Annotated in this window: 63 protein-coding genes and 1 CRISPR repeat array (2 of these 64 only partly in view); of the genes, 31 read left to right on the top strand and 32 right to left on the bottom strand. The window is 55.9% G+C overall.

Annotation, left to right across the window (positions count from 1 at the left end):
* Positions 1-97 carry the start of a dephospho-CoA kinase gene (coaE, locus tag ABFB09_RS00870; RefSeq protein WP_346999189.1) on the bottom strand. 515 nt of this gene lie to the left of the window's left edge, so only the first 97 of its 612 coding nucleotides appear in the window; its start codon is at positions 95-97; its stop codon lies beyond the left edge, outside the window.
* A 135-nt stretch (positions 98-232) separates the two neighbouring features.
* On the opposite strand from coaE, the gene ABFB09_RS00865 reads away from it, so the two are divergent.
* The 7 genes from ABFB09_RS00865 to ABFB09_RS00835 all read left to right on the top strand — a co-directional run bounded on the left by ABFB09_RS00865 (position 233) and on the right by ABFB09_RS00835 (position 5,892).
* Positions 233-1,111 carry a universal stress protein gene (locus tag ABFB09_RS00865; RefSeq protein WP_346999188.1) on the top strand — a complete coding sequence of 293 codons (879 nt, stop codon included), beginning with the start codon at positions 233-235 and terminating at the stop codon, positions 1,109-1,111.
* A gap of 152 nt (positions 1,112-1,263) precedes the next feature.
* On the top strand, positions 1,264-2,037 hold the full coding sequence (gene rpsB, locus ABFB09_RS00860; protein ID WP_346999244.1) for a 30S ribosomal protein S2: 774 nt from the start codon (positions 1,264-1,266) through the stop codon (positions 2,035-2,037).
* A gap of 35 nt (positions 2,038-2,072) precedes the next feature.
* On the top strand, positions 2,073-2,576 hold the full coding sequence (locus ABFB09_RS00855; RefSeq protein WP_346999187.1) for a translation elongation factor Ts: 504 nt from the start codon (positions 2,073-2,075) through the stop codon (positions 2,574-2,576).
* Between the two features lie 88 nt (positions 2,577-2,664).
* Positions 2,665-3,396, top strand: a complete 732-nt coding sequence (pyrH, locus tag ABFB09_RS00850) for a UMP kinase (RefSeq protein ID WP_346999185.1) — start codon at positions 2,665-2,667, stop codon at positions 3,394-3,396.
* Positions 3,393-3,956, top strand: a complete 564-nt coding sequence (frr, locus tag ABFB09_RS00845) for a ribosome recycling factor (RefSeq protein WP_346999184.1) — start codon at positions 3,393-3,395, stop codon at positions 3,954-3,956. The genes pyrH and frr overlap by 4 nt, the downstream gene beginning before the upstream one ends.
* Positions 3,957-4,180: 224 nt before the next feature.
* A complete protein-coding gene (locus tag ABFB09_RS00840; RefSeq protein WP_346999183.1) occupies positions 4,181-5,035 on the top strand; it encodes a trypsin-like peptidase domain-containing protein in 855 nt (284 codons plus the stop codon).
* A 29-nt stretch (positions 5,036-5,064) separates the two neighbouring features.
* Entirely contained in the window at positions 5,065-5,892 is an 828-nt protein-coding gene (locus ABFB09_RS00835; protein ID WP_346999182.1) for a trypsin-like peptidase domain-containing protein, read from the top strand.
* Between the two features lie 154 nt (positions 5,893-6,046).
* Here the strand turns inward: ABFB09_RS00835 and ABFB09_RS00830 are convergent, their stop codons facing one another.
* Positions 6,047-7,663 (bottom strand): peptide chain release factor 3, encoded by a 1,617-nt coding sequence (locus ABFB09_RS00830; RefSeq protein ID WP_346999181.1) that lies wholly within the window; start codon positions 7,661-7,663, stop codon positions 6,047-6,049.
* 524 nt (positions 7,664-8,187) lie between these two features.
* On the opposite strand from ABFB09_RS00830, the gene ABFB09_RS00825 reads away from it, so the two are divergent.
* Genes ABFB09_RS00825 through ABFB09_RS00805 form a run of 5 tightly spaced genes read left to right on the top strand, consistent with a single transcriptional unit; the run spans position 8,188 to position 14,754 of the window.
* Entirely contained in the window at positions 8,188-9,123 is a 936-nt protein-coding gene (locus ABFB09_RS00825) for a 4Fe-4S dicluster domain-containing protein (RefSeq protein WP_346999180.1), read from the top strand.
* A 19-nt stretch (positions 9,124-9,142) separates the two neighbouring features.
* Complete coding sequence (nrfD, locus tag ABFB09_RS00820; protein ID WP_346999179.1) at positions 9,143-10,318, top strand: NrfD/PsrC family molybdoenzyme membrane anchor subunit; 1,176 nt, start codon at positions 9,143-9,145, stop codon at positions 10,316-10,318.
* Positions 10,318-13,533, top strand: coding sequence for a molybdopterin-dependent oxidoreductase (locus ABFB09_RS00815; RefSeq protein ID WP_346999242.1), 3,216 nt, complete (start codon positions 10,318-10,320; stop codon positions 13,531-13,533). Before nrfD ends, ABFB09_RS00815 begins: the two co-directional genes overlap by 1 nt.
* Positions 13,534-13,557: 24 nt before the next feature.
* Entirely contained in the window at positions 13,558-14,247 is a 690-nt protein-coding gene (locus ABFB09_RS00810; protein WP_346999178.1) for a hypothetical protein, read from the top strand.
* Complete coding sequence (locus tag ABFB09_RS00805; RefSeq protein WP_346999177.1) at positions 14,248-14,754, top strand: nucleoside-triphosphatase; 507 nt, start codon at positions 14,248-14,250, stop codon at positions 14,752-14,754. It begins immediately after the preceding gene.
* Positions 14,755-14,762: 8 nt separating this feature from the next.
* On the opposite strand, the gene ABFB09_RS00800 is transcribed toward ABFB09_RS00805, so the two are convergent.
* Positions 14,763-15,740: a WYL domain-containing transcriptional regulator gene (locus ABFB09_RS00800; protein ID WP_346999176.1), complete on the bottom strand. Its 978-nt coding sequence runs from the start codon at positions 15,738-15,740 to the stop codon at positions 14,763-14,765.
* A gap of 136 nt (positions 15,741-15,876) precedes the next feature.
* Between ABFB09_RS00800 and cas3 the strand changes: the two genes are divergently transcribed.
* The 10 genes from cas3 to ABFB09_RS00750 all read left to right on the top strand — a co-directional run bounded on the left by cas3 (position 15,877) and on the right by ABFB09_RS00750 (position 31,546).
* The gene (cas3, locus tag ABFB09_RS00795; protein WP_346999175.1) at positions 15,877-18,174 is read left to right on the top strand and encodes a CRISPR-associated helicase Cas3'; all 2,298 of its coding nucleotides are present in this window, start codon (positions 15,877-15,879) and stop codon (positions 18,172-18,174) included.
* A 19-nt stretch (positions 18,175-18,193) separates the two neighbouring features.
* Positions 18,194-18,862: a type I-C CRISPR-associated protein Cas5c gene (gene cas5c, locus ABFB09_RS00790; protein WP_346999174.1), complete on the top strand. Its 669-nt coding sequence runs from the start codon at positions 18,194-18,196 to the stop codon at positions 18,860-18,862.
* Positions 18,859-20,772: a type I-C CRISPR-associated protein Cas8c/Csd1 gene (gene cas8c, locus ABFB09_RS00785; RefSeq protein WP_346999173.1), complete on the top strand. Its 1,914-nt coding sequence runs from the start codon at positions 18,859-18,861 to the stop codon at positions 20,770-20,772. Before cas5c ends, cas8c begins: the two co-directional genes overlap by 4 nt.
* Before the next feature lie 33 nt (positions 20,773-20,805).
* Positions 20,806-21,684 carry a type I-C CRISPR-associated protein Cas7/Csd2 gene (gene cas7c, locus ABFB09_RS00780; protein ID WP_346999172.1) on the top strand — a complete coding sequence of 293 codons (879 nt, stop codon included), beginning with the start codon at positions 20,806-20,808 and terminating at the stop codon, positions 21,682-21,684.
* A 4-nt stretch (positions 21,685-21,688) separates the two neighbouring features.
* Positions 21,689-22,375 (top strand): CRISPR-associated protein Cas4, encoded by a 687-nt coding sequence (gene cas4 / locus ABFB09_RS00775; protein ID WP_346999171.1) that lies wholly within the window; start codon positions 21,689-21,691, stop codon positions 22,373-22,375.
* A complete protein-coding gene (gene cas1c / locus ABFB09_RS00770; RefSeq protein WP_346999169.1) occupies positions 22,359-23,381 on the top strand; it encodes a type I-C CRISPR-associated endonuclease Cas1c in 1,023 nt (340 codons plus the stop codon). The genes cas4 and cas1c overlap by 17 nt, the downstream gene beginning before the upstream one ends.
* Before the next feature lie 52 nt (positions 23,382-23,433).
* Positions 23,434-23,724, top strand: coding sequence for a CRISPR-associated endonuclease Cas2 (cas2, locus tag ABFB09_RS00765; RefSeq protein WP_346999167.1), 291 nt, complete (start codon positions 23,434-23,436; stop codon positions 23,722-23,724).
* Between the two features lie 135 nt (positions 23,725-23,859).
* Positions 23,860-27,970: direct repeats of the CRISPR family, unit length 32 nt; unit sequence GTCGCCCCCCACGCGGGGGTGTGAATTGAAAC.
* Between the two features lie 843 nt (positions 27,971-28,813).
* Positions 28,814-30,826 carry an excinuclease ABC subunit UvrB gene (gene uvrB, locus ABFB09_RS00760; protein WP_346999165.1) on the top strand — a complete coding sequence of 671 codons (2,013 nt, stop codon included), beginning with the start codon at positions 28,814-28,816 and terminating at the stop codon, positions 30,824-30,826.
* The gene (locus ABFB09_RS00755) at positions 30,813-30,971 is read left to right on the top strand and encodes a hypothetical protein (protein ID WP_346999163.1); all 159 of its coding nucleotides are present in this window, start codon (positions 30,813-30,815) and stop codon (positions 30,969-30,971) included. The genes uvrB and ABFB09_RS00755 overlap by 14 nt, the downstream gene beginning before the upstream one ends.
* A complete protein-coding gene (locus ABFB09_RS00750) occupies positions 30,968-31,546 on the top strand; it encodes a class I SAM-dependent methyltransferase (protein ID WP_346999162.1) in 579 nt (192 codons plus the stop codon). Before ABFB09_RS00755 ends, ABFB09_RS00750 begins: the two co-directional genes overlap by 4 nt.
* Before the next feature lie 68 nt (positions 31,547-31,614).
* Here ABFB09_RS00750 and ABFB09_RS00745 read toward each other — a convergent pair whose 3' ends face one another.
* Positions 31,615-32,502 carry a universal stress protein gene (locus tag ABFB09_RS00745; protein ID WP_346999161.1) on the bottom strand — a complete coding sequence of 296 codons (888 nt, stop codon included), beginning with the start codon at positions 32,500-32,502 and terminating at the stop codon, positions 31,615-31,617.
* A gap of 141 nt (positions 32,503-32,643) precedes the next feature.
* Between ABFB09_RS00745 and ABFB09_RS00740 the strand changes: the two genes are divergently transcribed.
* On the top strand, positions 32,644-33,066 hold the full coding sequence (locus ABFB09_RS00740; protein ID WP_346999160.1) for a YkgJ family cysteine cluster protein: 423 nt from the start codon (positions 32,644-32,646) through the stop codon (positions 33,064-33,066).
* A gap of 22 nt (positions 33,067-33,088) precedes the next feature.
* On the opposite strand, the gene ABFB09_RS00735 is transcribed toward ABFB09_RS00740, so the two are convergent.
* On the bottom strand, positions 33,089-33,502 hold the full coding sequence (locus ABFB09_RS00735) for a hypothetical protein (protein WP_346999158.1): 414 nt from the start codon (positions 33,500-33,502) through the stop codon (positions 33,089-33,091).
* A 120-nt stretch (positions 33,503-33,622) separates the two neighbouring features.
* Entirely contained in the window at positions 33,623-34,711 is a 1,089-nt protein-coding gene (locus tag ABFB09_RS00730) for a PilT/PilU family type 4a pilus ATPase (RefSeq protein ID WP_346999156.1), read from the bottom strand.
* A 285-nt stretch (positions 34,712-34,996) separates the two neighbouring features.
* On the opposite strand from ABFB09_RS00730, the gene mtnP reads away from it, so the two are divergent.
* The 8 genes from mtnP (at position 34,997) to ABFB09_RS00690 (ending at position 44,043) form a co-directional block, all read left to right on the top strand.
* Positions 34,997-35,866: an S-methyl-5'-thioadenosine phosphorylase gene (mtnP, locus tag ABFB09_RS00725; protein WP_346999154.1), complete on the top strand. Its 870-nt coding sequence runs from the start codon at positions 34,997-34,999 to the stop codon at positions 35,864-35,866.
* A gap of 92 nt (positions 35,867-35,958) precedes the next feature.
* Entirely contained in the window at positions 35,959-36,984 is a 1,026-nt protein-coding gene (locus tag ABFB09_RS00720; protein ID WP_346999153.1) for a methionine synthase, read from the top strand.
* 41 nt (positions 36,985-37,025) lie between these two features.
* Positions 37,026-37,376: a hypothetical protein gene (locus ABFB09_RS00715; protein WP_346999152.1), complete on the top strand. Its 351-nt coding sequence runs from the start codon at positions 37,026-37,028 to the stop codon at positions 37,374-37,376.
* Between the two features lie 11 nt (positions 37,377-37,387).
* Complete coding sequence (locus ABFB09_RS00710; RefSeq protein ID WP_346999150.1) at positions 37,388-38,962, top strand: AAA family ATPase; 1,575 nt, start codon at positions 37,388-37,390, stop codon at positions 38,960-38,962.
* A gap of 19 nt (positions 38,963-38,981) precedes the next feature.
* Positions 38,982-40,241, top strand: coding sequence for an adenosylhomocysteinase (locus ABFB09_RS00705; protein ID WP_346999149.1), 1,260 nt, complete (start codon positions 38,982-38,984; stop codon positions 40,239-40,241).
* 8 nt (positions 40,242-40,249) lie between these two features.
* The gene (gene metK / locus ABFB09_RS00700) at positions 40,250-41,461 is read left to right on the top strand and encodes a methionine adenosyltransferase (RefSeq protein ID WP_346999147.1); all 1,212 of its coding nucleotides are present in this window, start codon (positions 40,250-40,252) and stop codon (positions 41,459-41,461) included.
* Between the two features lie 21 nt (positions 41,462-41,482).
* Positions 41,483-42,973 (top strand): phosphoglucomutase/phosphomannomutase family protein, encoded by a 1,491-nt coding sequence (locus tag ABFB09_RS00695; RefSeq protein WP_346999146.1) that lies wholly within the window; start codon positions 41,483-41,485, stop codon positions 42,971-42,973.
* A gap of 2 nt (positions 42,974-42,975) precedes the next feature.
* Positions 42,976-44,043: a bifunctional phosphoglucose/phosphomannose isomerase gene (locus ABFB09_RS00690; protein ID WP_346999144.1), complete on the top strand. Its 1,068-nt coding sequence runs from the start codon at positions 42,976-42,978 to the stop codon at positions 44,041-44,043.
* 222 nt (positions 44,044-44,265) lie between these two features.
* Here the strand turns inward: ABFB09_RS00690 and rpsI are convergent, their stop codons facing one another.
* The 26 genes in view from rpsI to rplP are tightly spaced (at most 42 nt apart) and all read right to left on the bottom strand, a layout consistent with a single transcriptional unit that may run on beyond the window.
* On the bottom strand, positions 44,266-44,661 hold the full coding sequence (gene rpsI, locus ABFB09_RS00685) for a 30S ribosomal protein S9 (RefSeq protein ID WP_346999143.1): 396 nt from the start codon (positions 44,659-44,661) through the stop codon (positions 44,266-44,268).
* Between the two features lie 18 nt (positions 44,662-44,679).
* Entirely contained in the window at positions 44,680-45,108 is a 429-nt protein-coding gene (rplM, locus tag ABFB09_RS00680; protein WP_346999141.1) for a 50S ribosomal protein L13, read from the bottom strand.
* On the bottom strand, positions 45,095-45,880 hold the full coding sequence (gene truA / locus ABFB09_RS00675) for a tRNA pseudouridine(38-40) synthase TruA (protein ID WP_346999139.1): 786 nt from the start codon (positions 45,878-45,880) through the stop codon (positions 45,095-45,097). The genes rplM and truA overlap by 14 nt, the downstream gene beginning before the upstream one ends.
* A gap of 5 nt (positions 45,881-45,885) precedes the next feature.
* A complete protein-coding gene (gene rplQ, locus ABFB09_RS00670; protein WP_346999137.1) occupies positions 45,886-46,239 on the bottom strand; it encodes a 50S ribosomal protein L17 in 354 nt (117 codons plus the stop codon).
* Between the two features lie 10 nt (positions 46,240-46,249).
* Positions 46,250-47,272 carry a DNA-directed RNA polymerase subunit alpha gene (locus ABFB09_RS00665; RefSeq protein WP_346999135.1) on the bottom strand — a complete coding sequence of 341 codons (1,023 nt, stop codon included), beginning with the start codon at positions 47,270-47,272 and terminating at the stop codon, positions 46,250-46,252.
* A gap of 25 nt (positions 47,273-47,297) precedes the next feature.
* A complete protein-coding gene (gene rpsD / locus ABFB09_RS00660; RefSeq protein ID WP_346999133.1) occupies positions 47,298-47,921 on the bottom strand; it encodes a 30S ribosomal protein S4 in 624 nt (207 codons plus the stop codon).
* Between the two features lie 6 nt (positions 47,922-47,927).
* Positions 47,928-48,320: a 30S ribosomal protein S11 gene (gene rpsK / locus ABFB09_RS00655; protein ID WP_346999131.1), complete on the bottom strand. Its 393-nt coding sequence runs from the start codon at positions 48,318-48,320 to the stop codon at positions 47,928-47,930.
* 28 nt (positions 48,321-48,348) lie between these two features.
* Positions 48,349-48,738: a 30S ribosomal protein S13 gene (gene rpsM, locus ABFB09_RS00650; protein WP_346999129.1), complete on the bottom strand. Its 390-nt coding sequence runs from the start codon at positions 48,736-48,738 to the stop codon at positions 48,349-48,351.
* Positions 48,739-48,747: 9 nt separating this feature from the next.
* The gene (gene rpmJ / locus ABFB09_RS00645; RefSeq protein ID WP_346999128.1) at positions 48,748-48,861 is read right to left on the bottom strand and encodes a 50S ribosomal protein L36; all 114 of its coding nucleotides are present in this window, start codon (positions 48,859-48,861) and stop codon (positions 48,748-48,750) included.
* Positions 48,862-48,879: 18 nt separating this feature from the next.
* Positions 48,880-49,101, bottom strand: coding sequence for a translation initiation factor IF-1 (gene infA / locus ABFB09_RS00640; RefSeq protein WP_338738068.1), 222 nt, complete (start codon positions 49,099-49,101; stop codon positions 48,880-48,882).
* A 15-nt stretch (positions 49,102-49,116) separates the two neighbouring features.
* Positions 49,117-49,869 carry a type I methionyl aminopeptidase gene (map, locus tag ABFB09_RS00635; protein ID WP_346999127.1) on the bottom strand — a complete coding sequence of 251 codons (753 nt, stop codon included), beginning with the start codon at positions 49,867-49,869 and terminating at the stop codon, positions 49,117-49,119.
* Positions 49,869-50,513, bottom strand: coding sequence for an adenylate kinase (locus tag ABFB09_RS00630; protein WP_346999126.1), 645 nt, complete (start codon positions 50,511-50,513; stop codon positions 49,869-49,871). The genes map and ABFB09_RS00630 overlap by 1 nt, the downstream gene beginning before the upstream one ends.
* A gap of 9 nt (positions 50,514-50,522) precedes the next feature.
* Positions 50,523-51,839, bottom strand: coding sequence for a preprotein translocase subunit SecY (gene secY, locus ABFB09_RS00625; protein WP_346999125.1), 1,317 nt, complete (start codon positions 51,837-51,839; stop codon positions 50,523-50,525).
* Positions 51,839-52,282 carry a 50S ribosomal protein L15 gene (rplO, locus tag ABFB09_RS00620; RefSeq protein ID WP_346999124.1) on the bottom strand — a complete coding sequence of 148 codons (444 nt, stop codon included), beginning with the start codon at positions 52,280-52,282 and terminating at the stop codon, positions 51,839-51,841. Before rplO ends, secY begins: the two co-directional genes overlap by 1 nt.
* Positions 52,282-52,464, bottom strand: a complete 183-nt coding sequence (rpmD, locus tag ABFB09_RS00615) for a 50S ribosomal protein L30 (RefSeq protein ID WP_346999123.1) — start codon at positions 52,462-52,464, stop codon at positions 52,282-52,284. Before rpmD ends, rplO begins: the two co-directional genes overlap by 1 nt.
* Complete coding sequence (gene rpsE, locus ABFB09_RS00610; protein ID WP_346999240.1) at positions 52,457-52,966, bottom strand: 30S ribosomal protein S5; 510 nt, start codon at positions 52,964-52,966, stop codon at positions 52,457-52,459. Before rpsE ends, rpmD begins: the two co-directional genes overlap by 8 nt.
* A 23-nt stretch (positions 52,967-52,989) precedes the next feature.
* Positions 52,990-53,352: a 50S ribosomal protein L18 gene (gene rplR, locus ABFB09_RS00605; RefSeq protein ID WP_346999122.1), complete on the bottom strand. Its 363-nt coding sequence runs from the start codon at positions 53,350-53,352 to the stop codon at positions 52,990-52,992.
* Positions 53,352-53,900: a 50S ribosomal protein L6 gene (gene rplF, locus ABFB09_RS00600; RefSeq protein WP_346999121.1), complete on the bottom strand. Its 549-nt coding sequence runs from the start codon at positions 53,898-53,900 to the stop codon at positions 53,352-53,354. The genes rplR and rplF overlap by 1 nt, the downstream gene beginning before the upstream one ends.
* Positions 53,901-53,919: 19 nt before the next feature.
* Complete coding sequence (gene rpsH, locus ABFB09_RS00595) at positions 53,920-54,315, bottom strand: 30S ribosomal protein S8 (protein WP_346999120.1); 396 nt, start codon at positions 54,313-54,315, stop codon at positions 53,920-53,922.
* Between the two features lie 42 nt (positions 54,316-54,357).
* Positions 54,358-54,543, bottom strand: a complete 186-nt coding sequence (locus ABFB09_RS00590) for a type Z 30S ribosomal protein S14 (protein WP_346999119.1) — start codon at positions 54,541-54,543, stop codon at positions 54,358-54,360.
* 8 nt (positions 54,544-54,551) lie between these two features.
* Entirely contained in the window at positions 54,552-55,097 is a 546-nt protein-coding gene (gene rplE, locus ABFB09_RS00585) for a 50S ribosomal protein L5 (RefSeq protein ID WP_346999116.1), read from the bottom strand.
* 1 nt (position 55,098) lies between these two features.
* Positions 55,099-55,410, bottom strand: coding sequence for a 50S ribosomal protein L24 (rplX, locus tag ABFB09_RS00580; protein ID WP_346999114.1), 312 nt, complete (start codon positions 55,408-55,410; stop codon positions 55,099-55,101).
* A 7-nt stretch (positions 55,411-55,417) separates the two neighbouring features.
* Positions 55,418-55,786 (bottom strand): 50S ribosomal protein L14, encoded by a 369-nt coding sequence (gene rplN / locus ABFB09_RS00575; protein WP_346999112.1) that lies wholly within the window; start codon positions 55,784-55,786, stop codon positions 55,418-55,420.
* The gene (rpsQ, locus tag ABFB09_RS00570; RefSeq protein WP_346999110.1) at positions 55,783-56,076 is read right to left on the bottom strand and encodes a 30S ribosomal protein S17; all 294 of its coding nucleotides are present in this window, start codon (positions 56,074-56,076) and stop codon (positions 55,783-55,785) included. The genes rplN and rpsQ overlap by 4 nt, the downstream gene beginning before the upstream one ends.
* Positions 56,077-56,082: 6 nt before the next feature.
* Positions 56,083-56,280 (bottom strand): 50S ribosomal protein L29, encoded by a 198-nt coding sequence (gene rpmC, locus ABFB09_RS00565; protein ID WP_346999108.1) that lies wholly within the window; start codon positions 56,278-56,280, stop codon positions 56,083-56,085.
* Positions 56,281-56,560 carry the 3' portion of a 50S ribosomal protein L16 gene (gene rplP, locus ABFB09_RS00560; RefSeq protein WP_346999107.1) on the bottom strand. Its footprint extends 158 nt past the window's final position, so the window shows 280 of its 438 coding nt (coding positions 159-438); the start codon falls outside the window, past its right edge; its stop codon occupies positions 56,281-56,283.

The raw sequence follows: 56,560 nt of genomic DNA, 5'->3' as shown, positions 1-56,560 counted from the left end.
TATCGGCGTCGATAAACGCCGCGCCAAGGTCTTTAAGCATCGCGCCGACGGTACTCTTGCCGCTGCCGATACCGCCGGTAATGCCGATAGTTATCATAATAAGTCAAGAGTCTAGCACCTCATCCGGTGCGTTTCAAACCTTCGGGGTCCGATCACGTCCCATTACCGATATTGACAGCGGCGGCACCAAAAGATATTCTGTCACTATCCTTGGCGTTAGGAGATAATCGAGATGTTCAATAAGATTCTGCTGCCTCTTGACGGCTCGGACATGGCGGAATCCGTCATCCCCTACGGTGAAGCCCTGGCCCGGCGGCTGGGTTCTGAACTCGTCCTCATACATGCCTGTGATGAGAGCCACAACCTGAACCATACCATGCACCGGCTTTACCTGGAAAAACGGGCTGAGTTGGTTGCGGAAGGTTTCCTTTCCAGTGCCGGTGAGGGGCAATCACCCTGCGTAACCGCCGTGACCCAATTTGGTGAACTGGCTCCGGTAATTCACGATTATGTGGAGCAGAACGGCATAGATCTGGTCATCATGGTCAGCGGCGGGCTCAATGCATCGGCTGCGCGGCCCAACTCCGTCGCCGATGATGTTTTCCGGGTCATCGGCTGTCCCTCGATGCTGGTACCGCCGCGGGCTGTCGCCCCGGGTAAACCCCTGTTTTCCCAGATACTTGTCCCGCTTGACGGCACGCCGGGTTCCGAACAGGCCTTAGCCCCCGCAGCCGCCCTGGCCGCCGCCAGTGACGCCGTGATCACCCTCTTCAGCATGGTAAAAGAATTGGTGCATTCGGAACCGGAGTCCGACCTGGTCGGTGATCGCGGTCTTTACGATATCAAAGGTTCGCTCGCCGCTCAGGAAAAGACCGGTGAATACCTGGAGACACTGGCCTGGAAAATGAGGGATCAGGGACTGGACGTCGATACCCGTGTCGATGTCGGCAGCGACGGCGCCAAACTTATCAGCGCCGCCGCCCGCGTCCTGGCGGCGGACATGGTGGTCATGGCCACCACCTCACGCGTGTCTACCTGGGGCGTGAAGTCCGTCACCCATAAACTGCTGCTGGCGGGCGACCTGCCTCTCCTTATCGTACGGCAGGAATAGTTCGGGAAACCGCGTCGAATTCAGGCACCCTGAATCACCCGCCGGAAGTCCCCGCAACACCGTTGCCCGCCCTTTAGCGTTGTGATATACTGCTGTGTTATACTTATTGGCTGAATACGCGTGCTTTAACTTAGGAGGAAAACCACTTGCCGATCACAACCACCAATATCAAAGAGCTGCTGGAATCCGGGGCCCATTTCGGCCATCAGACCAGCCGCTGGCACCCCAAGATGAAGAAATACATCTTCACCAAGCGCAACGACATCCATATCATCGATCTCGACAAGACTGTCGTGATGCTGGACAAAGCGCTTGATTTTATCGAGAACATCGCATCCGAGGGCGGCAAGATATTGGTCGTCGGCACCAAGAAACAGGCACAGGAGATCGTCGCCGAGGAATCCAAACGCGGCGGCATGTATTACATCAACCAGCGCTGGATCGGCGGTATCCTGACCAACTTCGCCGCGATCCAGAACCGCATCGATTATCTGGTCCGCCTGGAAGACCAGCACGCTCGCGGCGAACTGGCCCGCCTGCCCAAGAAAGAGCAGCTCAAACTGGCCGATGAAATGGCCCGCCTCAACAAGATGATGGGTGGCTTCAAGGAAATGACCTCGTTGCCGGACGTTATCTTTATCGTCGATCCCACCAAAGAGAAGATCGCCCTGGCCGAAGCCCAGCGCATGGGTATCCCCGTGGTGGCTATGGTCGACACCAACTGCAGCCCGGTAGGCATCGACTATCCGATCCCCGCCAACGATGACGCCATGCGCGCTATCAAGCTCGTTATCGGCAAAGTAGCCGACACCATGCTCGCCGTCCGGGCCGGACTTTCCAAGATCGAAGTGGAGCAGGTGGATACCACCGCCGCCAATAAGGAACTGGACGAAAAACGCGCCGCCGACATCGAGTTCGCGGCCTAGCTTATTTTCTAATATCGACATCGAGGTTTAATACATTGCAAGTATCTGCTGAAACCATTAAAGAACTGCGGGAAAAATGCGGCGCCGGCGTCATGGACTGCCGCAACGCCCTTATCGAGTCCGAAGGCAACATCGACAAGGCTTTCGAGGCCCTCCAAGCCAAGGGCTTTCTCAAGGCGGCTAAGAAAGCTGATCGCGTTACCGGTCAGGGTCTGGTGGAGTCCTACATTCACACCGGCGGCCGGGTCGGCGCCCTGATCGAGCTAAATTGCGAGACCGATTTCGTCGCCCGCACCGATGAGTTTAAACGTCTGGCGCATGACGTGGCCATGCAGGTCGCGGCCATGTGTCCCATATACCTGTCCGAAGCCGATCGCCCGGCGGATTGTGAAGTAGAAGCCAACAGCGCCTGCCTGCTGCTACAGCCCTTCATCAAGGAACCGTCCAAGTCGATCAACGACCTCATCACCGAGGTTATAGCCCGGACCGGTGAGAACATCCGCTTGAAGCGGTTTGTCCGCTTCGAACTGGGCGGCTAACGCCACGTCACGAGTCTCGGGTCGTGGTTAGGGCGGGGGACTCAAGACTCGCGACTCATGACTCGATACTGATGCGGGGGTAGCCGAATTGACCGAATTAAAATACTCCCGGGTGCTCCTGAAGCTATCCGGTGAAGCCTTCGCCGGTGACGGCAGCGGCATCATCGACATCCCCACCGTTCGTGCCATCGTCCGGCAGATCAAAGCCCTGACCCAGTTGGGCGTCCAGGTGTCCATCGTCGTCGGCGCCGGCAACATCTGGCGCGGCGCCACCGTGGCCAGGGAAGGTGTCGACCGCGTCACCGCCGATTACGCCGGCATGTTGGCCACCGTCATCAATGCCCTGGCCCTCCAGGACATGCTGGAAAAGGAAGGCGTCCATACCCGCACCCAGTCGGCCATTACCGTGCAGCAGGTAGCCGAGCCGTTCATCCGCCGCCGTGCCATCCGCCACCTGGAAAAAGGCCGCGTCGTCATCTTCGCCGGCGGTACAGGCAACCCCTATATGACCACCGACACCGCCGCCGCCCTGCGCGCCATCGAGATCGAGGCCCAGGTGCTCCTCATGGCCAAGAACCGGGTGGACGGCGTATATTCCGCCGACCCTTTGAAGCACAAGGACGCCGTCAGGTTCGATCGGCTGACCCACCTTGAGGCCCTCAACAAGCGTCTCAAGGTGATGGACGCCACCGCGTTGTCGCTGTGCCTGGAAAACAAATTGCCGATCATCGTCTTCGACATGACCGCCCCCGGCAATCTGGAACGCGCCGTCGCCGGCGAGGCGGTCGGTACATTAATTTCAAGTGAGAACATATCATGACAACCGTCAACGAAATCATGCAGCAAACCGAAAAAAAGATGAACGTCTCCATCGACGTATTGCACCGGGAACTGGGCGCCATCCGCACCGGCCGCGCCTCCGCCGCCCTCATCGAGCATGTGCGGGTAGACTACGCCGGTACGCCGACGCCAGTCCATCACCTGGCCAACATCGGTGTGCCGGAAGCCCGGCTGCTGACCATCCAGCCCTGGGACCGGTCGATGATGGGCCCGATCGAGAAGGCCATCATGAAGTCGGACCTCGGTCTGACCCCGTCCAACGACGGCCAGGTCATCCGCCTGTCCATCCCCCCCCTCTCCCAGGAACGTCGCGTTGACCTCACCAAAATGGTACACAAGCGCGTGGAAGAGGACAAGATCGCCATCCGCAACCTGCGGCGCGACGCCCAGGAGCAGATCAAGAAGCTGGAAAAAGACAAGGAACTCTCCCAGGACGAGAGCAAACGCGCCCAGGACCAGTTGCAAAAACTCACCGACGCCTACACCGCCAAAGCCGACGCGCTGGGCAAGGAAAAGGAACAGGAACTCCTCAACGGCTAAGCATCACCCCAATCGTCCTCTGTAAGGGCCGACCTGAAGTCGGCCCGCCCCGTCGCCCATGTTGTGGCCCTCGAAATCCAGCGGTCTCCCTCCATAATTCCTTCACATTTTTCTGCCATAATAAATGATGGACATCATAGTCGCGGTGTGCCCTCTTTGACGTGCACGCGCCGCTACGGTAATATCGAAGGACCGACCAAACATTTGAAACAGAGGAGACCGACATGAAACGCTGGTTGATGACGATCCTTATCGTCCTTTTAAGTGCAGGCACCATTGCCAACGGCGCCCTGCTCCTGGATTCCAACTCCGGTTCTCAGGACACCGCGGCCGAGTTATCGGCGCTCCAAACCCGGAACACTTCTTTGGAAGCATCCCTCGCCGAGCAGCAATCGGACGCCGCTGCGCTGCTGGTGGAGATAACCGCGCTGCAACAGCAGGTTTCCCAGATCGCCGCCGTCCCTGTCGTATCGGGAACCGATTTCACCAAGCTGGCCGCCCAGATCGAACCATCGACGGTTTACGTCGAGGTCTTCAGCCGTTTCGGCGGCGGCACAGGTTCCGGCACCATAATCCGCGCTGACGGCTATGTCCTGACCAATCAGCACGTCGTGGACGGAGCCACCTCAATCAATGTCACCCTGATGACCGGCGAACGCTTCTCGGCCACCCTGCTGACCAGTAGCGCCGATATGGATGCCGCCGTCCTCAAGATAACCACTACCCGGACGGACCTGCCGGCAGCTAAAATGGGCTCGTCCGCGGCGGTCATCCTCGGTGAGGAGATCATCACCTGCGGCTACCCGCTGGGTGACGAACTGCCCGGTCCAGCCACGTTCAACACTGGCATCGTTTCAGCCATTCGCAACATGATCTCCTCCAATACTGAAAATCCCAATTTCAGGATGGACTATATCCAGTTCGACGCCGACATCAATCCCGGCAACAGCGGCGGTGGCCTATTCAACATGAACGGTGAACTGATCGGCATACCGTCCTACGGTTTCGCCACCGGCATCAACACCGCCGTGCCCATCGACGCCGTTCAGTCCCTCATCCAGGGCGCCCTGTCCCAATAACATCGGGAACCTGAAAGCCGGAGAAATCGATGATGAATAATTCGTTAACTATAATACTGGTAGCCGTTCTGCTCCTGGGCAACGGCGCCATCGCCGCCCTGCGTCTGAACGCCGAAGATCAAACAGAGCTAGACCTGGCGGCTATCGCCGCCCTCGAATCTTCCAATACCGCTCTCGATAATGGCATCGGTGCATTGGCAGCGGAACAGGCCCAGGCCGCCGCTGCCCTGGCCGCGTTGCAAGTCACCGCTTCACAGCTTGGAAACGGCGGTTCATCCGCCATTACCGCCAAGTATGGCCCGCTCATCGCCGCCGCAGACCCGGTCGTCGTCCGGCTCACCGCTCCTGGCCCCGGTCTCCGGGGTTACAACTCCGGCGTTATCATCAGTTCGAGCGGCTACGTGCTGACCGTCCTCCATGCGGTAAACGGGGCTAATTCCATTACCGTTACCTTGAATACCGGCGAGGAGTTTGCCGCTACCATGGTTGCCTCGGATACCACCGCCAACCTGGCGCTGCTCAAAATGACCACCACCCGTACCAATTTTCCCGCCGCCGACCTGGGCTCCATGAACACCCTGCTGGCCGGTCAGGCGGTTGTGGCCGCCGCTTACCCTCTGACGCCTGAGATCCCCGGCCCAGCCACCTTCACAGCCGGCATCGTCTCTTCACTGCGCACCGCCGCGGATTTCCACTTCATCCAGACCGACGCATCCATCGCCGGCGGCAGCGGCGGCGGCGGTCTGTTCACCATGGACGGTGACCTGGTCGGCCTCGCCTCGCTGGCGGAAGCGGACGGCATCTATCTCTTCGTCCCGATCGACGAGGCAGCTTCTCTTCTCACCAACATCCCATAGTCATAACCGCGCTTAAACACCGAAGGACCGCCTGAAAAGCGGTCCTTCTTGTTGTTTGGAAGGTAGGGGCGGGTCTCAGACCCGCCCGCCACGATCATCGCCGAGTCGTACAGCTATGAAATACCCAACATTTTCATCGTGGCGTCCCTGTAAATTAGCTTATCTCAGCCAGCGTAACCCCGGGGTTCTCCCGTTGGCAGTAATCCAGTTCCCACTGGGTGGAGAACAGCACCACCGGGTTGCCGTGACGGTCCCGGCACCGGCGCATATTGCGGGATAGAGATAGTTTCTCCGCCGCCGCGCCGGCGGCCTTGACCCACCTGGCGCCGGTAAAACCCAGCCGGGAGATCTGCGCAGTAACCCCGTATTCGTCCTGCAGCCGGGCCAATACCACGTCGAACTGGAGTTCACCCACCGCCGCCACTATCGGCTCCCGGCGCATGGCGTCATCGGCGTAGAACACCTGAATCGCACCTTCCTCCTCCAGTTGCTCCAGACCCTTGTTGAACTGCTTGTAGCGGCTGACGTCGGGGTTGTACATCGTCCCGAAATGTTCCGGCGGGAAGATCGGCACCCTGGCGAACTCGATCGGCTTGCCGTTGGTGACCGTATCCCCAATAGTCAGCAGCCCGGGGCTGATGATGCCGATGACGTCGCCGGGAAAGGCCTCTTCGACCGGTTCCCGCTCCCGGCCGAACAGCCGGAACGCCCGCGACAGCCTGATGGTCTGTTTCAGCCGGGGATTCAGGACCTGCATGTCCTTCTCAAAACGGCCGGAGCAGACCCGCATAAACGCCATCCGGTCGCGGTGGCGCGGGTCGATGTTGGCTTGTAGTTTGAAGATAAAACCCCGGAATACGTCGCTTTTTGGATCGATGACGCCCTGCTCGGTTTCCCTCACCGACGGCGGCGGCGCCAGTTCCAGCACGGCGTCCAGGAAGGCCGCCACGCCGAAGTTGTTGAGCGCGCTGCCGAAGAACACCGGAGTCATCGTGCCGGATAAAAAGCGCTCTCGGTCGAACTCGCAAACCGCCCCGGCCAGCAGATCCGTATCTTCCACCAGTTTCCGGTGCGCCGGTATGCCCAGCAGTTCCGGCAGCGCGGGATCATCGATGCCGGACACCTGCACCGGAGCGCGGAACTTGTTATGCTCCGTCCGTTGGAAACGCAGCATCTGATTGCCGCGCAGGTCATACACCCCCTGGAAAGAGGGCGCCTCGCCCACCGGCCAGTTCATCGGCACCGCCGTTATCCCCAGCATCCGCTCTATCTCGTCGAGCAGCTCCAGCGGGTCGCGCCCGGGATGATCCATCTTATTGATGAAAGTCAGTATCGGTATGCCCCGCAACCGGCAGACCTTGAACAGTTTCTCCGTTTGTGGCTCTATGCCCTTGCCGCTGTCCAGCACCATGACCGCGCTGTCCACGGCCATCAGCGTGCGGTAAGTATCCTCGCTGAAGTCCTGGTGGCCCGGCGTATCCAGCAGGTTGATGTGGTACCCCTGGTACTCCATCTCCAGCGCCGTCGCGGAAATGGATATGCCGCGTTGTTTCTCCATGCTCATCCAGTCGGAAGCCGTATGCTGTTGGTTGGCCCGCGCCCGCACCGACCCCGCCAGCTCCACCGCCCCGGCGTAAAGCAGGAATTTTTCAGTCAACGTGGTCTTGCCGGCGTCGGGATGGGAGATGATAGCAAAGGTACGCCTCCGCGCCACCTCTTTAAGAAATGCTTCGGGATTGACCTGTAAATTATCTTGAACTATGGAACTCATCGTTAGACCTCATGTCTGAATATTTCTATGAATAAATGACCGTGCCGGAGCAGGATAAATGAGTGAATGCAGAGGTTGGGTCCGAATCAATGAGTCATAAAGTCTAATTATACCACGCCCTCGGGAGGGCGGTCACTTTCCCATACTAAAACCCGTCATCCTCAGCCGGAGCGCCCCAATCGGACGCTTTCACCTGCCATGATTATCATGATTATCCCGATATAGTTTGTTATTTCTGGAACAACCTCCGTCAGGCACGAGGGTTTTTTATTGGCTTTCCGTTCGTTGCCGGTTATGTGATTCCGGTTTCTTTATCTGCCCGCAACGGAAAAGTTGTCGCCCATATCGTTAAGCAATGCAACCGTTTTGTAGCTTTAAGGTCACTTGACCCCGGTGCGGAACGGGTGTAGTTTAAAAAGGACTAATACTTGTGTCCTAGTACTAGTCCTTTCCAGTCAATAGCGCTTATGAAGCGCCTCATCAAAAACCCGTCAAAATAAGCTCAGATCCGGTAGGAGGAAGCGATGACAGAAAACGGGGAACAGGGAACAACCTTCAGTGAAGCAAACCCAAAACGTCGTGAATTCTTAAAACTTGCCGGAGCTGCCTTGGCTTTGGCCGCCGTCGCGGAAGTCAGTGATCGGACACAAAGAATCACGGCTGCGGTCGGTCCACCGGCCGAGATCAAACAATTCCCCATCGACACGATATTTTCTGGTTCCCAACAACAGGATGTTCTCATTCGAATGCAGAATGAAGTCCGCCGCGCCATGACCAGGCCGATGGAAGAGCGGCACTGGAGCATGGTCATCAACCTCAGGAAATGTATAGGTTGCCACGCATGTACCGAAGCATGCATCTCCGAAAACAAGTTGCCTTCCGGTGTTGTCTATCGTTTCGTCATGGACGAGGAGACCGGCAGTTACCCCAATCTCTCCCGTCGCTTTACCCCCCGGCCCTGCATGCACTGCGACAATCCGCCCTGCACCAAGGTCTGCCCGGTAGGAGCCACTTACAAACAAGCCGACGGAATAGTGGTCATCGACTACGACCGCTGTATCGGCTGCCGTTTTTGTATCGTGTCCTGTCCCTACACCGCCAGGGTCATGGATTATGGAGACGATTACCTGCGTGGCACGCCCGATGTTCCAGGCTTGATCGTAGGAAAGGAGCAGGCGGCAGTTTGGGAGCAGGCTGCCAATTTCGAGTATGCCACCAAACGCGAGCGCAGTGAAAAGAGGGATTCTCCCATTGGCAACGCCCGGAAATGCCACTTCTGCCTGCATCGTCTGGAAAACGGCATGCTTCCGGCCTGCGTCACCACCTGCATCGGCCGGGTGAACACTTTCGGCGATAGCAACGACCCGGACGGCCTGGTCTCGGAGCTTTTAGCTGACCCGGGAATCATCCAGTTGAAGCCCGAACTGGGGACTAAGCCCTCGGTTCATTACTTATTCTAGAAAGGAGGCATAAGGACCCATGTTATTCAAGAAAGTAGCGCTGGCAATCCTCATCCTTTCCCTGGCTGTGGGCGCCTGGGGCTTTTATATCTTTCTGACCCAAGGTCAGCAGGCTCTCGGTCTGGGCAGCTTCGTTGTCTGGGGCCTGTGGATGGCACTCTACGTCTTCTTCGCCAGCACCGCGGCTGGCATGTTCTTCATGGCGTCCCTCGACCTGCTTTTCAAGGTCAAGGCTTTCGCCGGCACCGGCAAGATCTTCATGCTGGCCTCGTTTGCCTCCCTGGCGGCCGGCTTGACCCATATCCTGGCCAACGAAGGCCGTCCGGAACGGGTGCTGAACGTATTCCTTTATCCCAATTTTCAATCCGTCCTGGCCTGGTCGGTGTGGATCTATACCGCTATCGCCCTGGCTACCGTCGGCATACTTATCGCCCTTTTCGCCCCTCAAAAATGGCTGCCGGTGCGCCGGGAGCCACTGGTGAAGACGCTGATGGTCCTGGGGTTTCCGGTGGCCGTGGTGGCCAGCGGCGCGGTAGGCTTTACCCTCAGCACACAATCGTCCCATTCGTTCTGGAACGTAAGCCTGTTCCCGGTACTGTTCCCCATCTTTGGTATGTCAGCCGGATTGGCCTTGTCCCGGGTCATCGTTGCCCTGTTCGGCAACAAGAAAAGCCTGGGATACCCCCGCGCGGCCAGAACGATGGCCATACTGACCATCTCCCTCTTACTGGCCATTATCTATATCATCGGCTCAGTGCTGTTCGTCGGCGCCTATGATACATCTCCGGCCAATGTGGCGGCCGCCGAGTACATCATGTTCGGCCAATACTGGTACGGTTTCTGGATATTTCAGATCGGTTTGGGGGTTGTTGTACCAATCGGCATCCTGTCCATGGTGCTCCTCCGGCCAGGCCTGGCCAAAAAGCCGGTGTGGGGGGTCACCGCTGGCGGTTTGGTGCTCCTGGGCACGGCTATCGCCCGCTTGAACTTCATCATTCCGGCTCAGGCTGTAGCCGGCAACGAATTCCTGACCAGCGGCATCGTCGACTCCAGGCATGTCGCCAGCTATGTGCCCACCTTGCCCGAATGGGCCCTGTCGGCGGGCATCGCCGCCCTGGCAGTCCTGGCCTTCTACATCGCCGCCAGCAAATTGCGCTTGATCCCGATCACCATAGGAAACGAGGAAAACTCATGATGAATTCCAATATATCACATGTCACCGGGAAAGAAGGTATCACACGTGGGGATTTCATCAAGATCTCCGCACTGCTCGGGGGTACCGCGGTACTGGCCGGTTGCGGCGTAGGGCCCAACACCAGGCGGTCCGGCGGTGATGACGCCTACGAACTGGCGCAACCTGAAAACATCATTTACAGCACCTGCCAGCAATGCGCCACTCAATGCGGTATCAAGGTCAAGCTGATCGACGGGGTTATTGCCAAGATCGACGGCAACCCCTACAGCCCGTGGAATATGATGCCCCATCTGGACTATCAGACACCGGTAACGACTACCGCTTCAATCGATGCCAGCATCTGTCCTAAAGGGCATTCTGGCGCCCAAACGACTTACGACCCGTACCGCCTGGTCAAGGTGGTCAAGCGCGACGGCCCCAGAGGATCTAACAAGTGGAAGACCATTCCTTTCGATCAAGCCATTGCGGAGATCGCCGATGGCGGCAGGCTTTTCAGTCATGTGCCCGGTGAAGAGAACCGGGTGGTCGAAGGACTCAAGGATATCTGTGCAATTCGGGACCCGGCACTGATGAAGGCAATGAAAAGCGATGTAGCAGCTATCTGGGGTGAGAAAGACGAAGCGAAAAAACGCGAACGGGTCAGCACCTTCAAAGAACAATACCGCGACCATCTCGACAAGATGATAGACCCTGACTACCCGGATCTTGGGCCGAAGAACAACCAGTTCACATTCATGTACGGGCGGGTCCAGGGCGGCCGGGCGGATTTCATCAAACGATTCACCCATGACGGTATGGGTTCCGAAAACGTTCACGGGCACACTACTGTCTGTCAGGGCAGCCTGTTCCAATCAACCAAGGCGATCAGCGAACAATTCGACCCGAAGACCGGGGGCTTCAGCGGCGGCCAGAAATTCTTCTGGATGGCTGATGTCGGCAAAAGCGAGTTCGTCATTTTCACCGGAGCTTCACCTTTCGAGGCCAACTTTGGACCGACCAGCCGCTCGATGCGCATTACCGATGGATTGGGCAGCGGCCGCCTCAAATACGCCGTAGTAGACCCTCGTTTTTCCAAGGCGGCCTCCAAGGCCTGGAAGTGGCTGCCGGCCATGCCTGGGACCGAGGCTGCGTTGGCTCTGAGCCTCATCCGCTGGATTATTGAAAACGGACGCCATGATAAAAAATATTTGACCAATGCCAATAAAGCCGCCGCCTCAGCCGATGGCGAACCCACCTGGAGCAATGCCGCCTGGCTGGTCAAGATCGATGACAACGGCCGGGCCGAGCGGCTGCTGAGAGCCTCCGACCTCGGTATCAGCCATGAGCCTTTCACCTTCGATCCGCCGCTGGTCATGCGCGACGGACGCCCATCTGCCTTCGACCCCAACTCCACCAGTGATCCCGCTGAAGGAGATCTCCTGGTGGATACGGTTGTCGAAGGCTACCATATCAAGACCAGCCTGCAGATCCTCTGGGAGGAAGCGTCGTCCCATACCAATGAGGAATGGGCAGATATCTGCGGCGTCAAGGCAACCGATCTGGAAGAACTGGCCCGGGAATTCACCAGCCATGGTAAGAAAGCTGCCGCCGACGTTCACCGCGGCGTCAGCCAGCACACCAACGGCTTCTACAATGCCGAGGCCTGGTGGAGCCTGAATATGCTCATCGGCAACTACGATTGGCAGGGCGGCATGACCAAGGCGGCCGTTTACGATATCTCCGGCGGTCAGGCCGGCGGTCCGTTCAAAATGGCCCAGATGAAGCCGGGGGCTCTCGTCCCCTTCGGCGTCAATCTGGTCCGTCACGGCCACAATTACGAGGACACGACCCTGTTCCAGAGAGATAATTATCCCGCCCGGCGCAATTGGTTCCCGCTTTCGGAGGATATTTACCAAGAGGTTTTCCCATCGGCGGCGGATGGCTATCCTTATCCTATCAAGGCGCTATTCTTGCAAATGGGGTCGCCGGTTTATGTCATGCCGGCCGGTCACACTATCATCGAAATTTTGTCGGATACATCTAAAATACCCTTGATGGTCACATCCGACATCGTTGTTGGCGAGACCTCGATGTATGCCGATTATATCTTCCCGGACGTTACCAACCTGGAACGATGGGAATTTGCCGGCAGCCACCCCACCATCGCCTTCAAGTCCCAGCCTTTGCGCCAGCCGACCATCGCACCTCTTGAGGACACGGTAACGGTCTATGGCCGCCAGATTCCGCTGTCTATGGAAGCATTACTTCTGGGTTTGGCGGAAAAGATCGGATTGCCCGCTTTCGGCCCGGATGGACTCGGGCAGGGTGTGCCGCTCACTCATCAAGATGACCTCTACATCAGAATGGTCGCTAATCTTGCTTTTGGTGAAAAAGCCGACGGCTCGGACTCGGTGCCGGATGCAGATGAGGAGGAGATAAATATCTTCCTTAAAGCCCGGCGCCATTTGCCCCCAAGCGTCTTCGATGCTGACCGCTGGCGCGGTCTGGTCGGTGAGGAACTATGGCCCAAGGTTGTCTACGTGCTCAACCGCGGGGGCCGATTCCAGGGGATGGCACAAGGCTACCTGGAAAACCAGACCGTCGGCAATAAATATGGCAAGTTGCTGAATATGTTCCAGGAGAAGACCGCTAAAGTTAAAAACTCCCAGACCGGGCAGCCTATCATCGGTCATGCTACCTATATCACATCGGGGCGTGACGTTTTCGGCCAACCGCTCGAAGACGAGAAACAGGGCTTCGACCTGCGGCTGATCACCTTCAGGGAAATCTCGCGGACTCCGCCGACGCCGGGAAACTATTATCTGAACCCGCTGCTCCCTGAAAACTCCATCCTGGTGAACATCACGGATGCCGAGCGGCTGGGACTCAAGGACGGCGACGTGGTCAGGGTGACCTCGGCCAGTAATCCGAAAGGTGTCTGGGATCTCAAAAATGGTGAAGAGTGGCCGATGAACGGCGGAGTGAAAGTGATCCAGGGCATAAGACCGGGCGTCATCGCCTTCTCACTGGGGCACGGTCATTTTGCCTACGGTGGCGTGGACATCACGATTGACGGGCAGGTGATCAAAGGCGAAAAACGGCGGTCCAGAGGTATCAACGCCAATGCGGCGATGAGGACTGATCCATATCTAAAAAATACTTGCTTGACCGATACCGTCGGCGGCAGCGCTGTCTTCTACGATACCCAGGTCAAACTGGAAAAGGTCGTCATCTAATACCGGAATAAAAGGGGGAAAGCCATGGATATTGCCTCAATCCGCGCAAGGTCCGGACTATCGCTGGTACTCGCCGTCATCGTATTCGGTTCGGTGTGGGGACTCATGGAGATGACCCTGGGCGGGTTCCTTCATACCATTCACTTTGCCCATAAGGGCGCTGTCATGGGCGGCATGGCTATTTCTTTGATGGCCGTTTTCCTGTCGGTCACCAGGAGACCGTTGCTGGTTCCGGCGCTGGGTCTTATCGCCGCTTCCTTCAAGCCGTTTTCCGCGTTCATTTTCGGCCAGCCCGTAACTTCGGCCTATGTGGTCAATCCGGCGACGGCCATCTTCCTTGAATCACTGGCTTTCGCCCTCGCAGCCGTCGTCCTCCACCGTGCCATGGAAACACGCGTTACGGCCAGGATCGGGGCTGGATTCCTGGCTGGAGCCCTGGGTATCGTTTTGTACGCTGCCGTCGCTTCCACCCTGGGCATGGGCAAATGGCCGGTCATGGATCTGGCGGTTAAGATCGGGACGATCGTCGACACGGGCGTGCCGGTAGCCTTAGCCGGCTCGGTAATGCTGGTATTGGGCAATGCCGCCGGAAAGTTCGGCCTTCCCAGGCTCTCCGGCATCAGCGCATTGTATCCCCGGTTCTATCACGCTTCCCTGATCGCCCTGGTCGTATTTTGCTGGGTTATCCCGCCGGTTTTCGGCCTGGGAGGCTAGGTGAACTGCCTTGTCACCGGGGATGTGGGCGCCGGAAAAACTTCATGGTGCCGTGACGAAGTATCCCGGCTTGCCCGGGCCGGTGTATCGGCCGGCGGCATCCTGTCGCTGGCGGTGTTTGAGGACGGGGTTAAAACCGGCTATGAAGTCCTCGATATCCGCACCGGCCGGACCGCCATGTTGGGCCGGGTTATCGACCGGGCCGGCTTTTCCGGCGAGCGGGTCGGGATGTACGTTCTGAGCGAATCAGGACTCGCCTTCGGCCGGCGGGCGATAGAGGAAGCGGTAGAAAACGGGTGTGAGGTGGTCTTTCTCGACGAGATGGGTCACCTCGAGCTAACCGGACGAGGTTTCGCCGAAAGCGCCTCATTGGCTTACCGCAACGCCACCCGAACTGTATCCGTTGTGCGCCGGTCTTTGCTTCCTGAGTATTTTCGGACCTTTTTTCCTTCCACGGTCCGGCCGGGAGACCCCCGGATATCGAATGTGCTGGCGGAATTGCGTTAGCTTAGCCCCTATCCATAAACCCCGGCCATAGCTTCCGCGGTGCTCTTTACACTCTCCCGCAGCCCCTCCGGCTCCAGCACCTCCACCCTGTCCCCCCACCCCAGCACCCAGGAAACAAACTCGTTGCTGACAACCACTTCAAAACCGGCGATGACAGCCCCGTCCTCCCTTGCCTCGTTCTCCTGCGACGAATGCCACATCGTCTCGGACAGCAGCCTGGCCGCCTCCTGGGTCCGGCTCTTGAGTCGCACCTTCATCACTTCGCCCCCCACGGTTACGCCAAACACGTCCGCCAGGTATCTGTTCGCGTCGAAATCCGCCGGCACTTCATACGTCTCATCCAGTTCGAAAATGTTTTCGATACGCTCCACCTTGAAGGTGCGCATCGCTTTCGCCTTCTGGCAATAGCCGATGACGTACGCCGAATGCCCCGGCGCCGCGGGCTGAATGAAGTAAGTTTCGATGACCCTTTCCCCGGCAGTCTCGGCCTCGATGGCACGGTAACTGATCCGTACCCGCTTCTGCCGCGCCCAGGCCCCCGCCAGGTGGGATAATGTGCTGGCCAGCCGCGGATTATCCGGCAGCGTCCTGATCCACTTGAGGGTACTCTGTATCTGCTCTTTGAACGGCGATGGCATGGCGCAATTGAGTTTGCTGAAAATACCCACCACGTCCGGGTCGTGCCGGTTAGCGTAACTGAGCATGAGGCGTGTAGCCAGGAAGAGGTTCAGCGCCTCCGGCAGGGTAAAGTGGATCGGCGGCAGGTACTTTCCCTTGACGATGCCGCATTGCGCGCCCTCCCGCCACATCGGAAACACCTGCTGTGCCTCGATGGCGTCCAGATCCCGGCGGACCGTCCGGCTGCTGACATCCAAATAGTCAGCCAGTTCATCCAGCCTCAACCCCTTTTCGCCGCTCTGGTAAAGGAGATGCTCGATAGCTGCCAGCCTCACAAGGCGATTGTCCTGCCTGTTGATTGATGTCATTTTTTCACCTCCCCGGTGATTAGCCTTGATATGTCACAAGCCGATGGTATTATAGCATGCGTTAGAATAGTGGAATGCCCGTCACTGGCTTACAATTAATGGCGATGTGCTTGCTATGTCAATTCAGGGGAGTATAATGCTAAAAAATCTCATCGACGGAGAAAGCGGTTCATTGATAAAACAGTCGTATTACGCTCGCATAGCTCATGAGGCCACGGGCGAACGAAAACAGGCTCTCGAAACACACCTGATAAACGCAGCAGGATTAGCGGCAGGTTTCGCAGCCGATTTTTCTTCCGCAGATTGGGGTTATCTCGCCGGACTATGGCACGACCTGGGGAAATACCAGCAAGATTTTCAACGACGACTGAATGGCGAAAAAATCAGTGTAGAACATTCGGGGCTTGGCGCTGTATGTGCGATGGAAAGGATGCCGCAAAGCGGGTTTCCGCTCGCGTTCGCCATTGCGGGTCATCATGGCGAATTAGCTGATCTGATCAAGGGCGGTACACACCAACCCAAACCACTGAAGTCGCGGCTAACGGAAAATACGCCAGTAATGAAAGCTATCAAGGAAGCAGGAATTATTCCTGAGGAAATCCTTGAACGCTCTACGCCAGAATTACCGGACTTTCTTACCAACTCCAGCAAAGTGAACTCCGCTGCCGTTCAAGCACATCTTAAACGTTCCGGAGAGATGTGGACTCGTTTTCTATTTTCCAGCTTAATAGACGCGGACCGGCTTGACTCCGAAAAATTCGGTGAACCTGAAAAGGCAAAACTCCGTGCGCAATTCAGCGCCATCTTGGAATTGAACCGGAAACTTGATGAACACCTGGAGAAAAAGGTAGTGGCTATCCCACTCCATCTTCAAGACAGTGAGGTCAACCGCGCCAGACGCGATGTACTGAATGCGTGCCGTTTGCGTGCGTTGGATTTGCCCGGCCTTTTCAGCCTTATTGTGCCGACAGGTGGTGGAAAAACGCTTTCGGCTATGAGCTTTGCACTCAGACATGCTGCCGCGCACGGTTTACACCGCGTTATTGTCGTCATACCTTACACAAGTATTATCGAACAAAACGCCAAAGAGTATCGACAGGCATTAGGTGACGAGAATATTATTGAACACCACTCCAGTTATGATCCCCAAAACCGGGAAAACGGGAATGAAACAGATATTGAAAAACGGGCAAATCTCGCCACCGAGAACTGGGAAGCCCCGTTGATCGTCACCACCAGCGTCCAGTTTCTGGAAACCTTGTTCAGTTCCAGCGCTTCTCGCTGCAGAAAGCTGCACAACATTGCCCGTAGTGTCATCATCCTGGACGAAGTCCAGACCTTGCCACCAGGCATGCTGGCGTCCATTCTTGATGCGTTACAGGAGTTGACGCAAAATTACGGTTGCAGCCTGGTGCTCTCCACCGCCACACCGCCTGCTCTGCTTGAACGGCCTAATCTGCCGCAAGGCCTCAAAAACGTGAGGCAGATTATCGCCGAACCTGAAGCGCTTGCCCAAAAACTAAAAAGGGTAAACTATCTATGGCCGGAATCAGACGAGGCTATTCGTTGGGAAACTTTAATAGACGAGGTTGCTCAATGCGAGCAGGTGCTGGTGGTGGTGCATCGTCGCCAGGATGCGCGCGACTTAGCTCAAGCCCTCGTTGCTTGCAGTCTGAAGCACACCGTCTTCCACCTCTCAGCCCTCATGTGCCCCGCGCATCGTTTAGAGGTTATCGCTCGTATCAAAGAAAGATTAAAATTGGGCATGCCGACGCGGGTCGTATCCACTCAACTCGTAGAAGCCGGCGTGGATTTCGATTTTCCCATCGTTTATCGGGCGCTGGGAGGGTTGGATAGCATCGTGCAAGCAGCCGGTCGCTGTAATCGGGAAGGCCGTTCCAAGAAAGGAAAGGTGGTAATATTCCGCGCACCGTCAAAACCGCCGCCGGGTACGCCCAGAAAAGCACTTGATGTCACCGAGACCATGCTACGAGCCAGGGGAGGTTTTGAGCCTGACAGCCCCGAAATAATCGAGGAATATTTTCGGCGGCTTTACTTGACGCATGAACTTGACTGTAAAAACATCCAGCGTGAACGCGAGGAGTTTAATTTCGCCACCGTAGGACGGGAATTCCGTTTAATCGAGGACGGTTTCACCGAGTCCATCGTAGTACCATACGAGGATGCACCCGCCAGGCTGAACACACTCAGGCAAAATGGCTCTGACCGAAAACTACTGCGCTCACTTCAACCTTTTGTTGTAAACGTATATCCGAAAGCTTTCAAGAACCTCTTGGATTCCGGTTATCTGTTGGAACTTGAAGCAGCCCCATCACTCTACACCCTTCGGGTTGGGGCAGAGAATCTTTATGATGATACATTCGGTTTAACCGCCGGCGATGAATCAACCTCGGCGCCGGCGCTGATTATATGAAAAATCGAAAGGAGGTCTTATGAACCAGAGCCCAGTACTAAGCTTACGGGCCAAAGGACCGTTGGCCTGTTTTACCCGGCCGGAGCTCAAAGTGGAAAGAGTGACTTATCCTGTGATTACCCCGTCTGCCGCTCGCGGCATCTTGCAATCCGTCTTGTGGAAACCAGCCATAGACTGGCATATCACGCGGATTTCTGTACTCTCAGAGATCAAATTCACTTCTTTCCGGCGGAATGAGGTCAATAGCAAGGCCAGCACGCCTTCAAGAAGTGTCATCGAAAACGGCGGAGAGATAAGGCCGTTCTTCATTGAAGATGATCGTTCCCAGCGTAACACTATAGCGCTCCAAAATGTGGACTACATCATCGAGGCTTTTTTCACCATGACCGAGCGTGCCGGTCAGTCTGATAACCTGAACAAGTTCATTGACATGTTTACGAGGCGGGTTGAGAAAGGCCAGTACCACCTTAAACCATACTTTGGCTGCCGCGAGTTTGCGGCGGATATTCTGCCCGCTGCTGATGCCCCACCCCCAATACCCGACAGCCGGGACCTGGGCATAATGCTGTGGGATATCGATTACCGGCCAGAATACAATCGTCCGATCTTTTTCCGGGCTAGACTGGAAGCCGGTGCCATGACGGTACCGGACCTGGCTGGATGCTTGGAGCAAGGAGGAGATAAATGATCTTGCAAGAGCTCTATATCCTTGCCGAACGTGAAGGGTTGATGGAAGACCCGGACTACGAATGGAGGCCGGTGACGTGGCTCGTTCGCATTTCCAGGGACGGCCGAATCATCACTCCTTTGGAAGACACAAGAAGCATCCCCGAAATAGCATCCCACGCCGGCAAAATATCCCGCCCACCCAAGCCTGTTGCCAAGAATTTCAGATTACCCAGAGAAAAATCCCGGCAGTCCGGTGACCGCGCTTTCTTTTTGTATGACAAAGCGGAGTACGTTTTTGGGGTTGATCCTGAAGGCACAAGAGAGACAGAAAAGCTAGAATCCCGTTTCAACCTATTTCGAGAACGCGTTGAGGAGTGTCTGAAAATCATCGAAGATGAAGGAGTGGCAAAACTCCTCATGGCACTTGATGCTTATTCGGCTGACCGGTCAAGCGTCGCCCTGCCCGATAAGATCGCTCCTAATGATCTGTTTGCTTTCATCTATGATCCAGATATCGATTCTCTGTTGACAGATCGTCCCGCAGTACGTAGTTATTGGGCAAGTCTAAGGCAAGTGGCCGGTGAAGTTGGAGAACAACAAGTCTGCCTGGTGTCCGGCGATCCTTTCAGTGGTAAAGTTGATAATTTTCCAGGAGTTAAACGAGTACCAGGGGGAACCACCAGTGGGGTCGCTCTGGTCTCCTACAATAAAAGCGCCTTTGAATCATACGGATGGAAGGGGAACGAGAATGCCTCAATTTCACGCCAATCTTCCGAGATGGCGGCGGAAGCGTTAAGACGACTGCTTGATCCGGCCTACCCGGATCCCGCTCAACCGGGTCAATCACTGTCAAAACGCAACATTCACTTGAGTGCAGATACAGCGGTCTGTTATTGGCCAGCAGCACCAAGTGGCGACGGTTTTTGCAATGCATTTTCCGGCATCCTGGATGCCAACCCGGAGGAAGTGGGCGAATTGTACCGTTCCGTATGGCGCGGCGTGCCCCCGCCAATTCTGTCTGACAGCGCGTTTTATGCCTTGGTCATATCGGGAGCACAAGGACGCGCAATCGTCCGGGATTGGATAGAATCCACCGTATCCAAAGCATCCAGCAATCTGGCTAAGCATTTCAGAGACCTGAGTGTGGTACGTAACACACCTCCGCCTAAAGAAAAAGGCCATTCACCGCAATTCGGTTTAAGATTGCTCCTTGAATCGCTCAGCCCGGAGGGAGACCGTGAGAAAATCCCCCCGCCGCTCGTTGGACAGATGGCGATGGCCGCTATCAATGGAACGCTTTATCCCACTTCTATGTTACAAAAAGCGCTGGAAAGAGAACGTGCCGAAGTTGGTAAACACGATTGGAAGGACGAAAACCGTCGCGATGCCCGCGCCGCAGTCATCAAAGCGGTTTTGAACCGCAAACAAAGATATTTTCAAGAGACAACAAAATACCAGGAGGTGAAAGAGTCTATGGATCCCGGAAATCAGAATCAAGGGTATCTACTGGGACAAATGATGGCAGTGCTGGAAAGGCTCCAGCAGACGGCTCAGGGTGACGTTGGGGCAACTGTAGTTGACCGTTATTTCAGTAGCGCGTCGGCGTCCCCACGCGCCGTTTTTCCGCGCTTGCTGAAAAATGCCCGTCACCACGTTAGTAAAGCCAAAGACGGTGCTAGCGCCGGCATGGCGTTCCGCCTTGACCGGTTGTTGGATGACCTGTCGTCCAAGGCGGGAGTCACAAAAACCATGGGCTACAATCTGGTGGAAAATGCTCAAAGTTTCCCGGCTTATCTTCCGCTCGAAGACCAGGGACTCTTCGTTTTGGGCTACCATCATATGCGTAAGTGGCTCTGGCTGTCGAAAGAGGAACGCTCTGCTTGGCACCAGGAAAACCAGGATATCCCGGCAGCTTACATCTGGTCGTAAGAATAATAACAGGAAAGAAAGGAATCAATAAAAATGATCGACTCCAAGAAACGGTATGACTTCGCCCTGCTCTTCGATGTCAAGGACGGTAATCCAAATGGTGACCCGGATGCCGGTAACTCTCCCCGCATCGATCCTGAAACCGGCCACGGCCTTGTTTCGGATGTTTCCCTCAAACGCAAGATCAGAAACTACGTTACTTTGGCTAAGCAAGATGCGGATGGCAACCCATTCCCCGGTTACGACATCTATGTCAAAGAAAAAGCGATCCTCAACAACCAGCATGGCCGCGCCTATACCGCTGAAGGCCTCAAACCAACTAAGACCCCGGATCAAGAGACACAGGATAAAGTGCAGCGGTGGATGTGCCAGAATTTCTTCGACATCCGCATGTTCGGTGCCGTCATGACCACCGAAGTCAATTGCGGCCAGGTTCGCGGCCCGGTGCAATACGTTTTCGGTCGCTCTGTTGATCCGATTGTATCCCTCGAACAAGCTCTGACTCGCATGGCCGTTACCACAGAGGCCGAATCCAAAAAACAGGAAGGTGGCAACCGCACAATGGGGCGAAAGGAAATCGTACCTTACGGACTCTACGTCAGTCACGGTTTCTATTCGCCGTTCCTGGCTGCCAAGACGGGTTTTTCAGACGATGACCTTAAACTTCTCTGGCAGTCAATGGGTATGATGTTTGATGTTGACCGCTCTGCTGCACGCGGCGAAATGGCCAAACGCAAACTGATTATTTTCGAGCATGATAGTCCGCTCGGGAGTGCCCCGGCGCATGAACTCTTTGAACGCATCAGTATCACTCGCAGGGACCAAGCCCGTCCCGCCAGGGCGTTTACCGACTACGTTGTGACGGTTAACCGTGACAACCTGCCCGCCGGGATTGCAATACACGAGGTGTAAATCGGTGTTCACTGAAGACGACCTCCTCCCCATCTCCGCCCTGCAGCACCTGGCGTTCTGTGAGCGGCAGGCGGCGCTTATCCACCTGGAAGGCGAATGGCAGGAGAACAAGCTGACCGTGGAAGGCCACGGCCTGCATGACAAGGTGCATGAGGATGACGCCGAGGTTCGCAATGGCGTGAGACTTGTGCGCGGTCTGCGGGTGCGTTCACTCGAATTCGGGTTGGTCGGAGCCATAGACATGCTTGAGTTGACTCCGGTTGATAGTGCGGAGGCCGGCGGTGTTGCGCTGCCCGGCCTCCGGGGCCGCTTTCTCCCGTACATCGTCGAGTACAAGCGCGGCCGGCCTAAGTTGGATCATTGCGATGAGATCCAGTTATGCGCCCAGGCGCTCTGCTTGGAAGAGATGCTCGGAGCCAGCATCGCCGAAAGCGCGTTCTTCTATGGAACGCCGCGGCGGCGGCATGCAGTGACCCTGGACATGGACTTAAGAGCGGAGACCGGGCGGTTGGCGGTTCGTCTTCGCGAGATCATTGATTCCGGGCAGACTCCTCCGCCTGAGTACGCTCCCAGATGCCAGAACTGCTCGCTCATTGACCTGTGCCTGCCGCAAGCGCCTCGGCAGGAAGGCAGTGTCTCGCGTTACCTGAAGAGGACGATCAACGAGGTTACCAGTGAAGAAACTGCTTAACACACTTTATGTCATGACATCCGGTAGTTATCTATCGCGTCAGGGGGAAACGGTGGTGGTCCGGCAGGATGACGAGATAAAACTTCAACTACCAATCCACACCCTGTCGGCCATCATGTGTTTCGGCCAGGTGAGTGCCAGCGCGCCGCTTCTGGGCTTTTGCGCTGCCCGCAAGGTGACCGTTTCTTTCTTCAGTATGTCGGGACGGTTCATGGCGCGCATGGTAGGTCCCGTATCTGGTAACGTGCTGCTCAGAAAAGCCCAGTACCGCCGCGCCGATGATCAGGCGTTTACCGCCGATATCGCCCGCAGCTTCATCCTGGCCAAGATCGCCAACTGCCGTACCGTACTGTTGAGAGCATCCAGGGAAAGAATAGGAGACACAGTTCTGGCCGGGGCCGCCGACGACCTGAAGACTCATCTGCTTAATCTTTCGGAACCGATCGCTCTTGATCGTATCCGGGGCAAGGAAGGGGATGCCGCCCGTACCTACTTCAGCGTCTTCGACCGTTTAATCACTTCTCAAAAAGAAGCTTTCGTCTTTCACGAGAGAAGCCGCCGTCCGCCCCTTGATAACATCAACGCGTTACTCTCATTCGTCTATACCCTGTTGGCGCACGACGTGGCGTCGGCGCTGGAGGGCGTCGGTCTCGATCCCGCTGTTGGTTTTCTTCATCGCGACCGTCCGGGGCGGCCGGGCTTGGCCCTCGATATCATGGAGGAGTTACGGCCCTTCACCGCCGACCGCCTGGTCCTTTCACTCATCAACTTGCGCCAGATAAAAGCCGAAGGCTTCGAAAAAACAGCTTCCGGTGCGGTTCAGATGAACGACGCCACCCGCAAGATAGTACTCACCGAATACCAGAAGAAGAAACAGGAAGAAATCAGGCACCCGTTTCTCAACGAAAAAGTGGTCGTCGGACTCCTGCCGCACATTCAGGCGATGCTTCTTGCCCGGTATTTGCGGGGAGACCTCGACGGCTATCCGGCCTTTATCTTCCGGTAAAGGATATGTGCACCTTAACAACTGAATACCAACAGTGGAATAGGAGCGAATAATGCTGGTACTGATCACCTACGACGTAAGCACCGAGACCACAGAAGGCCGCCGGCGGCTGCGCCAGGTGGCTAAAACATGTCTCAACTATGGCCAGCGGGTTCAGAATTCGGTTTTCGAATGCTTGGTTGACCCGGCTCAACTGGCGTCGCTACGCCAGCAGCTACTCAAGGAGATAGACACCAGTGAGGACAGCCTCCGATTCTATTTTCTTGGTAAGAACTGGAAACCGAGGATAGAACACGTCGGCATCAGCGAACCCTACGACCCGGAAGGCCCCCTCATAGCCTGAGTTCGCGTACCTGTAGCGGTAAGTCCCCTAAAGCTGAGGTACGCGAGCTTTGGCGGTACCCCCAACCATCAAGCGCAAAGCTGACACATACTTCCCTTTTTGCTACAATAATCTATGTGTACGTTTGTTAGTACGGTCGCCCCCCACGCGGGGGTGTGAATTGAAACAGCGATTGGAAATTCCATTGACCAGTCGTCCAGTGTCGCCCCCCACGCGGGGGTGTGAATTGAAACAGCACAACGCGACGGTGAGTCATGCCTAATCTGCGTCGCCCCCCACGCGGGGGTGTGAATTGAAACTCAAAGGTGGAGTGGTCTATTCCTTCCCCAACGTCGCCCCCCACGCGGGGGTGTGAATTGAAACTAAAGTGACGATTCGGGGTAACATCTATTACATAAGTCGCCCCCCACGCGGGGGTGTGAATTGAAACTCTACTCGCTTGTTTTAATAGGTCTTTCGGCACCGGTCGCCCCCCACGCGGGGGTGTGAATTGAAACGGAAACGCCGCCAATAGATTGCCAAGCATGGGGGATGTCGCCCCCCACGCGGGGGTGTGAATTGAAACTTTGCGCTCTTGAACGCTTGCAATCGTGTCTTTAAGTCGCCCCCCACGCGGGGGTGTGAATTGAAACGGGGGGTACCCTAGCATGGTCTGTCCCCTTTTCTGCCGTCGCCCCCCACGCGGGGGTGTGAATTGAAACTTGAGTTCGTTCTCTTGGCCGCCTGTCTCTACAATGTCGCCCCCCACGCGGGGGTGTGAATTGAAACTTTAACATTCTATTAGCAGCGACAGGTGCTGAAACGTCGCCCCCCACGCGGGGGTGTGAATTGAAACATCCTCTAGTGTTAAATCATTTGTCATCATTACTCGTCGCCCCCCACGCGGGGGTGTGAATTGAAACTGGATGACCACGCCGATAGCGTCACGGTGAGCCAGGTCGCCCCCCACGCGGGGGTGTGAATTGAAACCTCCGGTAGAACCGATACAGCGTCCTTATAAGTCGAGTCGCCCCCCACGCGGGGGTGTGAATTGAAACGGATTGCTAAGGGGCTTATCACATAATGCTAACGTCGCCCCCCACGCGGGGGTGTGAATTGAAACTTGTTCATCGGATCGACAACCGCGCCGCCGCATCGAGTCGCCCCCCACGCGGGGGTGTGAATTGAAACCCCGTTGCCGGCGTCGATGTACCAGCCGTCGAACGTCGCCCCCCACGCGGGGGTGTGAATTGAAACCTGGTGCAACGTGACGGGGAAAGCTGTCTAAAGTCGCCCCCCACGCGGGGGTGTGAATTGAAACCATGCCAATTATTACCGGGTATAACGGGTATGTTAGTCGCCCCCCACGCGGGGGTGTGAATTGAAACTGGTTTTCCACCGCGATTGAGGCGGCAGGTTGAGCAAGTCGCCCCCCACGCGGGGGTGTGAATTGAAACTCGGTCTATCTGGTGCTGGCGGCTATCATCGGCTTGTCGCCCCCCACGCGGGGGTGTGAATTGAAACTGCTCTGATTGCCGCTTCTCTGCGGTCAATCCAGTCGCCCCCCACGCGGGGGTGTGAATTGAAACGCTGAAATGGTCGCTTGGTTGCGTAAATTATAAGCGTCGCCCCCCACGCGGGGGTGTGAATTGAAACTTGAGTAGCATATCCCATGCGCGGGTCTTGAGGTCGTCGCCCCCCACGCGGGGGTGTGAATTGAAACTCCGCGCTGGTGGATGACGATGGTGAATTCGGCAGTCGCCCCCCACGCGGGGGTGTGAATTGAAACTTTGCAATCTTCATTGGCAAGGATACCGCCCGGAGTCGCCCCCCACGCGGGGGTGTGAATTGAAACCCTCGGATACTGTACGGTGCCGTGAGCGAATTTCGTCGCCCCCCACGCGGGGGTGTGAATTGAAACTGAACCTCATGGTGGAAAAGCTGACCAAGCGGAAGTCGCCCCCCACGCGGGGGTGTGAATTGAAACTATCGCCGGTTCTGGAAATCGTCTTTGAACTGTTGTCGCCCCCCACGCGGGGGTGTGAATTGAAACTCGGTCCCTTGCTTACCTGTCGACGGCGGGGCTTTGTCGCCCCCCACGCGGGGGTGTGAATTGAAACTGAGAACCATTTATGACTTAGGATAAAGAAGGCCACGTCGCCCCCCACGCGGGGGTGTGAATTGAAACGGGTGATGGCCATTACCACGGGCACGAGCGGCATGTCGCCCCCCACGCGGGGGTGTGAATTGAAACTTCATCAGTGACAGTCATTTTTCTCAAACCTTTTTGAGTCGCCCCCCACGCGGGGGTGTGAATTGAAACATAGCTACCTCGGGGAGTTGTTTTACCCTTGGCCGTCGCCCCCCACGCGGGGGTGTGAATTGAAACAAAAAAGAGAACTGAAGCCTGAACCGGAACCGGTAAGTCGCCCCCCACGCGGGGGTGTGAATTGAAACATATACAAATCGGTTTTGGGTAAGAATATACGATGTCGCCCCCCACGCGGGGGTGTGAATTGAAACCATGAGATGTTTCTCTTTACAATGGCCTTTGTAGGAGTCGCCCCCCACGCGGGGGTGTGAATTGAAACTGGACAATCGATCAACGTATCGCCAGAGACACAGGTCGCCCCCCACGCGGGGGTGTGAATTGAAACAGTTGATCGGTTCATCTGTGTCTCCTATTAGTTTCGTCGCCCCCCACGCGGGGGTGTGAATTGAAACTCTTGCAATCGTAATTGTGCGTCCGTGCCGCCAGTCGCCCCCCACGCGGGGGTGTGAATTGAAACTGGATTGTCTATATGTACCCCGCGCCGAAAGGTAGTCGCCCCCCACGCGGGGGTGTGAATTGAAACCTTACTTTAAGGATGCGGACTATCGCCCTGGTGACGGAGTCGCCCCCCACGCGGGGGTGTGAATTGAAACCGGGAAATAGTTGACGTACTGGCGGCGGATGTCCTCGTCGCCCCCCACGCGGGGGTGTGAATTGAAACTTGCTCCCCCTGTGTTTATTTTTGGCTTCCACGATGTCGCCCCCCACGCGGGGGTGTGAATTGAAACCGGGGAGGCGATGAAGGCGTCGACGACCAGGTCGATGTCGCCCCCCACGCGGGGGTGTGAATTGAAACCGGCGGCAAAGGATGCCCTTGTTCATCCTCTTCAGTCGCCCCCCACGCGGGGGTGTGAATTGAAACTATCGGAGACGCGACAGGTATAACGTTCGAATATTGTCGCCCCCCACGCGGGGGTGTGAATTGAAACAATGTAGCTTCTGCCCCTTCACGCCGATACTCTGTCGCCCCCCACGCGGGGGTGTGAATTGAAACTATTTTATCCGGTAGCTTCTCATTGGTGGTCATGGTCGCCCCCCACGCGGGGGTGTGAATTGAAACCTGAGAACTGGTGCGGCCCGTCAAGTCTGCCCGCGTCGCCCCCCACGCGGGGGTGTGAATTGAAACAAGTTATCGGGCGTCAAGCCGGTAGCGCCTTACAGGTCGCCCCCCACGCGGGGGTGTGAATTGAAACAGCATTAGCCCCATTGGGTTATGCGGGCGGCGTTTGTCGCCCCCCACGCGGGGGTGTGAATTGAAACAGTGAAGTAATGGACGTTATTGACGAGGCTTGTATGTCGCCCCCCACGCGGGGGTGTGAATTGAAACCATCTGAATAACGTGAGAGTTGAACTGATTGAAAGGTCGCCCCCCACGCGGGGGTGTGAATTGAAACCGGGGAACACTTAGACCAGCGCAACGCCGCCGACGTCGCCCCCCACGCGGGGGTGTGAATTGAAACTTTGTGCGTGCGGCTGTGGACAACTGTTAAGCCCTGTCGCCCCCCACGCGGGGGTGTGAATTGAAACTCGGTCAACGAGGACGACGATCTCATCTGCATGACCGTCGCCCCCCACGCGGGGGTGTGAATTGAAACCTGGAGCAGTTGATTGGTGTGCTTGATCTGGTCTGTCGCCCCCCACGCGGGGGTGTGAATTGAAACTCCCAAATCTTGAAGAAGCCAGCGCCGGCAGCGCCGAGGTCGCCCCCCACGCGGGGGTGTGAATTGAAACTCAAGTTTATATTCCAGCGTGTCTCGCCTGACCTCAAGTCGCCCCCCACGCGGGGGTGTGAATTGAAACATCTATCGCCTTGCCAATGTTGAGCGATTTCGGGTGTCGCCCCCCACGCGGGGGTGTGAATTGAAACATCAGCTGTCTCAGTCGGCAGGGCAGCATATCCGAGGTCGCCCCCCACGCGGGGGTGTGAATTGAACCCCCGGATTACATTGACCGCAACGGGATTGCACATGTCGCCCTGTGAATAACCACCAACATTGACCCACCCTAAAAACCAAATACGCTACCACTACCGCAAACAAACTTCCGAAGCGCGAATTACCCGTAATAAAGCCAGCCGTATCTCCAGACCGGTTCGTTCCCCGTGTCCACAACTGATAGCTGAAATTATTTATTTTCCAAACCCGCCAAAATCCTATTTACTTTCTCCCCCGTCCCGGTGTATCATATGTTCTCCGATAGATGTTTGACATGAGAGATTTGCTGATTTATGAGTTTCACCGCTTACCCCGCCTCACCCGCACCCGCCCGTATCGCCGCTGAAACGGAATTGTTTCCTTTGTTTCTTCTTCCGGGATCAATTCACGGCCGGCGGCTGACGCTCTTCCGGTGTCTTTTTCCCGGCAAGCATTTTGCCATATTCCGCTCCCGGGTTCTAATCATTCCATCGTGCCTGAAGCTGCGAAAATGGGATTTGTTTCGATTTGTTTCTGCACTTTACTTATCAAAAGGTACACCAAAGTATTCATTCCCCTGCAATTTTCTCAGCTGAAAAGAGGTTCGTTTCTGCACTTTGGAAAACGACTCAAAATATTTTTCAGCAAATCATCTACGTATCGCTCATCTTTATCCCCCACACTGTGAGATGATTGGAGTTTTTTTATTTTGGATAACGTTTCGGATTTCTATATTCGGCTTGCCCTGAGCGTGTCGAAGGGATTTCGGATTTGGCGCCCCTCCGTCACCCATTGGTAGTATTGGAGTTGGTAGTATTGGTAATATTGGTAGTATTCGCCTCCCTTGTCCCTTATAATTAAACATATGACTGACTTCAATCTGGTGTCCGATTTCGGTCTGATGGGCGACCAGCCCCAGGCCGTGGAAAAACTCACTCGCGGCCTCGCCGATGGTCTCCGGGATCAGACGCTGCTGGGCGTCACCGGGTCGGGCAAGACCTTCACCATGGCCAATATCATCGCCCGCAGCGGCCGCCCGGCGCTGATCATCTCTCATAATAAGACGCTCGCCGCCCAGCTCTACTCCGAGTTCCGGGAATTTTTCCCCAACAACGCCGTCGAGTATTTCGTCAGCTACTACGATTACTACCAGCCGGAGGCCTATGTCCCTTCCAAGGATATGTACATCGAGAAGGACTCCGATATCAACGAGGAGATCGACAAGCTGCGACATGCCGCCACCCGTTCACTCCTGTCGCGGCGCGATGTCATCATTGTGGCCTCGGTGTCCTGCATCTACGGCCTGGGCGAGCCTGAGGAGTATTCCAAATTCGTCCTCAACCTGGAAAAAGGCGCAAGCTATGTCAGGAGCGACATCCTCCGCCGTTTGATCGATATGCAGTACGAGCGTAACGACATCGATTTTTCCCGCTCGAAGTTCCGGCTCCGCGGCGATACCCTGGAATTACAGCCGGCTTACGAGGAAACCGCCATCCGGGTGGAGTTCTTCGGCGATGAGATCGAACGCATGGTGCGCATCGACCCGCTGACCGGTGAGATGCTGGAAGAACTCAAGATGGTGGACATCTACCCGGCCAAGCACTTCGTCACCTCTCCGGAGAAGCTGTCCACCGCCATTCACGCCATCCGCGACGAGATGATCGCCCGCACTGCCCAGCTCAAAGGCGAGGGTAAACTGCTGGAAGCGGCGCGGCTGGAGCAGCGCACCAATTACGATCTGGAGATGCTGGAGCAGGCAGGGTACTGCAACGGCGTCGAGAACTATTCCCGGCACCTGGCGGGACGGCCGGCCGGTTCCTCGCCGTGGACGTTGCTCGATTATTTTCCGAAAGACTTCCTGATGTTCGTGGACGAATCCCATATGTCGCTGCCCCAGATCCGCGGCATGTATAACGGCGACCGGGCGCGCAAGGAAACGCTGGTCGATTACGGTTTCCGCCTGCCTTCAGCCCTGGATAACCGCCCGCTCAACTTCTCCGAGTTCCGCCAGCGCGTGGAACAAGCCATATACGTCTCTGCGACGCCGGGTCCGTATGAGAAGGAGCACTCGCAGCAGACCGTCGAGCAGGTGGTCCGGCCGACCGGTCTTCTGGAGCCGATCATCGAGGTCAAGCCGACCAAGGGACAGATCGACGACCTGCTGGAGCAGATCAAACTGCGGGTCGATCGCGGCGAGCGTTGCCTGGTGACCACCCTGACCAAGAAGCTGGCCGAGAAGCTATCCGAATACATCACCGAGGCCGGCGTCAAAACGCAGTACCTCCATTCCGAGGTCGAAACCTTCGAACGGGTGGAAATCCTGCGCGACCTGCGCCTTGGCGTTTACGATGTCATCGTCGGCATCAACCTGTTGCGCGAAGGCCTCGACCTCCCGGAGGTATCCCTCGTCGCCATCCTCGACGCCGACAAGGAAGGCTTCCTCCGCAGCGAATGGGCCCTCATCCAGACGATGGGCCGTGCGGCGCGGCACGTGGACGGCCGGGTCATCATGTACGCCGACTCCATCACCGGCAGCATGGAGCGCGCTATCGCCGAGGTTAAGCGCCGCCGCGAGATCCAGGAAGCCTATAATATCGAGCACTGCATCACCCCGCAGGGCATCCGCAAGGCCATCAAGGACATCACCGAGCGCGTCCGCGTCGCCGCCGCCGGTGTCGCCGAGCAGCCCGCCGACAGCTATAAAGCCATGCCGCTAACCAAGGAAGACCTGGCCCGCCTCATCCGCGAACTGGAGACCCAGATGAAGAAATCAGCCAAACTGATGGATTTCGAACGCGCCGCCCTCCTCCGCGACCGCATCATCGAACTCAAACGTGAACTTATCGTACCGGAGGCAAAACCCCATGACCGACGATAATGGTAGAATGTTTGAAACCCGCCAGGAACGCCGGGAGAAGAAACGGCAGGCGAAGAAATCGCAGATGACTCATCACGGCAAGTCGATTGCGATCATCTACAAGAAAAGCATCGAAAAACGGGCGGTGGAGAATAAACCGGAATGACGGACGAGTCTCACTTCGACATCAACAAAGCCTCCCACCTCGATAACGAAGGGCGGATACGGGAGTTGCGGATACCGGAGCTTCTGAAGGATATCGGCGGCGTCATGGGTGGCATGACCTGCGTGGACCTTGGGGCCGGTACCGGTACCTTCGCCCTCCGAATAGCCGCCAGGGTGGGTGAAAAAGGCAAGGTTTTCGCCATAGACGACAGCGCCGCCATGCTGAGCATACTCAAGTCCCGCAAGCCGCCGCCGCAAATCGTCCCGGTTCAATCCGATTTCACCGCCACCGGCCTAGATAGCGGCATCGCCGATTTCTGCCTGGCGGCATTTATCCTGCATGAGACCAAAGAACCCCAGAAAATCCTCGATGAGGCTTTCAGGTTGTTGAAGCCGGGCGGCCGTCTGCTGGCGGTGGAGTGGCGGGCGGAGTTCGATTCACCCGGCCCGCCTCAGCGGATTCGTATCTCACCGGAGAAAATGGAAGCAATGTTCCGGCAGGCGGGATTCAAGGACTTCACCCACCAGAACTGGACGGAAAAACACTACTACGGAACAAGCGAAAAAACCCAATAACCAAAAGTTTGAAATTTAGTGCTTGATATTTGGAATTTGTTTAGAGTTTAGATATTAGAATTTTGGTGTTAGGCTTTCGGCTCTCCCTCCGGAGGATGTGGCCTTACCACCAGCACCGGCATGGTGCAATACTGCATGATCTTCTCGGTCACACTGCCGAACACCCAGCGTGTCAGCCCGGACAAGCCGTGGGTGGACATGGCAATAAGGTCGATGCCGTTCTCATTGGCGTAATTCAGGATCAGATCGACCGCGGCGCCGGTCTTGACCACCGTCGTGGTGGTTATGCCCTTCTCTCGCAGCTTCGCGGCACGGCGGCTTAAAAAGCCGGTGGCTTCGGCCTCGATCTCGGCATCGTCGATCGGCATGGTGTATGCGCCGAGACCGTCTATGCTCGGCATATAGCGCACCGGCTCCACCACCTGTATCAGGACAACCTCCGCGCCAAAAACAGGCGCCAGGTAAGCCACCAGGTCCAGGGCTGCCTGACCGATGCCTGATCCGTCCAGCGGCACCAGGATGCGATGGATGAGATGCTCCCGCTCCGGTGGCGGCGATTTAACCAGCAGCACCGGTTTTTCAGTGCCCGACAAAATCTTGTTGGCCGTTTTACCCACCTGGGAAGCGCCGAGCCCCGAGGCGCCGTGCGCGGCAAGGATGACCATGTCGGCTTCTTTTTCCAGGGTGAAGCGGATTATCTCATCAGGCGCTTTACCGTTTTGCAGGTATGTCTGCCATGTCCCGGCAAGATCCGGGTATTTTTCTTTGAGCCTGATATCCAGGTGCGTCAGATAGCTCTGGTAGAGGTTGGCGGTATCGGCCGCACCGCTTTCATCGACTGAGAGAAGGTTCAATCCGGCTCCGAACAGCTTCACCATGGTCAGGCCATAAGGCAGCGTGATCTCGGCGCCGTCGGAACCGTCCAAGGGGATTACCACTTGTTTGATATGCGTCATAGCCAACCTCTCACTCGTTTCAGGGCGATGGGCTCCGCGCCGGTACCAGCCAGCGTCTTAGTATATCATCCCTGTCTTGGTTCGGACACTTGAAACACTTATAATTGGGACAGCGAATCGAACGACAGCGAACGGAGTCACATGGAACGAGATAATCCGGCTTTAACCTGTTTCTGCTGCGGCGTTTGCTGCTCCAAATACCAGGTCCAGATGCCGCTCGAAGAAGCCCACCGTATCGCAGCGACTCTAGGCATCGGTTGGGAAGAGTTCCAAAGAGAATATCTTGACCCTGCCTGGCCCGGGGTCAGGACGGTTTTGGTCCGGCATGCTGGCGGCCACTGCCTTTTCCTGGAGCGCCAGCCCGACGAACGAGTCTTTTTCTGCCGCATCCAAGCCTTCAAACCGGCTTCGTGCATCGAATGGCAGGCGGACCTGTCCAAACAGGATTGCCGGGAAGGACTGGCATCCTGGCATTTATGCGTCGGAGCCACCGGTTGTATCGAGGGTGCCCCTTCCGACATCGAAGAATTCGATGCCTTGATCGACGCGCTTACCCGTTCTTAACGCCGTAGCTTCGACGTGGACGTCAGGCCGATCCGCCAGTCTTTATCACCGCATTCGTGGCATCATTTTCAAACTCCGACCTGGACAACGCGGTGAAAACCACCGCCGGTATGCCAGTGGGAAAAAACAGCAATATGCTGGCAATCGATCCCGCCAGCGCCAGTCCCCATGCCCTGCGACGCATGGCGTATACGCCGCCGAGAATAGCCAGAATGCTGAGCGCTATACCGATTAGCGCCATGACGATCATGAACGTGCCCATGAATTCAACGAAAGAGTCGATTTGAGCGGCGGTCATCGTCCCTTCCCATACGCCGGGATCGGACATGATTTCCTTCATCATCGGTATCATCGCCGGTGTAAAAAGGGATGAGAGCAGTCCAATAGCCCCCGATATAATAATCAGTATGCCTGCCGCTTGTGATTTATTACCCAATCGATTCTCCTGCTGCACCTAAATTAAATATACAGAACGAATTATGCCTTAAAAGAGGAAAATACGCCAAACTGACCGTGGGCTGAGGTTAGAGACCAGAATTTTCCGAGTATTTTTAAGCTACCTGAAACCGTCGTTGATCTGGTTCGTCTGGGAACTGAGGTACTTTTTCACTTCATTGGAATCATTGCAGTAGGCAAACAGCGTTTTTAAACTGATTTTGCCGCCCTTATATAGATCAGCCAGCGACTCATCAAGTGTAATCATGCCCATTTCCCGGTGCGTAGTTATGATGTTGTGGAGGTGATGTACCTTGCCTTCACGGATCATGTTCTTGACAGCCGGATTCGCCAGCAGTACCTCCACCGCCGCGACTCGACCTGCTCCATCACCACGGGGCACCAGTGTCTGGCAGACGACAGCCACCAGCAGAGAAGCCAACCGCGTTTCAGCGAGGTGGCGTTCATGAGGAGCAAACAGGTCGATTATCCGCTCGATCGCCTGGGGCGCGGAAGGCGCATGGGATGTGGATAATACCAGGTGCCCGGTTTCCGCCACCGACAGCACCGCCGCCGCGGTATCGGTATCTCGTATCTCCCCCAGCATGATCACATCCGGATTCTGTCGTAACACATGCCGTAAAGCCGCGGTATAAGACGCCGTGTCATCCCCGAGTTGGCGCTGGGTAATGGCGCATTTAATCCGATGGTGTATATATTCTACCGGGTCTTCGATGGTGATGATGTGATGCCCGCCCGTCTGATTCAGATGTTGTACCATCGCTGCTAAGGTAGTGCTTTTTCCGCTGCCGGTCGGACCGGTCACGAGTAGTAGACCCCGGGGCTGCTGCACCAGGTCTTTGAATATCTGAGGTAATTCCAACTCGTCTATGGTGGGAATCCGGGGCGGCAATAACCGGATTGCCAGACTCATACCGTTCAACTGCCGGGCGACGTTGCAACGCAGCCGGCCGCAGCCTTCCAGCGAATAAGCAAAATCCAGCTCTTTGTTTTGCAGAAATTTCTGACGTTGTTCTTCAGTGGTGAGTTGAGTCAGGGCTATGTCGATATCATGGGGCGTCAGTACCTGGTAGTCATCCATACTCTGCAACTCACCATCGATACGGAGCAGCGGCGGGCTGTCGATAACCAGCTGCAGGTCAGAGGCCTTCAGGTCATTGGCAGCGCGGAGAAGTTCCAGCACGTCCATATTTCAAGTGTAAACCCGCCAGGCATTCAATTGCAAGGGGTTTTGAAAAAATATTTTTCGGTTACCTTTTTAAACTCATGTCCCGGTTCCCTATCCTTGACATCAACATAGCCCCCACTTAAAATGCTCCTCGGGTGTAACCTTCTCATATATATATGTAATATTGCGATTGAGGGTATCAAATACAGCGCGGTAATAGAGAGAATAATCCAAATCGAACCCAATAGTAGATGCCGATTTTCGCATAATGCGTATCGATATGGAATTGGAAGGATCATAAATAGAATGGCAGACAACAGGGTAAAGATCGCAATCATCGGCGGCACCGGTCTCTATGACATCGAAGGCCTCACCGGCATTGAAGAGGTCAACGTCGATACGCCTTATGGCCCACCCAGCGATACCATTGTCATCGGCACCCTTAACGGCATTCGCGTTGCCTTTCTGCCCAGGCACGGCAAAGGTCACCGCCTCATGCCAACTGAGATTCCTGTACGGGCCAATATCTGGGCGCTGAAAAGCCTCGGCGTGGAACACATCATCGCCATCAACTCTGTCGGCAGCTTTAAACGGGAGGTCGCGCCGGGCCACCTTTTGATTCCCGATCAGCTTATCGACCGCACGAGCCGGCGGGAAAACACCTTCTTTGGCGATGGTGTCGTAGCGCATATCGGTTTCGCTGAGCCGTTCTGCCCGGATATGAGACGTCTGCTTTATAATTGCGCTATGGAAGCCGGGGCTACAGTGCATAACGGCGGCACTTACGTGGTCATGGAAGGCCCCGCTTTCTCTACCCGTGCCGAATCGAAACTGCATAAAAGCTGGGGCGCCGATGTCATCGGCATGACGGCGTTACCGGAAGCAAAGCTGGCTCGTGAGGCCGAGATTTGCTATGCCATTATCGCCTGTTCCACTGACTACGATGCATGGCATGAAGAAGACGCAGCTGTAACGGTAAACATGGTCATAGCCACCCTCAAAACCAACATGGAACTTTCCAAGCGCATCATCAGGTTAGCGATAGAAAAGCTGCCTGAGTTACGGGATTGTCCCTGCCCGACCGCCCTCCAAAACGCAATCGTCACCGACCCGAAAACAATCGCCCCGGACCGGAAGGAACACATGAAGCTCCTTATCGGCAAATATATCGGTTGATACCAGTCACAACTGGTTATTATTGACGACCATGTTTCCCCGATCACTGTTTTTGTGATTTAATAGGGGCAACGTCTATGAACGGAGACCAAATGGCAGACACCGAGTTCAACCTTACACCTACTATAATCGGCAGCATGCCTCACCGGGATCCGGCGGCCGCCTGCCGGCTTATCTCCCGTTATCTGACCGAACTTCCAGCCTGGCCGCAACTCCCCCAACGCTCCCCCCGTGAGTTTATGACCGCCCAATACGCCGAGGGTTTCCCCGGTATCAAGATCACCGATGAAGATGTATCGGTGGACCGGCAAGCTGGTTGGGAGCATGAACTGGAAGCCATTTACGGCGCTTATATCATCAGCGATACTGAAAAATACGGCATCAGCCCGGAGGCCGCCGCCGGCTTCCAGACCTTCCTCGAGATCCACCCCCCCTCCCCCCGCGGCGTCAAGGGCCAGGTGGAGGGACCGGTCAGCTGGGGACTATCGGTCAAGGATGAGTCCGGCGGATTGCTGATCTATGATGATGTTCTGGCTGAAGCCGCGGCTAAGCTCCTGTGTCTCAAGATCGCGTGGCAGGAGAAACAACTCCGGAACATTTCTCCCCGGACGGTCATCTTTCTGGACGAACCGGCACTTACCGCTTACGGTTCCGCTTACCTGCCGCTGTCCAAGGAACGTATACAACAGATGTTGACGGAAGTGTTGCAGGAAGTGAAAGGGCTCAAAGGTGTCCACTGTTGCGGCAATACCGATTGGACATTGTTGACCGATACCATCGTCGATATCATCAGTTTCGATGCTTACAATTACGGTGGTTCTCTTTCCCTTTATCCCAAAGAGATCAATCAATTTCTGGCCCGCGGCGGTGCCGTAGCCTGGGGCATCGCGCCCAACACCGATAAACTGGCGGAATCGGAGACAGTCGCCAGCCTGCAGGACCGCCTGGAAGAAACCATGGCTCCCTTCACCCGCCATGGAATTAATTTCCGTCAATTATTGCGGCAGGGGCTGATAACCCCAAGTTGCGGTATGGCCTATATGAGCGAGGATGGCGCGGAAAAAACTCTGCAACTGATGGTGGAACTCACCACCCGGATGAGAAGCCGCTACCTGTAACCCTTATATTTGGAATAAAACGCGAGGGAGGACATCCAAACATGAACAAGAAAAGACGTGTCGCCCAGGCGAAGAGTCTGAAAAGAAAGACAACACTCAAGAATCGGGCGCGTGCGGCGCGGATGCTGGAGACCGGTGGGCATGCAGTGGCAAAGCCGGCACGCACCAGGTATGAATTCGATGAAACCATCGCCGCGGCACCTGTGAAAGAGACCAAACCCAAAGCAGCGCCCAAACCTAAAGCGCTGGCGGCCGAAACCGAAACCGCGGTTGCGGAGAAACCCAAGGCCGCCAAAACCGTAAAACCCAAGGTGCCCGCCGAGGCCGCCGCTCCGGTCGAGGAAAAACCGAAAACCGCCAGGAAGACCACCAAAAAAGCCGAGGCGGAATAGTCCTCCACCACATGAGCCAACTTCCCGAAGTTATCACTGCCCTCATGGACCCGGCCCGGTACCCGGACGAGCGTCTGGATGAAGTTAATCTCATCCAGACGCAGATGTCTTTCGTGCTATTGACCGGCAATTATGCCTACAAGATCAGGAAACCGGTCAATTTGGGGTACGTCGACTATTCAACATTGGAGAAGCGCAAGTATTTTTCCGATAAAGAATTGATTCTCAACCGCCGCCTTTGCCCCGATACCTACATCGAAGTCATGCCCGTAGTCAGGCGCAACAGCGGGATCTTTCTCGGTGGTGACGGTGAAATCATCGATTACGCCGTCAGAATGAAGCGCCTGCCTTCCCACGGTATGATGGACCGTTTATTAGAAAACGGCGAACTTACCCCGGAGATGGTGTCGGCGGTGGCCGCCAAAGTGGCCGATTTTCACGCCGCAGCCGAGACGAACGCCGATATCAGCCGTTTCGGCGCGCTTGCAACGATCAGTGGCAATATCGATGAGAATTTCGACCAGAGCCGCCCATATATCGGTCGAGCCCTGAGCCAGCGGCTCTTCGATAACCTCCGGCTTTATTTCGATGCCTTTCTGAAGGACCACGGCGCAATCTTTGAACACCGTGTTGCTGAAGGCCATATCCGCGATTGCCACGGCGATCTGTATTCCGCGCATATCAACTTTGGCGCCGGCGATATCTGCATCTACGATTGTATCGAGTTTAACGACCGTTTCCGTTACGGAGATACCGCTTCCGAAGCAGCATTCCTCGCTATGGATCTTGACCGTTATGGCCGGGCAGACCTGCGCCAGGTTTTCGTCTCGGCGTATGTCCGGAGCAGCGGAGACAGCGATCTTGGCGAGCTGCTCCGTTTTTATCAGGCCTATCGAGCTCATGTTCGCGCCAAGGTGGCTTGTTTCAAACTGGACGACCCCTTCGTGCCTGATTACGAGAAAGCTGTCGAGCTTCAAAAAGCCCGCGGGTACTTCGACCTGGCATTGGCATACACCAGAAAGGGGCCCCGGATGATTATCATGGTGGGGTTCACCGGTTACGGCAAATCCAGCCTGGCCGAGGGTTTGGCGCGTCACCAGGGGATGTTCTACATATCATCCGATATTACCCGCAAAAATCTGGCAGGTATCAATCCCGCTGAGCGCGCCGATGAGGCCATCGCCGCAGGGCTTTATTCAAGAGAAATGACCGAAAAAACCTATTCGGCCATGCTGGCCTGGGCTGAGCCGGCGCTTCAGATGCGGGAGTCGGTTATCCTGGACGCAACCTTCTTAAAGCGGTCTGGTCGCGAGTCAGCATTGGATCTGGCGCGGCGGCACAATGCCGAAGCTCTGATTATCGAATGCCGCCTGGATGAAGAGGAATTGAAAACCCGGCTCGAAAAACGCCTGTCCGAACACACCGTATCAGATGGCCGGTGGGAAGTTTACCTCAGTCAAAAACCGGGCTTTGAGCCGGTGACCGAGGTTCCAATCGGACCGAATCATGTTATAATTGACACGCTGAAACCGGTTGATGATAACCTGCGGGAGATTATCGACCGCCTGCAATTTGGCCCCAACTAGTAATCGAGAAAGGTTCAATATGCCACCAGAATCTGACATCAAGGATCCCTCGCTCGCCGAAGCCGGCAAGGAACGCATCGCCTGGGCGGCGCGGGAAATGCCCGTCTTGAAGCTGATCGCCGAGCGCTTCGAGCGGGAAAAACCGTTCAGCGGCGTCCGTATCGCCGCCTGTCTCCATGTTACCACCGAAACGGCCAACCTGGCTCTCACTTTGAAAGCCGGGGGCGCCGACCTGGTGGTCTGCGGCTCCAATCCCCTATCGACCCAGGACGACGCGGCGGCGGCGCTGGTGAGTTACGGCATCCCGACCCACGCCATCAAGGGCGAGGATGACACCACCTATTACAAACACATCATGTCCGCGCTGGAATCCAGGCCGCAACTGACTGTCGATGACGGCGCCGATCTGGTGACCATCATGCATACCAAACGCACCGAACTTCTGAAAGAGGTCATCGGCGGCACGGAAGAGACCACCACAGGTGTAATCCGCCTGCGTGCCATGGCCGCCGGCGGTGAACTAAAATACCCCATCGTCGCCGTTAATGACGCCAAGACCAAGTATCTCTTCGATAACCGTTACGGTACCGGCCAAAGCACCCTGGACGGCATCACTCGCGCCACCAATGTCCTGTGGGCCGGTAAGAGGGCGGTAGTGGTCGGTTATGGCTGGTGCGGACATGGCGTGGCCTTGCGCGCCCGGGGCATGGGCGCCTATGTCATCGTCGTCGAAGTGGATCCCGTAAGGGCGCTCGAAGCGGTCATGGACGGTTTCTCGGTCATGCCGATGTTGGACGCCGCCCGCGTCGGTGACATCTTCATTACTGTCACTGGTGACAAGCACGTTATCGATGCCGAGGACTTCGCTGTTATGAAAAGCGGCGCGATTCTGGCTAATTCCGGCCATTTCAACGTCGAGATAGACATACCAGCGCTTGAAGCCGCCTCGACCAGCAAACGCACGCTTAAACCCTTTGTCGAGGAATTCGTTCTGAGCGGCGGACGCAAGATATATCTCCTGGGTGAGGGCCGTCTGATCAATCTGGCCGCCGCCGAGGGGCATCCGGCCAGTGTCATGGACATGAGTTTTGCCAACCAGGCGCTGGGACTGGAATATCTAGTCAAGAATCGCGGCAAGCTTGACGCCGGCGTTTACCCCGTGCCCGCTGACATCGACAATAATGTAGCCGCACTCAAGCTTAGAAGCCTGGGGGTCACGATAGATACTTTAACCGAAGAGCAGCAAAAATATCTCTCTAGCTGGCAGGAAGGAACTTAGGAGGCGAGATGCTTAGTTTTAAAGACTCAGAAAAATACCTCTTTACTTCGGAATCGGTCACCGAAGGCCACCCGGACAAGATGTGCGATCAGGTCTCCGACGCAGTGCTGGACGCCATCCTTGCCAAGGATCCTTTTGCCAGGGTGGCTTGCGAGACCGCCGTAACCAACGGCCTGGTCTTCGTTCTGGGTGAAATTACTACCCAGACCTATGTGGAGATACCGGAACTGGTCCGGCGAGTAGTGCACGATATCGGCTATACCAAACCGGAATACGGTTTCGATTCCCAGTCCTGCGGCGTCATGGTATCCATCAACAAGCAGTCGGCGGATATCGCTTTAGGCGTCGGTCAGTCCGCCGAGTCCAAAGCTGGCTCCACCGACCCGCTGGACGCCGTCGGCGCCGGCGACCAAGGCATGATGGTGGGCTATGCCTGCAACGAGACTGATGAAAAGATGCCGCTGCCCATCGCCCTGTCTCACCGGTTAACCCGGCAATTGGCCATGGTACGAAAACAAGGCGTTCTCCCCTATCTCCGGCCGGACGGTAAAAGTCAGGTCACCGTGGAATACCGTCACGGCAAACCGGCGCGGATTGAAACGGTAGTCATCGGCGCACAACACGATGATGTTCCCCAGGACATGATCCGGGAAGATGTCATCCGCCACGTCATCAAACCCATCATCCCTGCCGAACTCCTGGATGCCGACACTAATTTTTATGTCAACACTACCGGCCGCTTCATCATCGGCGGTCCCGCCTCGGATACCGGTTTTACGGGGCGCAAGATTCTGGTGGACACCTATGGCGGCATTGCCCGCCACGGCGGCGGCGCCTTTTCCGGCAAGGATCCCACCAAGGTGGACCGTTCCGCTGCCTACATGGCTCGCTACGTCGCCAAGAATCTGGTCGCCGCAGGCTTGGCCGACCAGATAGAGATGCAGATAGCTTACGCCATCGGTCGCGCCCAGCCGTTGTCCGTTTCCCTGGAAACCTTCGGGACGGCACAGGTCAGCCAGGAAAGATTGATGGAGCTGGTGCAAAAGCACTTCGACCTCAGGCCGGCGGCCATTATCGAGAACCTTGAGTTGCGTCAACCGATCTACCGTCAAACAGCGGCTTACGGTCATTTCGGCCGCACCGACATCGACCTGCCGTGGGAACGCCTGGATAAGGTCGACGCCATCAAGGCCGATTGCACCGCCTGTTCCGGAGGCTAGAGCAACGCCAACTGAGGCGGTATGAAGGCAGCAGAGGTTTTTCTGCTCATTATCGCCGAATCAACGGCAAGGGGGAACGTCATGAGTAATACCAGCCCGATCAAGTTCGGCACCGACGGCTGGCGGGGACTCATCGCCCGCGATTTTACTTTCGACAACGTGGCCGTCTGCGCCGCGGCCTACGCCCGCTATCTCAAAGAGAGCGGGCTGGCCGGCAAAGGCGTGGTCGTCGGTTACGATACGCGCTTCCTGTCCGATGAATTCGCCCGCGAGACCGCCGCGGTGCTCACCGCCGCTGGTATCCATGTCACCCTGTCAAACTGCGCCGTACCGACACCGACCGTGAGTTTCAGCACCCTGCACCGTAACTCCGGCGGCGCCGTGGTCATTACCGCCTCCCACAATCCGGCGCAGTGGAACGGATTCAAGGTCAAATCCCCCACCGGCTCCAGCGCTTCCTCTGACGTTGTAGCCGCCATTGAAAAACATGTCGGCGATCTCTACCAAAGCGGCGAACGTCCGGTCAGGCTGGACCTGAAACAGGCGGCGGACAAGGGTCTCTTCGAATATGCCGACCTGACACCGCCATATCTTGAACAACTGGGCAAACTGGTTGATCTCAACAAACTGCGGCGCGGCAAAGCTAAAATCGTTGTCGATTCAATGCACGGCGCCGGTGCCGGCTTCTTCCGCCGTCTGCTGGGAGATGATTACCCGCTCATAGAGATCAAGGGCGAACCCAACCCCGCTTTCCCCGGAATGCACCAGCCGGAACCTATCGCGCCCAATCTCCGGGAACTCGAAACCAGGGTAGTTACCGAAAGGGCGGACATAGGTCTGGCTACCGACGGCGACGCCGACCGGTTGGGCGCCACCGATGAAAATGGCAACTTCCTGACCCAGCTCCAGGTAATTTCACTCCTGGCCATGTACCTGCTGGATACCCGCGGGGAAAAGGGGGCGATCGTTAAAACCATCACCACCTCCAGAATGCTCGATAAGCTGGGCAAGCTCTATGGTGTGCCAGTGTTCGAGACGCCGGTGGGCTTTAAGTACATCGCGCCCTTGATGCAACGCGAAAATGCCATCATTGGCGGCGAAGAAAGTGGCGGCTACGGCTTCAGGAATCATGTATTGGAACGGGATGCGGTATTGGCCGGCTTGTACTTTCTGGATTTCATCGCCCTCACCGGCAAGAAACCGTCGGAACTGCTGGCCGAGCTTTATGATAAGGTCGGCCCCCATCACTATCACCGGATCGACGTCACTTTCGACGAGACGGAACGGCAAAAGGTGCTGGAGCGCTTGAAGGCCGCCGCCCCGGATACGATCGACGGCGACCGGGTGAAGAAAGATACGCTCGACGGTTTCCGGTTCACCTTAGGTGACGGTTCCTGGCTGCTGGTCCGTGCCTCCGGTACCGAACCGCTGCTGCGCATTTACGCCGAAACTGATTCTATGGAAAGAGTTAACCGGTTGCTTGATGCCGGAAAAAAGATCGCCGGAGTATAGTTATGAACGAAACGATGCTTGATGACGCCGCCACTTACCAAAAGCTGGACCCCGACGGCATGGGTCAGCGTATCCGCGAATTGCCCAAGGTCATCCTGGATGCATGGCAGGCCGCCATCGACTTTGAACTACCCGATTACCGGGATATCGATAATGTGCTTGTTCTGGGCATGGGCGGTTCAGCCATAGGCGGCGATCTGGTGCGGCGACTGCTCGTCGAGGAGTCCAAAGCCCAGATAACAGTGCTTCGGGATTACAACCTGCCTGCCTGGGTGGACGAGCGGACCTTGGTGGTGGCTTCCAGCTACTCCGGTAATACCGAGGAAACCCTCTCGGCATTCGAACAATCCCTGAATACCCCGGCAAAAAAGCTTGTTTTGACTACCGGCGGCAAACTGCTGGAAATGGCGCGGTCTAACAATATACCGGCATTCGTTTTCAGTTATGACGCCCAACCCCGTGCTGCTGTGGCCTGGGGCGTTTTCCCGCTGCTCAATTTTCTGATCCGGTTGGGGTTGGCGTCGGATAAGACGGCTGAAGTTGCCGAAGCAGCGCTGGTGACCGAACAATTCGCGCGCAAGATAGAGCCTGAGAAGCCCCAGGCCCACAATCCAGCCAAGGAGTTCGCTCACAAGCTATTCGGGCGCATCCCTATCATCTACGGCGCTGGAATCGCCATTGAGGTGGCCTACCGTTGGCAGACCCAGCTCAACGAGAACTCTAAACAATGGGCTTTCGCCCAGGCATTACCGGAATTGAACCACAACGCCACAGCCGGTTATGAATTCCCGGATGAACTCGTCCCGCGCATGTCGGTGATCATGTTGCGTTCCAACCACCTGTCAGAACGTATCCTGACCCGATACAAGGTAACCGCAGAACTGCTGGCCCGGGTCGGCGCCCGGGTAGCCTTTGCCGACGGCCGCGGCATCAGCCCGCTGGCGCAGATGATGAGCCTGATATTACTTGGCGATTATGTAAGCTATTATTTGGCAGCCCTTAACAACACCAACCCGACCCCGGTGGACAGCATCGTGTACCTTAAGCAGCGTCTGGCTGACAGCGGTTAACTTGACACCCTCTTGCGCCATTTGAGGAAAAAGCCGCCTACCAGAGGGTGGCTTTTTCTCACCAATCGGCATCTAGAATAGCCCATTCTTTTGGAGACAACTTCAAAACGAAATCGTTGCGTTATCGCCAGAGCGGCATTTATCCTCGTGTTTCAATAAACATAAAGCCCGCCCCGTTGATTTCGGGGCGGGCTTTCGCATTCATGGAACTGATGTTTTGAATTAACGCTTGGTGTACTGAGGGGCTTTTCGGGCGCGTTTTAAACCGGCCTTTTTGCGTTCCTTAGTCCGGGGATCGCGAGTTAAAAGACCGTTCTGACGCAGGGTACCCTTATGTTTTTCGTCAACGGCGATCAATGCTCGTGAAAGGCCCATGGCAATTGCGTCGGATTGACCGGAAATACCACCGCCGTTGCACTTAATCATGATGCTGAATTTCCCGACCGTCTCGGTAACTTCGAGCGGTTTCATCACCGTTCGCAGGTACTGGGGGCGGTTGAATCTTTCTTCGAAGGGTTTTCCATCAACAACGATGGCGCCATTACCCGGCATAAGACGCACCTGAGCGACAGCGGATTTGCGCCGACCGGTGCCTTGGAAGTAATTTTTCTTTTCCATCTTCAGTCCTCTTTGTTATTAGGCTTCAGCTATTACTGAAATCTGGCCCATGTGCGGGTGATCTGCGCCGGCGTAAACGCGCAGTTTTTTATGCATGGCTGTACCGAGCCGATTACGCGGCAGCATACCGCGAACCGCACGATCCAGCGCGAAAGTCGGTTTCTTTTGCATCATCTCATTAAGGCTGGCCTTGCGGAAACCGCCGGGATAGCCGGAATGGCGATAATAAAATTTGTCAGTGCCTTTTTTACCGGTAAAGGTCATTTTAGCGGCATTGACGATAATGACACCGTCGCCTGTATCGAGATGGCGGCTAAAAATGGGCTTGTGTTTGCCCATTAAAAGTCGCGCCGCTTCCACCGCGATCTGCCCCATCACTTTGCCATCGGCGTCAATGATGTGCCATTCACGAGTGATCTCACCCGCTTTTACGTTATAAGTTTTCATTGTAATCTCCCAAGTCCCTCAGATAATTTATCCTGACCAGGCATAGCCCCCGACCCGGCACCGCCGGGCCGGCTGTTCCCGGTATTTTCGTCTCTAAAAGTTCCCCGAATTCTTCCAAGGTCATCTTACCCCGCCCCACCCGGATCAAAGCCCCCACCGTGTTCCGCACCTGGTGTGGCAGGAAGGATCCTGCCACGATACGAAAAAGTATCTCTTTTCCCTCCCGGCTCACTCCCGCTTCATGAACACTGCGCACGGTAGTTTTTTCAAACTTTGCCATGCGGCTGGCGAATGAAACCAGGTCATGAGTGCCGATCAGCATCCTGGCTGCAGTGTCCATCAGCCCCTCATCCAGAGCCCCGCTGACGAGATGGGCGTGCCTTTCCATTACGGGAGAAGGCATGGGGCTGTTCCAGATACGGTAGCGATATTCCCGGCTCACTGCGTGGCGCCGTACATCGAGGTCATCCGGGATGCGGCAGACCGCCTGCACCGCTATATCCTCAGGTAGATAGTGATTGAGTCCCTTCACAACCTTTTCCAGTGGCACCGTCGAAGCGTTGCGGAAACTGGCTACCTGACCCAGCGCCGAAACCCCGGCGTCAGTGCGGCTGGACAGATTCACCCGGATCGCCGCACCGGTCAATTTTTGTAAGGCCAGCTCCAGTTCACTTTGCACCGTGACTCCTTTACCTTGCCGCTGGGAGCCGCAGAACCTCGTACCGTCATATTCAATTATTAAAGCCAGTTTGGATTTGGAGATACCGGTCAATTGCCCTACTTAAGCAGTTCCACCACGGCCATGGGGGCGGCGTCTCCCAGCCGCGGAACCAGTTTGGTCACACGGGTGTAACCACCGGCGCGTTCGGCGTAGCGCTTGGCCAGATCGTCGAACAACTTGGAAACTATCTTCTCATCGTAGATAAAAGCCAGTGCCCGCCGGCGAGCATTCAAGTCGCCTTTTTTACCGAGAGTTACCATTTTTTCGGCTACCCGGCGGATCTCCTTGGCTCGTGACTCGGTAGTGGTCACTTTTTCATAGCCCAGCAGATCAGTTACCAGACCGCGGAAAAGCGCTTGGCGCGCCCCTGAATCACGGTCAAACCTTTTGCTTCTTAATCCGTGTCGCATTTTATCTCACCTATTCCGCAGCCGCCTCAGCGCGTTTGCGCTTGGGCTTTTTATCTTCTTCTTGTTCTTCTTCAGCAGTTTCAACCGGAGGGCAGACGCCTTCAGGTTGATTGATTGACATACCGAATACCTGGAGCCGTTCTTCCAACTCGTTAAGACTCTTCAAACCAAAATTCCTGAGTCCCATGAGTTCATCGATCCCTTTGGTCAATAGTTCACCTACGGTGCTCAAACCCGCATGCCTCAGGCAATTCAAAGAGCGCACCGAGAGATCCAATTGTTCAATGGGCATATTGAACTTTTCTTCGGGAATCGCCAGCTTTTCAATGCGCCGCTCATGTATCACCAGCGGAGCGCCACCTATGGCAGTAAAAGGCTGCAACTGCGACACGAGAATCGACGCTGACTGCGAAAGGGCGTCAGCGGGGTTGATCGTACCGTCGGTCCAAATATGCAGGTGGAGCCGCTCATAGCTCATCTCCTGACCCATGTGAACCGGTTCAATTGTATAGTTGACCTTTTCCACCGGGCTGAAAATGGCATCCTGGGGAATTGTACCGATAGTCGGATTGTCTTTTGAGTCCGCCATCAGGAAACCCCGCCCGATTTCCACGTCCATTTCTACGTAAAGGTGCGCATCCTTATCATCCAGGGTGAAAAGATACAGATCCGGGTTGGCTACCAGAAAATCGCTTGACGGTTCGATGTCCGCAGCGGTCACCTTACGTTTGCCTTTGACATCCAGGATCAGTCGTCCGGGTCGGCCAGAAAGGGGCTGCAAACGCAAGTTTTTCAGGTTCAGCAGGAAGTCCATCGTATCTTCCTTTGCGTTGGGTAGCGGCGAAAACTCATGCTGCACACCTTCGATGCGCACCTGGGTTACCGCAGCGCCGTTAAGCGAGCTTAACAGCACGCGCCGCAAGGCGTTGCCCAGCGTCCCGCCGTATCCTTTTTCAAGCGGCTCAACGGTAAAGTGGGCATATCCGTCCCGAGCCTCTTTAGTTTCGATTATGGGCTGAGCAATATCCAACACAGCCTACCTCCTTAAGACCATAAAGCTAACGTGAGTAATATTCCACCGCCGCCTGGGCATCCAGCTTCTGGTCCAGATCACCAGGGGTGGGCAAGGACGCCACCTGGCAGGAAAGGGTTTTCCTGTCGATGACCAGCCAGCCGGGAACCGCCTTAGTGCCTATGACTTCAAGCACCCTTTTATAGTATTCGTTCTTGAGACTTTTTTCGCAGAAAGTGATACCGTCGGACTCTTTCACGATGTATGACGGGATATCAAGTTTCTTACCGTTGACCAGTAAATGACCGTGTCTCACCAACTGCCTTGCCTGAGCACGGGAATCCGCCAGTCCCAGGCGGTAAACCACGTTGTCCAACCGGCGCTCCAACAACAGCATGAAGGTGTCACCGGTGACGCCAGGCAAACGCTCGGCTTCGGAGAAGAAGCGCCTGAATTGCCTCTCCAGGATGCCGTAGCTGTAACGGATCTTCTGTTTTTCCCTTAACTGAGTGCCACGGTCAGACATGCGGCGCGGCCGGTTAGGCTGTGGGCCCGGGGGCTTGGGCCGCTTGTCAAAAGTGCAGTTGGCCAGGCACTTGTTGCCCTTGAGCATCAGTTTTTCGCCGCTGCGGCGGCATTGACGACAGACTGCCAGATAATATCTTGCCATATTCCTCTATACCCGCCTTCTCTTGGGAGGCCGACAACCGTTATGGGGGATGGGCGTCACGTCCCGGATACCTGTAACCACCAGACCAGAGGTCTGCAGGGAGCGGATAGCCGCCTCCCGTCCCGAACCGGGGCCTTTAACGAAGACCTCGATCTGCCGCAAACCGCTTTCCATGGCCTTTTTAGCACAATTCTGAGCAGCCATCTGCGCGGCATAGGGAGTGCTTTTCCGTGACCCTTTAAAACCGGCATTACCGGAACTGGTCGTGGCCAGCGCGTTACCCTGCAGATCGGTCAACGTGATGATGGTGTTGTTGAACGTCGCCTGAATAAAGGCTTTTCCTACCGGTATATTTTTCTTTTCTTTTTTCTTGACGCCCACGCGTTTCTTGGTTGCCATTAAAGCCTCCTACTTGGTATCACTGACATTACTTCTTAGCCGCGCCGCGTTTCTGGCCGCGACCGGCAACGGTCTTCCTCGGTCCGCGACGGGTGCGGGCATTGGTCCTTGTGCGCTGCCCGTGTACCGGCAGACCCCTGCGGTGCCTAATGCCGCGTAAAGAGCCAATGTCGGTCAATCGCTTGACGTTTAGAGTGATCTCTTTCCTGAGATCACCCTCGACGCGGTATTCTCTGTCGACAACCTCGCGTAGTTTGTTAAGCTCTTCCTCGGTCAGCGCGCTGACCTTGGCGGTCGGATCGATGTTTAGCCGCTCAAGAATCTTGGCGGCCAAGGTCGGCCCGATGCCGAAGATATACGGCAGGGAGTACACAACCTGCTTGTTCTGGGGGATATCAACACCGGCAATGCGTGCCATCTATGCCTCCTAACCCTGTCTCTGTTTGTGCTTGACGTTGGGGCAGATATTTCTGACCACGCCTTCACGCTTGACTATTTTGCATTTTTCACATCTCGGTTTAACCGAAGCTCTGACTTTCACGATTTTCTCCTCTGACTGTTATGACTTAAAACGATAGGTGACCCGGCCCCGGGTAAGATCATATGGTGACAGTTCCACCAGCACCCTGTCTCCTGGCAGAATCCGGATATAATGCACCCGCATTTTCCCGGAGATGTGCGCCAGCACCTCATGTCCGTTGGCCAGTTCCACCCGGAAAGTGGTATTGGGCAGCGCTTCCAGCACCGTACCCTCAACCTCTATAGCGTCTTTTTTAGGCATAATACACGATCCACCCTACCGGGCGACCGTTAGAACCTCCGCTTCACCGTCAGTAATTGCTATGGTGTGTTCGCAGTGAGCGGACAGCGCCCCGTCCCCGGTGGATACAGTCCATGCGTCCCCGCCGACCTTGGTACGCCATGTGCCCCGATTTAGCATCGGCTCAAGAGCAATGGTCATCCCTTTTTTTAAAAGCGCACCCGAACCCGGCCGACCGTAGTTGGGCACTGACGGGTCTTCATGCATATCTCGACCGATACCGTGACCGGCATATTCCCGCACCACACTGTATCCGCGGGCTTCGGCAAACCCCTGAATAGCGGCACCGACATCACCCAGTCGTTTTCCAGCTCTGGCCGTCGCGATGCCGACAGAGAGTGACTCTTCAGTGGCGGCGATCAGAGCCGCAGCCTCATCAGAAATCCTGCCGACTCCGACGCTTATCGCGGCATCGCCTTGAAAACCATCCAGAATAACCCCGAGGTCGAGTGATACGAGATCTCCTTCTTTAAGCACGCGGTCACCGGGGATGCCATGAACGATCTCCTCGTTGACTGAAACGCATAAACTGCCAGGAAAGCCATGGTAACCTTTGAACGAGGGAATCCCGCCCATGGTCCGTACCATTGCTTCGGCCATTCTATCCAGTTCTATAGTCCTCATACCCGGTTTCAGTTTTTGCTTCAACTCCTCAAGCACCGTGCCGACAATCCGACCCGCCCGGCGCATGATAGCTATTTCCCGTTCTGATTTAATAATAATCCCCATTACCTGTTTGTGATCGCCCGGGCGATTCGTGCGGTAACTCCGTCAACTTCGCCTTGCCCGTCGACTTCAACCAGGGTACCGGTCTGCCGGTAATAATCAATGAGCGGCGCCGTTTCCCGAAAATAAACCGCCAGACGTCTCTTGACCGTCTCCGGCGTATCGTCAGGACGCTGGTATAACTCACCCCCGCATTTTCGACAGCTTTCCATAGCTTCTTTATCGGCGCTGGTATAGGTCGCCTGACAGCCGCGGCATACCCATCGATCCGACAAACGGCGTTCCAGTTCTGCCTCCGGCACGGCGATATACACCACGCGGTCTACTTTTTCGCCATGTCCGCCGAGGGCTAGGTTCAGTGTCGCAGCCTGAGATAGCGTCCGGGGAAAGCCATCTAAAATGACCCCGGTTACATCGTCAAGCTCAGCGATGCGCTTAAGTACCATATTAACGGTCACTTCGTCAGGCACCAGTTGCCCGTTTTCAAGGTACGTTTTTACTTGACGCCCCAGATCATCGTCCCGCTCGATTGCCTTGCGAAACAGGTCACCGGAAGCCAGGTGAGCCATGTTCATCTTTTCAGCGATCACGGCTGCCTGGGTTCCTTTTCCCGCACCCGGAGCGCCCAGAAAAACTACATTATACATGATTCGGTCCTATTTGATAAAGCCTTCGTAACGCCGCATCACCAACTGGGCTTCCAACTGCTTCATGGTGTCCAACACTACGCCGACCACGATGAGCATACCGAAGCTGGAAAGCTGCAACGTCTGAACCGAAGTTATCTCCCGTGCCAGGAAGGGCATGATCGCCACAGCGGCCAGGAACAACGCGCCTGCCCAGGTGATGTGGCTGATGACGGCGTTCAGGTAAGTGGCTGTCTGTTTACCGGGACGTATGCCGGGGATGAAACCGCCCTGTTTCTGCAGTGTGCCTGGCAGGTCCTGCTGTTGAAAAACGACCATGGTATAGAAAAAGGCGAAAGCGATGGTCAACAGGAAGAACAACACCCAGTAGAACAGACCGACCGGTAAGGCGGCGTTAGGGTTGAACCAGTTGACCAGGGTGTTGGCGAAGTTGGGATCGACCCCGGCCGGGTTAGCGAAATAGCTCGCTACGGTGCCGGGAAAGATGACCAGCGCCGAGGCGAAGATCAGCGGGATCATGCCGGCGGTGTTCACCCGTAGCGGAATATGGGACGCGCCGCTCTGACGGTACATGCGCCCACTCTTGATCACCGTTTTTGCATATTGCACCGGTATGCGCCGGTGGGCTTCCGTGAATATGACGATCAACACAGTTGTCGCCAAAGCGATCACCAGGTAGGCCGCCAGTCCGAAGAACTGTTCGCTGGCTAAAAAGCCCTGGCCGATAAGCTGGGGTAACCCGGCGACGATGCCGGCGAAGATAATAATCGAAACGCCGTTACCGATGCCGTATTGGGTGATCTGCTCTCCGAGCCATACTAGGAAAAGCGTTCCTGCGGTAAGCGAGACGATGATCGCCGCGGTCACCAACGGTTCCGAAGCCGCCACTACGCCTTCGCGTTGCAGGAGAACCAGTTGTCCCCAGCCGCCCATGGCGGCCAGCGGGACTGTCATCCAGTGAGTGACCATATTAATCTTGTTGCGCCCGGTTTCACCTTCCTGGGACAAGCGCTGCAACGCAGGGATGACTGGTGTCATCAAAGTCATAACGATGCTGGCCGTGATGTACGGATAAACACCCAGGGCTACCAAGCTGAAATTGCGTAATGCGCCGCCGGAAAATATATCGAGCATACCCAGCACGGCGTTCGATTGCATCAAATCAGAAAGTGCCTGCGAGTCGACACCGGGCATCGGCACGTGAGCGATGAAACGGAAAGCCACCAAAATACCGATAGTGATGAGGATGCGCCGCCGCAGATCCGGCAAGCTGAAGGCATCCACCATCGCTTGTAACAGCTTGGGGCGGCTCGATTTCTCGGCCATTAGATTTCCTCTACCTTACCGCCGGCGGCTTCGATCTTGGACTTGGCGGCCTCGGTAAAGCGACTGGCTTTGACCGTCAGCGCTTTTTCAATTTCGCCATTAGCTAGAATCTTGACCGGCGTGTCGAGATTTTTCAGAAGTCGCGCCTCGATCAGGAGTTCCGGCGTGATCACTGTGCCAGCTTCAAAACGGTTGAGAGAACTGACATTGATCACGGCATATTCAACCCGGAACGGATTAACGAAACCGCGTTTCTGCGGCAATTTCTTGATCAGCGGGTTCTGACCGCCTTCGAAACCTGGCCGGGTTTTACCTCCGGCTCGGGCTTTCTGGCCTTTCATACCTTTTCCGGAATAAGCGCCATGGCCGCTGGCGTCGCCCCGTCCTACCCGTTTGCGCTTTTTAGTGGCGCCGGGTGAGGGAAACAGTTCATGTTCTTTCATTATTTGGCCTCCGCCACTTCGACAAGGTGTCTCACTTTGATGATCATGCCCCTGATGGCCTGGTTGTCTTCCTGGACCACCGTCTGGCGAATCTTTTTCAGCCCCAATGATTCGAGGGTAGCTTTCTGATCGGCTTTGTAGCCGATGGAGCTTTTAACCAGTGTAATAGCGAGTTTAGCCACCAGCGGCCTCCTCGTTTCGAACGCCGGCGCGACGCCGGGCAATCATTTCTTTAGGATCTTTGACCTGTGACAGGGCGGATACCGCCGCCCGGGCGACATTCACCTTGTTGGGGCTGCCCAATGACTTGGTCAGGATATCTTTAATGCCTGCAGTTTCCATCACAGCACGGACGCTGCCGCCGGCGATAATACCGGTACCGGGAGAGGCCGGTTTTAAAAAGACCTCGGCTGCTCCAAAACGGACCCGTATTTCATGAAAAATGGTCGTACCATTCATTTCGACTTTGATCAGGTTCTTTTTGGCGGTGGCGCTGGCCTTGGCGATGGCCACCGGTACTTCTTTGGCCTTGCCCATGCCGACGCCGACATGCCCGGCACCGTCACCCGTGACCACCAGGGCGGAGAACGCCATGCGCTTGCCGCCTTTAACCACTTTGGTCACCCGGTTGATATAGATGAGCTTGTCGTTCAACGACAGCTCCTGGGGGTCTATCTTCGAAATTACTTCTTTAACCACATAGCCTCCTAGAACGACAATCCGGCCGCGCGGGCCCCGTCGGCCAGGGCTTTGACCCGGCCGTGATACTTGTATCCGCCACGATCGAATACTACTTCTTTGATACCGGCTTCCTGAGCGCGCCGGGCGATAACTTTCCCCACCTGCTCCGCCTGGTTCATCTTGGCCGCAGCGGTTTTTTCTTTAAACTCAGCGTCCAGGGTTGAAGCCTGCGCCAGGGTAGCACCGCGCGTATCGTCGATGACCTGGGCGTAAATATGCTCCAGCGACCGAAAGACGCATAACCGGGGGCGTTCGGTCGTGCCGTCCACTTTCTTGCGCAATCTCTCATGGCGCATCTTGCGGGCATATTGTGAAGTTACTTTAGCCATTATTTACCCGCCTTTCCAACCGCTTTGCCCGGTTTAAGTTTGATGACTTCGCCGGCATAACGGATGCCTTTGCCTTTATAAGAATCGGGTTTCCTGATAGCGCGGATCTCCGCCGCCATCTGTCCGACCTTTTCTTTGTCGATGCCTACCACTTTAAGCTTGGTCGGCGATTCCAACGTAAATGAGACCCCGCTAAGCGGCGGCACATTAACGAGGTGGGAGTAACCCACCCTCAGTACCAGTTTTTCGCCGTCTTTCTCAGCGCGAAAACCGACACCGACGATTTCCAGCCCTTTGACGTACCCGTCGCTGACGCCCTTGACCATGTTGAACAACAGGGACCGGGTCAGTCCGTGCAGGGCACGGTGGGACTGTGCGTCGGAAGGCCGTTCCACTAAAAGTTTGCCATCTTCCTGCTTGATGACCATCTCCGGGCTGAAGGCGCGTTTAAGCTCGCCTTTAGGACCGGTGACCGTCACTTCGCTCGCCTCGATGGACACCTTTACCCCCTTGGGCAGCGCCACCGGTAATCTTCCTATTCGTGACATTGTAAAACCCTCGACTCTATTACCAAACTTTTAAAAGAAGTTCGCCGCCGACACCCTGCCTCCAGGCCTGGTAGCCGGTCATAATTCCCCGTGAGGTGGACAGGACGGCGATCCCGAGCCCACCGTAAACGCGGGGAACCTCGCCCCGTTGCACATACACCCGCAGACCCGGCTTGGATATTCTCTCCAGACCATTCACCAAGGGTGTGCCCTTTTCGTCGTAACGTAAATGGACCTTGATCTGCCGTTGTGGTTTATCGCCGGTCAACTCATAGCCGGAGATAAATCCCTCCTGCTTCAGAAGCTTGGCGATATTTTGTTTGATACGTGAAGCCGGCACCATTGTGGTCTCGTGTCCCGCCATAACGGCGTTACGGATCCGGGTCAACATATCGGCGATCGGGTCAGTCATCATAGCGAACCCCCTGAAATTGGACAAGTTAATTTATTTTTCATGTTACCAGCTCGACTTCCGTACGCCAGGGATATTGCCTTGCAAAGCAAGTTCCCGGAAACATATGCGGCAAATACCGAATTGGCGCATATAACCGCGCGGCCGCCCGCATTTCAAGCAGCGGTTGTGTTGCTGAGCCGGGTATTTCGGTTCCCGGCGAGATTTAGCGATCTTGGATGTTTTAGCCATGTTTTCCCCTATTCCTTCGCGAACGGCATGCCAATGCCCTCTAAAAGAGTGCGGCTCTCGGCGTCTGTTTTGGCTGAAGTGACGATGCAGACTTCCAACCCGCGCAATTTATCGATCTTACTGAAATCAATCTCCGGAAACACCGTCTGTTCTTTAAGACCCAGGGCATAGCTGCCCCGGCCGTCGAATGCGTCAACCGGCACTCCCTGAAAATCACGCAGACGCGGTAATACTACACTGATCAGCTTGTCAAGGAAGTTGTACATGTTCTTGCCCCGGAGAGTCACCTTTAGACCCACCGGCATGCCAGCACGCAGCTTAAAATTCGCGATGCTGTGCTTGGACCGGGTTACCACCGGATGCTGTCCTGCGATAGCAGCGAGATCGGCCTGGACTATCTCCACTACCTTGGGGTTGGAGGAAGCTTCTTTGCCGACGCCGACATTCAGAACCACTTTGGTCAAGCGCGGTACTTCCATAATATTACGATAGCCGTAAGCTTCCTGAAGCCGCGGCACCGCATCTTTCTGATACTTTTCTTTAAGTCCGGCCATGTTAGTCAATTACCTCGCCACACGATTTACAGAAGCGCACCTTTTTGCCGTCTGCCAGCACCCGTTTCCCCACACGGGCCGGTTTACTGCATTTGGCGCATACCAGCATCACGTTGGAGGCATGGATTGGCGCTTCCCGCTCGATAATTCCGGCCTGCTTCACCTGGCCGCGGGCACGGGTGTGCTTCTTGATCATGTTTACGCCGTCAACCAGCAGGCGATCTGCATCTGAGTAAACCTGCCGCACCTTACCGCTCTTGCCCCGGTCTTTGCCAGCGATTACCAGCACGTTATCTTCTTTCTTTATCTTCATCTTAGCCTCACAGTACCTCGGGCGCCAGCGACACAATTTTTAAAAATTTTTTGTCGCGGAGTTCGCGGGCAACCGGCCCGAAAATGCGGGTGCCGCGGGGTTCGTTCTTATCGTTGAGCAGCACGGCGGCGTTCTCATCGAATTTAATATAGGAGCCGTCGGCCCGGCGTAGCGGTGCCACCTGCCGTACGATCACCGCTTTTACGACGCTGCCCTGCTTAATAGCCGAATCTGGGGCCGTGCGCTTAACGGCACAGATGATAATATCACCGATGCGTCCGCGCAGTTTCCTGGATCCCCCAAGGACGTTTATGCACATCAATGATTTAACGCCGGTGTTGTCGGCTGCTTTCAAACGGGTATACGCTTGTATCATTTGGAGATCTCCTTAAGCTCGGCAGACTCGGCCACCTCGCCTTTGGTAAGAACGCGGCCTAATCTCCAGTGCTTTGTCCGTGACAGCGGCCGGGTTGCCAGCATCTCTACGGTGTCACCGTAATGGGCGGTTCCGGTTTCATCATGAACCTTGTACTTTTTTACCACCCGGTAAGACTTTTTATAGATGGGGTGCTGTCGCCGTGTCTCGACAGCCACCACCACCGTTTTATCCATTTTGTCGGAGACGACCCGGCCGATCATCGTCTTGGTCTTGCGTTCTGTTTCCATCTTATCCTACCTTATGCCCAGGGAACGTTCGCGAAGCGCCGTTTCCAGCCGGGCGATATTCTTTCGCACCCGAGGCAACTCGCGATGGTTCTGAAGTTGTTTAGTCGCCAGTTTGAAACGCAGCTCCATGGCTTCACGGTGTGCGCCGTCCAGCTGCTTTTTGATCTCTTCGACCGAAAGGCCCCTGATTTCTTCGATTTTCATTTAGGCCACCTCTCCAACGGTCACGGCTTCGACTTCCTTGACGATGAACTTGGTTTGAAGCGGCAGTTTATATGAAGCCAGCCGCATCGCTTCGCGGGCGACATCTTCAGCCACCCCGCCCATCTCAAACATCATGCGGCCGCGCTTGACCACCGCGATCCAATGATCCGGAGAACCCTTACCTGAACCCATGCGGGTTTCCGCCGGCTTTTTAGTCACCGGATGATCAGGGAAAATGCGGATCCATACCTTGCCGCCGCGCTTGATATAGCGGGTCATG

It is taken from the genome of Dehalogenimonas sp. THU2, assembly GCF_039749495.1.
GTDB lineage: Bacteria > Chloroflexota > Dehalococcoidia > Dehalococcoidales > Dehalococcoidaceae > Dehalogenimonas.
This window is presented reverse-complemented; position numbering and strand designations above follow the sequence as displayed.

Bases quoted from the DNA above. Each gene is read 5' to 3' on its own strand.
- ABFB09_RS00865 (WP_346999188.1), top strand. From the start codon at position 233: ATGTTCAATAAGATTCTGCTGCCTCTTGACGGCTCGGACATGGCGGAA.
- frr (WP_346999184.1), top strand. From the start codon at position 3,393: ATGACAACCGTCAACGAAATCATGCAGCAAACCGAAAAAAAGATGAAC.
- ABFB09_RS00840 (WP_346999183.1), top strand. From the start codon at position 4,181: ATGAAACGCTGGTTGATGACGATCCTTATCGTCCTTTTAAGTGCAGGC.
- ABFB09_RS00835 (WP_346999182.1), top strand. From the start codon at position 5,065: ATGATGAATAATTCGTTAACTATAATACTGGTAGCCGTTCTGCTCCTG.
- ABFB09_RS00830 (WP_346999181.1), bottom strand. From the start codon at position 7,663: ATGAGTTCCATAGTTCAAGATAATTTACAGGTCAATCCCGAAGCATTT.
- ABFB09_RS00825 (WP_346999180.1), top strand. From the start codon at position 8,188: ATGACAGAAAACGGGGAACAGGGAACAACCTTCAGTGAAGCAAACCCA.
- nrfD (WP_346999179.1), top strand. From the start codon at position 9,143: ATGTTATTCAAGAAAGTAGCGCTGGCAATCCTCATCCTTTCCCTGGCT.
- ABFB09_RS00815 (WP_346999242.1), top strand. From the start codon at position 10,318: ATGAATTCCAATATATCACATGTCACCGGGAAAGAAGGTATCACACGT.
- ABFB09_RS00810 (WP_346999178.1), top strand. From the start codon at position 13,558: ATGGATATTGCCTCAATCCGCGCAAGGTCCGGACTATCGCTGGTACTC.
- ABFB09_RS00800 (WP_346999176.1), bottom strand. From the start codon at position 15,740: ATGACATCAATCAACAGGCAGGACAATCGCCTTGTGAGGCTGGCAGCT.
- cas3 (WP_346999175.1), top strand. From the start codon at position 15,877: ATGCTAAAAAATCTCATCGACGGAGAAAGCGGTTCATTGATAAAACAG.
- cas5c (WP_346999174.1), top strand. From the start codon at position 18,194: ATGAACCAGAGCCCAGTACTAAGCTTACGGGCCAAAGGACCGTTGGCC.
- cas8c (WP_346999173.1), top strand. From the start codon at position 18,859: ATGATCTTGCAAGAGCTCTATATCCTTGCCGAACGTGAAGGGTTGATG.
- cas7c (WP_346999172.1), top strand. From the start codon at position 20,806: ATGATCGACTCCAAGAAACGGTATGACTTCGCCCTGCTCTTCGATGTC.
- cas2 (WP_346999167.1), top strand. From the start codon at position 23,434: ATGCTGGTACTGATCACCTACGACGTAAGCACCGAGACCACAGAAGGC.
- uvrB (WP_346999165.1), top strand. From the start codon at position 28,814: ATGACTGACTTCAATCTGGTGTCCGATTTCGGTCTGATGGGCGACCAG.
- ABFB09_RS00755 (WP_346999163.1), top strand. From the start codon at position 30,813: ATGACCGACGATAATGGTAGAATGTTTGAAACCCGCCAGGAACGCCGG.
- ABFB09_RS00750 (WP_346999162.1), top strand. From the start codon at position 30,968: ATGACGGACGAGTCTCACTTCGACATCAACAAAGCCTCCCACCTCGAT.
- ABFB09_RS00745 (WP_346999161.1), bottom strand. From the start codon at position 32,502: ATGACGCATATCAAACAAGTGGTAATCCCCTTGGACGGTTCCGACGGC.
- ABFB09_RS00740 (WP_346999160.1), top strand. From the start codon at position 32,644: ATGGAACGAGATAATCCGGCTTTAACCTGTTTCTGCTGCGGCGTTTGC.
- ABFB09_RS00730 (WP_346999156.1), bottom strand. From the start codon at position 34,711: ATGGACGTGCTGGAACTTCTCCGCGCTGCCAATGACCTGAAGGCCTCT.
- mtnP (WP_346999154.1), top strand. From the start codon at position 34,997: ATGGCAGACAACAGGGTAAAGATCGCAATCATCGGCGGCACCGGTCTC.
- ABFB09_RS00720 (WP_346999153.1), top strand. From the start codon at position 35,959: ATGGCAGACACCGAGTTCAACCTTACACCTACTATAATCGGCAGCATG.
- ABFB09_RS00715 (WP_346999152.1), top strand. From the start codon at position 37,026: ATGAACAAGAAAAGACGTGTCGCCCAGGCGAAGAGTCTGAAAAGAAAG.
- ABFB09_RS00710 (WP_346999150.1), top strand. From the start codon at position 37,388: ATGAGCCAACTTCCCGAAGTTATCACTGCCCTCATGGACCCGGCCCGG.
- ABFB09_RS00705 (WP_346999149.1), top strand. From the start codon at position 38,982: ATGCCACCAGAATCTGACATCAAGGATCCCTCGCTCGCCGAAGCCGGC.
- metK (WP_346999147.1), top strand. From the start codon at position 40,250: ATGCTTAGTTTTAAAGACTCAGAAAAATACCTCTTTACTTCGGAATCG.
- ABFB09_RS00695 (WP_346999146.1), top strand. From the start codon at position 41,483: ATGAAGGCAGCAGAGGTTTTTCTGCTCATTATCGCCGAATCAACGGCA.
- ABFB09_RS00690 (WP_346999144.1), top strand. From the start codon at position 42,976: ATGAACGAAACGATGCTTGATGACGCCGCCACTTACCAAAAGCTGGAC.
- rpsI (WP_346999143.1), bottom strand. From the start codon at position 44,661: ATGGAAAAGAAAAATTACTTCCAAGGCACCGGTCGGCGCAAATCCGCT.
- rplM (WP_346999141.1), bottom strand. From the start codon at position 45,108: ATGAAAACTTATAACGTAAAAGCGGGTGAGATCACTCGTGAATGGCAC.
- rplQ (WP_346999137.1), bottom strand. From the start codon at position 46,239: ATGCGACACGGATTAAGAAGCAAAAGGTTTGACCGTGATTCAGGGGCG.
- rpsD (WP_346999133.1), bottom strand. From the start codon at position 47,921: ATGGCAAGATATTATCTGGCAGTCTGTCGTCAATGCCGCCGCAGCGGC.
- rpsK (WP_346999131.1), bottom strand. From the start codon at position 48,320: ATGGCAACCAAGAAACGCGTGGGCGTCAAGAAAAAAGAAAAGAAAAAT.
- rpsM (WP_346999129.1), bottom strand. From the start codon at position 48,738: ATGGCACGCATTGCCGGTGTTGATATCCCCCAGAACAAGCAGGTTGTG.
- infA (WP_338738068.1), bottom strand. From the start codon at position 49,101: ATGCCTAAAAAAGACGCTATAGAGGTTGAGGGTACGGTGCTGGAAGCG.
- map (WP_346999127.1), bottom strand. From the start codon at position 49,869: ATGGGGATTATTATTAAATCAGAACGGGAAATAGCTATCATGCGCCGG.
- ABFB09_RS00630 (WP_346999126.1), bottom strand. From the start codon at position 50,513: ATGTATAATGTAGTTTTTCTGGGCGCTCCGGGTGCGGGAAAAGGAACC.
- secY (WP_346999125.1), bottom strand. From the start codon at position 51,839: ATGGCCGAGAAATCGAGCCGCCCCAAGCTGTTACAAGCGATGGTGGAT.
- rplO (WP_346999124.1), bottom strand. From the start codon at position 52,282: ATGAAAGAACATGAACTGTTTCCCTCACCCGGCGCCACTAAAAAGCGC.
- rplR (WP_346999122.1), bottom strand. From the start codon at position 53,352: ATGGCTAAAGTAACTTCACAATATGCCCGCAAGATGCGCCATGAGAGA.
- rplF (WP_346999121.1), bottom strand. From the start codon at position 53,900: ATGTCACGAATAGGAAGATTACCGGTGGCGCTGCCCAAGGGGGTAAAG.
- rpsH (WP_346999120.1), bottom strand. From the start codon at position 54,315: ATGATGACTGACCCGATCGCCGATATGTTGACCCGGATCCGTAACGCC.
- ABFB09_RS00590 (WP_346999119.1), bottom strand. From the start codon at position 54,543: ATGGCTAAAACATCCAAGATCGCTAAATCTCGCCGGGAACCGAAATAC.
- rplE (WP_346999116.1), bottom strand. From the start codon at position 55,097: ATGGCCGGACTTAAAGAAAAGTATCAGAAAGATGCGGTGCCGCGGCTT.
- rplX (WP_346999114.1), bottom strand. From the start codon at position 55,410: ATGAAGATAAAGAAAGAAGATAACGTGCTGGTAATCGCTGGCAAAGAC.
- rplN (WP_346999112.1), bottom strand. From the start codon at position 55,786: ATGATACAAGCGTATACCCGTTTGAAAGCAGCCGACAACACCGGCGTT.
- rpsQ (WP_346999110.1), bottom strand. From the start codon at position 56,076: ATGGAAACAGAACGCAAGACCAAGACGATGATCGGCCGGGTCGTCTCC.
- rpmC (WP_346999108.1), bottom strand. From the start codon at position 56,280: ATGAAAATCGAAGAAATCAGGGGCCTTTCGGTCGAAGAGATCAAAAAG.